The organism is Formivibrio sp. oc-25, from assembly GCF_055810895.1.
In genome coordinates, this window is sequence record NZ_JBVVOL010000014.1 from 1 (window position 1) to 56,218 (window position 56,218).

The window sequence follows — 56,218 nt, forward strand, 5'->3', positions numbered from 1 at the left end:
GGTCGCGACGCGTTTCTCCCCGGCATAAACTTCGCGAGGCACCCCTATTACCAGTGACATTCTCGGTTCTCCATTACGGGTCTAAAAAACCGCAAAACTCACTACGCTTTGCGGATGGCGTTGCCTTAATCAGGTTGAAAGCACTGTAAATTGGCAGAAGAACAAACCATTGCTTTACAACATCAATTTACGCAAGGCCGGACAAGTCTTGTTTCGTGGCAGGCACGATGGCGTTAGTCACTACGCCTGATGATCTTAAAATCGGGCTAGATCATACCTTATCGAACAAGCCGACGGGAAACGTTGGCACTCGTGTGTAGTCACGCGAGCTAACCGAAACGGATCATACAATCTATCTGTGGGATATCAATATAAAACCACAATAACAATGCAGTCATTTTATGTGCCCTTGCATGAATTTATGTCCTTCATGGGATGTATTGACTACTGGATAGGTACTAATAAAACCGACTGTTGTAGTATGGTTTGCAGAAGGGCGCTTAAATGTTGATATTTTCACGGTTTGTTGTAGTTTTGTGAAAAATTTACCATGAGATAGTGGGTAGTTAATCTACTTTTTGGTTGAGATACATGCCGGTTTTGGGTATAGTTCAATCGTCGCTTGTGCTGCAACGAGCGACTGTACTGCAAGTTTGTTTTGCGATTTTTCGCAATTCGAACCCTCTTCTCCTCCTTCTCGGCCCGACCGGTTGTTTGCCAGAAACGACCCGCCGGGCGTTTTTTTTCCAGGTTCCCCCCTCTTGGGGTGACGAGAACATCCGTGTCCAGGTGAAAGGCTAGCAACAAAATATCTGACTGAAAGAGTTGGGTATTGTATGCTTGCCCGATTTCATCGTTGCGGATTCTTGAGTCATGGCCAAGCATTCGATCTCGCTTCCCCAGTCAGGCATGTCACCTTCCAATTGGTATGCAGTAGCCCGCAGTCAACCGGGATTTGCGTTGGATCCGGCGCAGGCACAGGCAATCATGCGGCTAGACCAGTTGTATCAGGAATTGCTTGATTTCAAACGCGTTCGGAGTCGTCCGCTTGGCAAGCTGGAAATTTTTGGCCATACGCTGATGCCACAGCCGAAGTTGCCCAAAGGACTTTACCTGTGGGGTGGGGTTGGGCGTGGCAAGAGTCTGCTGATGGATGTTTTTTACGCAGGATTGCCATATCTGCGCAAACGCCGTCTGCATTTTCATGACTTTATGCGTGAAGTGCATCTGCAGCTGAAAACACTCAAGGGGCAGCCAGATCCCTTACTTGCTGTAGCTCGCCGCATTGCCATGCAGACACGGGTGTTGTGTTTTGATGAATTTCACATATCCGATATCGCGGATGCGATGATCCTTGGACGATTATTTTCCTTTCTGTTCAATCAAGGGGTCATCATGGTACTGACCTCCAATTACCCGCCTGAAAATCTGTATCCGAACGGCCTGCAGCGCAGTAGCTTTCTGCCAACGATTGCTTTGTTGCAGCAGATGCTGGATGTTGTGAATCTCGATGGAGGTGTCGATCACAGGCAGCGTTTGTTGACTAAAGCCCCGCTCTACCTGGTTCCGCATGATGAGGAAAGCATGCAGAAGCTGCAGGTTTTCTTCGTTGAGCTGGCGGGTACAGTTTCTGATGATTTTCCCCACGTATTTGAAGTGTCTGGCTATCGACTGGAATCGCGTCGTCGTGCGAGAAACGTGGTCTGGTTTGATTTTGATGTTTTGTGCGGACCGCAACGTAGCCAGGTTGATTATCTGTATCTGGCTCGAAATTTTGAATATGTACTGGTTTCAGGTATTCCTGTACTGGAATCCACACGGGCCGCTGAAGCACGTAGGCTGACATGGCTGATCGATATTTTCTATGATTACCGCGTGAAGCTGATTGCAACAGCGGCAGACCAGCCGCAGGCCCTTTATCCTCGTGGTGAACAGTCTGGCGAATTTATTCGTACGGCCAGCCGGCTGCAAGAAATGCAAACACAGGAATATTGGGATACACCTTATGAAAAGCCGGATTTCGTACAAGGAATCACGGAAACATAAGCTATCTTGCAAATACAACAAAGGCAGCCGTGATCGGCTGCCTTTGGGTCTGATGGCAAATGGTTTTGGGGCGCTGAATCCCGTAAAGGCTAGATGCCGATTTCCTCTACCCAGGCCAGTGCTTGAACATGGGCGCGATTAAGCATTTCTGGTGAGATCAGTAGGGTTTCGCACAGGCGCGGTACCTCGGTCATGTCCGGGTCTTCGCAGGCTTCTGCCAACTCAAGATATGGCCCATAAATGCCGCTGCGCTCAAGCAATGCATCACAGATGGGTTCTGGCAGGATCAGTGTTTCCAGAACGCGATCCATCGGCATGTCGAGCAATACATCCAGCAGCGAGAACATGCCGACAATGAACAGATTGTCTTTTTCCTGCCCGTTGAGGAAGTGACCCCCGAGCAGTTCAACTAGCCGGCCACGCGTGACCGCCGTTTTCATCAGGGCGGGTGCAGAGCCGGTTTCTGCGCCGGCAGTGACCAGCAGCAAAGTCAGCCAGCGATACAGTTTCTGATAGCCAAGAATAGTCACGGCGTGACGGAAAGACTGGATCTCGCAGGACAGGCCAAATCCTGCCGAATTGATATAGCGCAGCAGTTTGAATGACAGTGCAACATCGCGCTTGAGCGCATTTTCGATATCGCGAATTTCGGCATTGTTACGCAACATGTTCAACAGGTTAAGAATGTTGGCGTAACTTGGATTGATGACCTTGGCGGAAAGTGTTTCCGGGTGTGCGAAATAGAACCCCTGGAAGGAATCAAAACCAATTTCCATGCACTGACGGAACTCGTCCTTGGTTTCGACTTTTTCCGCAATTTGCGAAACTGGAAATTTGCGCAGTTCTCGCGACAAACCCTGAACCTGAGGCATGCCCAGTTGCTGAATGTCGAATTTCACATGGTTGGCATACTGCATGAATGGCGCTGATTGCGGGGTCAGGACGAAGTCATCCAGTGCAATCGAAAAACCTTGCTCACGCAGTTCCTTCAACCGGTTTAAGAGTTCCGGAGTTGGCTTGGTGGTCTCCACAATTTCCAGGACTACACGTTCCGGGTGAAGCAATTCAAGAAAATTACTTTCCAGCATGGATTCAGCAACATTGATGAATGCCAGTTTGTTGCCAACCAGCCAATCAGTACCCATGTTGGAGATAGTGTTGACCAGAACATTCGTGCCCGCTTGCATATCGCTGGAGAACTCGGCGGTTACCGAATCCTTGGAAAGCCGGAACAGCAATTCATAGCCAATGATTTGCTGTTGTCGATTCAGGATAGGTTGCCGACCAATAAAAGCGTTTTCTTGCATGAGATCCACTCGGACAGGTATGAGCTGAAACAGAAAAAATCTAGGTTGCGATTACCATGACAGTTGTCGGTAATCGCAACCAGTAGTCAATAGCTTAGGCCGCCAAATTTGCCAGGAAGCGGGAAGCCTTGATTGCGGAGGCGTTGGCAGAACTGGATTCGAGCAGGTCTTCCATGTCCAGAACCAAGACGATTGAACCATCGCCGGATAGCGTCGCACCGGCGATACCTCTGGGGCGGATATTCTGCAGTGGCTTGATCACAACATCATCCCGGCCGATAAAGCTGTCGACAGCAAGAATGAAGGAGTGTTCGGCAGACTGCATCAGTACACCAAAACTTGGCAGGTGATCCTCTTCCCAGCCGATGAGTGCAGCAAGCGAGCGAACTGAAAGCATTTCGTCGCGGACGACAATGGTCGCCCTGCCGGATACTTCCTGAATCTGTTCCTGGCGAATCGGAATGATCTCGCGCACCATAGCCAATGGTACGGCGAAAGGTTGATCCTTAATCTTGACCACCAGAACCGGCAAAATAGCCAGCGTCAAGGGCAGTTGAATCGAGAAACGCGACCCTTCTCCTGCAACCGAGTGGATGTCAATGCGCCCGTTGAGTTTCTGGATGTTGGTCCGCACAACGTCCATGCCGACGCCTCGGCCGGATATGTTGGATACCTGATCCTTGGTCGAAAAACCGGCCATAAAAATCAGCTGCAGGCTTTGCTTGTCATCCAGACTGTTGGCGGTTTCCGCATCGATCAGTCCTTTTTCGACGGCCTTTCTGCGGATGACGTCAGGGCGCATGCCTTTGCCGTCATCGGTGATTTCAATCAGGATATGATCACCAACCTGCGTGGCCGTCAGCTCGACCACGGCTTTAGGTGGCTTGCCGGCAGCGATGCGCTCTTCAATCGTTTCAATGCCATGATCGACAGCATTGCGCACTAGGTGAACGAGCGGGTCGTTCAGGTCTTCCAGCATGGTTTTGTCCAGTTCGGTTTCTTCTCCGGATAAAACCAGTTCGACATCCTTGCCCAGTTGGCGTGCCAGGTCGCGTGCCAGTCGCGGGTATTTCTGGAACAGCCGTCCGATGGGCTGCATACGCGTTTTCATTACCGCGTTCTGCAGATCGCTCACTAGCAAGTCCAATTGCCCGATCGCCTCGTCCAGTGCCTTGATGGTTGCCGCATCGGTTTTGCCGGCCATGATATCGGTGCGCAGGGTGGTAAGCCGGTTTTTGGTCAAACCAATTTCGCCGGACAGGTTCAATACCTGATCCAGCCGGACGGTGTCGATACGAATGGTGGTTTCCTGCGTCGACAAAGGTTGTCCCGCAGATGTCTGAGACTTGCTGCCTTGTGTTGCAGGAACTTGAACAGGGGCAGGACGCAATGCCTGCATCGGATCTGCAACGACGGGTTTGGCCTCAATACTGGATTTGCCAGTGCTAATTGTTGTCGCTTGCATTGGGGATTGCACGTCAAGTTCAATGGTCGTGGCCACGTCATCGCTCCTGTCAAGCAGGGTATCGTAAAGCTGCTGCCAATCCGGCTCTGTGGCAGATTGACTGTTTACAGTCTTTGTCTCGGTCTGGACAAGTGCCTTATCCGACTTTTCTGCCTGGTGCGAGGACTGATTTTCAATGTTGGATTTGCCTGGTGCTGAAGCGGCCTCCGATGTGATGCCTGGCTTGCCTTGCAAGAATTCATCAAGTGCTGTCAGTATCTCGGGGCTGGCCGAACTGGGCATTCTGCCTTGTGCCAGTGCGGCGAACATGTCACGTACGACGCCTGTGGCATTCAAGATGGTATCCATCAATTCCGGTGTGATTGACAATTCGCCATTGCGCAGTTTGTCAAACAGATTCTCCGTGCGATGGCACAGGCTTACCATTGGGTCCACATTGAGAAAGCCTGCGCCGCCCTTGATGGTATGGAAACCGCGGAAGATCGTATTCAGCAGTGCTTTGTCATTCGGCCTTTTTTCCAGTTCGACAAGCTTGTTGTCGACGTCTGAAAGCAGCTCGGAGGCTTCGGTCAGGAAGTCCTGTAGCAGATCGTCCATCCCGGCAAAATCACTCATGATCACACTCCTGCATATTGCCTATCAAAAGCCCAAGCTTTCGAGAAGGTCGTCAACTTGTTCTTGGCTGGTCACAACGTCAGTGCGCCCATCTGATTTGATGACTGGGCCGTTCAGCAGGGTATCTTCCTGTTTGGTGCCCTGTGGCGAGAACATCAGGAGGAAATCGAGCAGATGCTGTTCCATGTCCTTGGCCATGGAAAGAATTTTCTTGATCACCTGGCCGGTCAGATCCTGGAAATCCTGCGCCATCATGATTTCCAGCATCTGGCTGCTGATTTTATCCGAGTCTCTGCCTGTAGTGGCGAGATGGCTTCGAGTTTGAGTAACCAGTGCTTTGAACTCATCAACCGAAAGCTGGTTTGCAAACAGTTTGTCCCATTGATCGGCCAGTTGACGTGATTCATTGCCGATTCTGTCTTGCAGGGGCTTGGCAATATCGAGCGCATTGAGTGTTCTCTCTGCAGCCTGTTCGGTCATCGTTGCCACATAGGACAAGCGATCACGGGCATCGGGGATTTGCGATGCTGCTTTTTCAAGCGATTTATCCAGCCCCAGTTCCCTGAGCGTGTCGTGCAGTTTTCTTGTCATCTGTCCGATGTGCGAAAACATGGAACGAGCCGGCTCCGACATTTCCTGTGTCGTGGCAGGGTACAGCTCAATCTTCGTGGCATCGGTGTTTGGTGCCGTGACTGGTGTCGCTGGTTCGGTATTGGTCATATTGGCTTGAAGAATGCTGTCAAATAGTGCTTCAAGTTCTGCCGAATCACCACTGTTCAAAGCTTGGTCGCTCACAGTTGCCTCCTTCGCATCTGTACTGGATTTTGTTATCGGAGCGTCGTTATTTGCCCATGTTGGCGAAAATTTTCTTGAGTTTTTCGTCAAGAGTGGCGGCAGTAAAGGGCTTCACAATATATCCATTGGCGCCAGCGGTTGCGGCCTCAATGATGTTTTCCTTTTTGGCTTCAGCCGTGACCATCAGCAGCGGCGTGCCTTTGAGTTGCGGGTCAGCGCGCATGGCTTTCAGCAACTCGATACCGGTCATGTTTGGCATGTTCCAGTCGGAAACAACGAAGTCAAACTGGCCATTTTTTAGTTTGTGCAGGGCAATCTGACCATCTTCTGCTTCGTCAACGTTTGAAAAGCCAAGTTCTTTCAATAGGTTACGTACGATGCGACGCATGGTGGAGAAATCATCCACCACGAGAAAACGCATGTTAGGGTCTGCCATGTCTTGCTCCCAGGGCAACGGTTATCAAGCCCAGCGTGAGTTAAATTTTCAAGCTGTCATCAGTTTGTCAGCAAGGGGGTAAGTGTATCAGCCAAGACCACAGGGTCGAACTTGGCTACGTATGCATCAACGCCAACACTTGCACCCATGGCGCGGTTGGCATTGGAAGAAAGCGAAGAGTGCATCACAACAGGTATGCCATTGAATCTATGGTCAGACTTGATGTGTTTGGTCAAAACGTACCCGTCCATCTCTGGCATTTCAGCGTCGACCAGAATCAGCTTTAGCTTCTCGGAAAGCAATTCGCCATCCTGAGTGGCCCGATTGGCCAGTCCCTGCAGCTTGTCCCAAGCTTCCTTGCCATTGGTGGCCTGATGGTATTTGATGCCGATTTTGTCTAGCACGCCCACGATTTCTTTTCTGGCGACCAATGAGTCGTCAACAAAGAACATGAAGGAATCAATCTCGGTTGATGCACGCGGGAGCTCTGGAATAATCTGCTCCCCGATGACTGAGGACAGTATTTGTTCAACATCCAGGATCGAAACGAGCTTTCCATCGGGCAGTTCCGTGATCGCCGTGATCAGGGCCTGGCTGTCCGCCAGCATCGATTCCGGTGCGCGCACTTTGTCCCAGTCTACCCGGATGATGCGATCAACATCATGCACGAGGAAGGCTTGCGTATGCTTGGAAAACTCGGTGACGATCATCGTACTGGTGGTATCGGCATGATCTACGCCATCGCATTCGATGAACTTCGACAGGGCAATGACTGGAATGATATTGCCACGCAAGGAAATAACACCTTCAACCCCGACGGGCATATTCGGTGTTTTGGTAATCTTGGGTGTTTGCGAGACTTCCCTGACCTTGAAGACGTTGATACCGAAAATCTCCCGTGTTCCCAAGGTGAACAGAAGGATTTCCATTTTGTTGGAGCCAGCGAGTTTGGTCCGCGCATCAACACTGTCGAGCAGATTGCCGGGTTGGCTATAGTTGGCCATGCGGTTTCTCCGATTGAATGCTTTTGATTATTTCGGTTATTGACGCAACAGGTACTCGGCAATCATTTCCGATAGCTTGTGCGGTTCGAATTTGGCTACATAGCCGTCGACCCCGACTGATTGTCCAAGTTTTTGATTGGACATGCCGGACAACGAGGAATGCATGATAACCGGTATCCCGGCAAAGCGCGGGTCGCTCTTGATGAGTTTGGTCAACATGTAGCCATCCATTTCCGGCATTTCAACATCGGTCAGGATGAGCTGGATCATGTTTTTGACCAGTTTGCCCTGGATGTCGGCAGCCTGGGCAATGCGCTGCAATTCATCCCAGGCACGCTTGCCGTTGATGGTTTGAATATGATTGATGCCCATGGCATCGAGAGTCAGCTCGATCTGCCTGCGAGCAACGACCGAGTCGTCAGTGAAAAAGACGGTTTTATCGGTCAATGCCTTGTGTTTGATCACCATGCTGGCGTCAATGCTGTCGCCGGTTCTGGTCGTTTCCGCGAGCACTTTCTCGACGTCCATCATCATGACCAGCTTGCCGCTGTTCAGTTCGGTCACAGCAGTGACCAATCCACCCATCTGGTTGGTCAGCATATCGGGCGGTACCTGCATGGATGACCAGTCCAGTCGCAGGATGGTATCAACGGCTTCCACCAGAAATCCTTGAGTATGACCATTGTATTCGGACACGATCATGATTTCCGGTTTGGTTCCCGAGATGATGCCTGCGTATTTGGCCAGGTCAATAACCGGTACCAGTTGGCCGCGCAAGCTCACCATGCCTTCCACCGATGGTGGCATGTCGGGCGCCTGGGTGATTTCCGGTGTACGCATGACCTCGCGAACCTTGAATACATTGATGCCAAAGGTCTCACGCCGGTTGGTGCGTTGGTCAATGCCAAGGGTAAATAGCAGAATCTCAAGCTTGTTTGTGCCGGCAAGTTTGGTGCGAGCATCAATGTTCTTCAAGAGTTCGGACACGGCTACTTACTCCTCGTAGGATGCATTTCCCTGTTGGGGATGGTTTTGAATTGATGTCAGCATTATACCGAACAGTTGATGACAGATTGTTTTTCCGCGTCAGCAGCTGGTTATGGTCGAAGTTTCTGTGTCACTTTTGTCCCATTTATAATGCAAAATACCCAGTTCAACAAGGATAGAGCCTGTATGCGTGAAGGAAATCCGCAGATGGATCCAAGGGAGCTGGAAGCTGCCTTTTCACTGTTCAATGAAGCATCAAGGCAGTTGTCAGCGGCGTATGCGGAATTGCAGGAGCAGGTCATTTCGCTGACGGCGCAGCTTGAAATCGCCAATGGCGCACTTCGGCGCGAGCTTGACGAAAAAGCCCTGTTGTCACGACGCTTGAGTTTGTTGCTGGAGCGTTTGCCAGCAGGGGTGGTTGAGCTGGATGCTTCCGGTGTAGTGTTGCATATGAATCCTGCAGCGGAGCAGTTGCTGGGGAGCGAGGTGATTGGGCAGTCATGGATGGGATGGAGGGCGGCACATTTCGTCGCAACGCCTGAGTCTGATCTTTGGCGCTACCAGGGGGGGGATGGTGTTCGGCGACTTTCGCTGACGGAGAGCGAGATACCTGAAGCAGGCATTAATCTGCTCCTCATCCATGATTTCACCGAATCATGGGAATTGGAGCAGGCATTGGTTCGGCATCAACGGCTTGCGGCCATGGGAGAAATGGCTGCAGGTCTGGCGCATCAATTGCGTACGCCTCTGGCGACGGCTTTGCTGTATACCGGTCATTTGGCTCAGCCTGGCCTAAGAGAGGCGGAGCGTTGTCGTTTTGCCGAAAAGTCGCTGAGTCGCCTGAAGCATATCGAGTCTTTGATCGGCAATATGTTGCGGTTCGTGCGGGGGCAGGCACATGAGCGGGAGCAGGTTGCTGTGACTGAATTGTTCGAAGATGCGAGTCAGATTGTTCAGCATCAATTTGCCGAAAAAGGGGTCGGGCTGGTTGTCAAGGATGCCACGCCGGCACAGCAGGTTTGGGTCAACCGAAAGGAAATGGTTGGGGCCTTGGTCAATTTGCTGGAAAACGCTTGCCATGCCTCGTGTGCTGGCTCAACGGTGGTGCTGGTGTCCAGCAGCCAGAACGATGCCCTGTCGATTGAAGTGCGCGATCAGGGTGAGGGGATGTCTGCTGAGGTCTTGGAGCATTTGTTCGATCCCTTTTTTACCACGCGCAAGGAAGGTACGGGTCTCGGTTTGGCTATCGTGCGAAATCTGGTTGTCATGTATGGTGGCGAGGTGACAGCCCAGTCGATGCCTGGTCAGGGAAGTACCTTGCGAATTGTTATGCCGTCTGCGGCTGCAACGGTCAAAACAGTATCTTGATGATGATTCGTCTTGGTGGGCCGCAGGGGTGGTGGTATTTTTCTGTTTGTGACCAATTACAAGAAAGGCTTGGTGCTTATATGTTGCCGAGAGCGGAGGTTGACGGGGATATTGGCCGCATTATTTTGTCTGGCCAATTCGATTTCAGTGCGCATCGAGAATTTCGCCAGGTCTGCGAAATATTGGTGGCCAATCCTTTGGTCAAAGAGCTGTGGGTCGATTTCCAGCAGGTGGTTTATCTCGATAGCTCTGCCTTGGGGATGTTGCTGTTGCTGAAAGAGAAAGTGAATTCCGCTCATAAGAGTCTGGCCTTGATCAATTGCCACGATTCAGTCAGGCAGGTTCTGGAAATCGCCTGCTTTGGAAAGATTTTTACCATTCGTTAACAGGGTGGTGAAAAAGTCCGAGACACCCCATAGAAAATCGAAAATGTGCGGAGTCCCGGGGCGAAAAAGGATAAACCAGGCTCAAAATAGGCCGTTTTTGCCCATTTTTTGAGCAATTGTCGGTGGCTTTTCGAGTTTTATCCCGCTCGAAAACGTTTTTCACCACCCTGTTAAGCACCTGATTGATCGCGACTCATGAGAATACTTGTTGCTGATGATGTTGAGTCGGCCCGTTTGTTGCTGATGCGTTTTGTTGAAGCACTGGGGTATGAGGCAATTTCAGCGTGCGACGGTCAAGAGGCTATCGCGCAATGGCAGCAGGCACAGCCGGATTTGATCCTGATGGATATGCTGATGCCAGGCGTGTCCGGATTGCAGGCTGCCACACTCATCAAGCAACAGGCTAAAGAAACCTGGGTTCCAATAGTTTTTATTTCTGGGGCGGGCGAGGAGAAGATTCTGGCAGAGGCGATAGAATGCTGCGCAGATGATTACCTGAACAAGCCAGTCAATTTCCGCGTGCTGCGCGCCAAGCTTAATGCCTTTGGCAGAACGCTTGAGTTGAATCGACGCGTTCGTGAACAGTCGGAAAAGCTTGCAAACTACTATGAGCGCTCGGAAGAAGAGAAGCGGGTGGTGCATCACCTGATGGATCAACTGGTGAGCGCTGAACGATTGACGGATCCCCAGGTTGCCTATTGGTTATGTCCGGCAGAGAGTCTGTCAGGAGATCTGATCGGTGTGGCGCGTACGCCGGGGCGCGTGCTGCATCTTCTGCTCGCTGACGGGATTGGCCATGGGATATCGGCAGCGCTCAATGTTTTGCCCCTGATGCAGCCTTTTTACAGCATGACCGAGCGCGGTCATTCCCTGCCTGAAATCCTGATCGAAATGAACAATAAGGTGCGCCAGGTGCTGCCTGTGGGGCGTTTCGTGGCGGTGGCGTTGATCTCGGTCAGTGAGGCTGATCATTGCATCGAAATCTGGAATGGCGGCATGCCCGAGCAAAAGATACTCGATGCGGCCGGGCATGTTATTGAAGTTTGTAAATCTTTCAGCTTGCCGCTAGGAATCGTGCCGAGCGCGATGATGGACTTTACGCCGAGCCGGTTCTGCGTTGATCAGCCGGGCGCGGTATTGGCGTATTCAGATGGCTTGGTTGAGGCGCGCAATCCGGATGGAGAGCCATTTGGCGAGACGCGTCTGCTTGAGGCCGTGTGCGGTGTTCGTCCGCATGAGTGTATGGCTGCAATTCAGTTTGCGCTTCAATCTTTTATGCGGGAAGCCTCGTTGCATGACGATGTGTCGGTGGTGATGGCCAACTTTGGCAACGCCATGGTTCAGCCGGAAATTGCTGCGAAATCATTCAGTTGCATCAATGTGGTTGAGCTGGAGGAAAATTTCCAGAAATCGTCGCTGTTATGGCGCTATGAGTTGGTGCTGGGGGCGGAAGAGTTGCGCTATATCAGCTTTGCACCCTTCATCATGGATTTTGTCCTTGCCGTCAAAAAGTTGCATTCACATGCGAGTGATGTATTTCAGATCGTTGAAGCGTTGTTTCTTAATGCGCTGGACTACGGTCTGCTGTGCCTTTGTCCTGCGTCTGGTCTGAGTCGGGCGGAGCGATCGGCATATGTTTCGCAGGAGCGGAGAAAACGCTTGGACACATTGCAGCATGGCCAGATCACACTGGATCTTGCTGGTTTTGAGTATGAAAAAAAGCAGTTTCTGCGGATACGTGTCAAGGATAGCGGCCAGGGGTTTGACTGGCGTGCGTCTGTTTCCGATCAGGAACCTTTGGATCTGCGTGGAGGTCAAGGCATACGCCTGATCAGGACATTGTCTGCGGGCGTGCATTATCCAGGTAATGGTAATGAGACGATTGTTTACTATGTCTTGCCTTGATTTCATTCGAATTCGTTTTTTTCCCATAATTATAAGCACTCCATGTTTCAGCTTGGGCTGGGTATGGAGATCGGTTACTGGAGATGGCCAATGCGTGAGCCTGAAATCAAAAGGCCGCTTGTGGCAAATGTGCTGAGTGCAGAGTCGAACGTGCAAGGTTCGGTGGTACCAAGTTACAGTGCTGACGTTATTCTGCCCCGTCAAATACGACAGGGGCCACGACCGGAACGCTTGATTGTGGTTGGTGCCTCGACAGGCGGGACTGAGGCACTCAAGGATTTTCTGATGATGTTGCCCGCCGATGCGCCGGCCATCCTGATTTCCCAGCATATGCCCGAGATGTTTACCCGCTCTTTTGCCAGTCGCCTTGATGGGTTGTGCCGTATCAAGGTCAAGGAGGCCGAGCATGGAGAAATGGTGCGTTCTGGCTGTGCTTATATTTCACCCGGGCATTCTCATTTGATGCTGGGATTTTCCGGTGGACATTTTATCTGTGAGCTTTCACGTGGCGAGCCGGTTAACCGGCATCGCCCATCCGTGGATGTATTGTTCCGCTCTGCCGCCAACCAGGCCGGCTCTTCTGCCATTGGCGTAATCCTGACTGGCATGGGTAAGGATGGGGCGATCGGCATGCGTGAAATGAAAGAGGCGGGTGCCTATAACTTTGCACAGGATGAAGCAAGTTGTGTGGTATTTGGCATGCCCAAGGAGGCGATTGCAAATGGTGCCGTGGATGAGGTCTTGCCGCTGAAGCAGATTGCCCCGCGCATTATGCAGTGGCTGTCTCTTCATGGTGGTCGTGCCAACTCAACAAGGGCGGGACTATGAGTTTGCCAGTCTTGGTGGTTGAAGATGATGATGATCTGCGTGAGGCCTTGGTAGATACCCTGCAGTTGGGGGGGTATGCCACGGTTGCTGCTGATAATGGACTGAGCGCCCTGCAGATCCTCGAACACACGCGTGTCGGGCTGGTTTTGAGCGATGTGCAGATGCAGCCGATGGATGGCAATAGTCTGCTGCGTGAAATCAAGATCAAGTATCCATGGCTGCCCGTGATGCTGATGACGGCCTATGGACTGATCGATAAGGCAGTTGCAGCGCTGCATGCGGGCGCTTGCCACTACCTGCCAAAGCCGTTTGAGCCGCAAAAATTATTGGAGGAAGTTGCAAAGTACCTGTTGCCGGAAAGTGACGATGATTCGGTGATTGCTGAAGATCCGGCAATGCGCCGATTGCTGGATGTCGCCCGCCGTGTGGCGCAGTCGGATGCGTCTGTGATGATCACGGGCGAATCCGGGGTCGGGAAAGAAGTGCTGGCGCGTTTCATTCATCGCAACAGTTCTCGTGCCGACAAGCCGTTTGTGGCCATCAATTGTGCCGCCATCCCGGAACAGTTGCTTGAATCAACCTTGTTCGGACATGAAAAGGGCGCATTCACTGGTGCAACTTCACAACATATCGGGAAATTTGAGCAGGCAAATGGGGGCGTTTTGTTACTGGATGAGGTAACAGAAATGCCCCTCGCACTTCAGGCAAAATTGCTGCGTGTTTTGCAAGAGCGTGAAGTGGAGCGCGTGGGGGGGGCTAAAGCCATCCCGGTGGATATGCGTGTACTGGCGACTTCGAACCGCGACATCGAGCATGAGGTAAGTGAAGGGCGTTTTCGCGAGGATCTTTTCTATCGGCTCAATGTCTTTCCGTTGTACCTGCCTTCGCTGCGGGAGCGAAAAGACGATATCGTTCCGTTGGCGCGCGCCATGCTCGCGCGACATTCCGCCAGGCAAAATCGACGCCTTCCTGTGCTGATGCCCGAAGCTGAGTCGTGCTTGTTGGCCTATGGCTGGGAGGGCAATATCCGTGAGCTGGATAATGTGATGCAGCGGGCGCTTATCCTGGCAAGCGGTGATGAGATTGCGCCTGAGCATCTGCTCTTGCCGGTCAAGGCGGCAAAAATTGCCAGTGCACCCTCCGTGGAGGATGAGTCAGAACAGACTGTGCTGGATATCAAGGAAGTGGAAAAGCAGCATATACTGGACACATTGCGTGCGGTTGGCGGGGTCAGGAAGTTGGCGGCTGAGCGGCTTAACATGAGTGAGCGTACTTTGCGCCACAAATTGCAGCAGTACCGGGAGCGGGATGGTAATTTGCGTGCCTAGCAAATATCTGGCGCAGGAATTGCTTGCCGGGCAGGTGTCTCGCCCCTAGAATCAGGTCTGGAAGGATAAGTAATCATGAGTAGCGTGCAAGGTATTGATCAATTACTTGGAGAGCTTCGCTCGGTCGCAGCGCTGGCTTCTGGTCAATCCTCCTCTGCAGCCAATGTTGAAGGTGCCGAGGCACCGCAGTTTGCCGAAGTGCTCAAGCAGTCGATTGATCAGGTCAATCAGATGCAATTGGAGTCTCAGGATAAACAGCTTGCGTTCCAGGCGGGTGAACCCACGGCGGATTTGCAAGATGTCATGGTCTCGCTGCAAAAGGCCAGCCTGAGCTTTCAGACAATGGTGCAGGTTCGCAACAAGCTCGTGGGTGCTTATCAGGAAATCATGAACATGCAGGTCTGACGGCCTGGAGTGACGATATTGGCTAGACTATGGCAGAGGCGAGCGTAGCAGCTCAGCGCAACCCGGTTGCGAATAAAGATCCAGGCGGTATGCGCCAGCGTTTCGAGGCTCTGTCCGGACCCAGCAAGCTGGGTATTGCCGTGCTGGCTGCGGCTGTCATTGCCTTGCTCGTTGGTACCTTGCTTTGGTCCCGCGAGCCAGCTTGGCGCATTCTTTTCACCAACCTTCCGGACAAGGAAGGTGGTGCCATCATTCAATCCCTGCAGCAGATGAATGTCCCGTACAAGCTTGATGCTGGTGGCACGATACAGGTGCCAGCGGATCAGGTGTACGACGCGCGGCTGCGCTTGGCCGGCCAGGGCTTGCCCAAGGCAGGCAATGTTGGATTCGAGCTGATGGATAGCCAGAAATTCGGTATCTCCCAGTTCGCCGAGCAAGTGAATTATCAGCGAGCCATCGAAGGCGAACTGGCACGTTCCATCGAAACCATCTCCGTGGTCGAGCGTGCACGGGTACATCTGGCTATTCCCAAGCAAACTGTTTTCCTGCGAGACCAGCAAAAACCCTCTGCTTCGGTAGTGATTACCATGCACCGTGGTCGCCAGCTTGATGGTGGCCAGGTGGCAGGCATCGTGCATCTTGTCTCATCAAGCGTGCCGGATTTGCCGGTCAAAAATGTGACGCTGGTTGATCAGGATGGGAACCTCCTCTCGAGCGATCGCGATAAACAGCGCTTGAGTCTTGATCCCACCCAACTGCAGTACGTGCAACAGATCGAGCGCAATTTTGTCGAACGTGTCGAGGCCATTCTGGCGCCGATCGTGGGGCGTGACAATGTTCGGGCTGAGGTGACTGCTCAGGTGGATTTTGCAGAAGTTGAAGAGACTTCAGAAAAATTCAGACCTAATGGTCCACCCAATGAGGCGGCGATCCGCAGTCAGCAAACTACCGAGCAAAGTGGACGAGCGGGAGCTGATGTTGCAGCTGGTGTTCCTGGTGCATTGTCAAATCAACCTCCGGGTACGGCAGTTGCTCCCATTGCTGTTCCGGATCAGGCCGGCGCACAGGGGGCGGCCAATCAGTCTGTGGTGAATGCCAATTCACGGCGTGATGCAACCACCAACTATGAGGTAGACAAGACGATCCAGCATGTGAAACAACCGGTTGGTGGTGTCAAGCGGCTTTCCGTTGCGGTGGTGGTCAATTATCGCTCCAGTGTGAATGAAGATGGGCAACAAGTTTTTGTACCGCTGCCAGCGCAGGAAATGGAGCAGATCAATAACCTGGTGCGCGAGGCTGTTGGGTTCAATCAGCCCCGGGGTGATTCGGTAAATGTCGTCAATGCTGCGTTTGCCCGATCCGCAGAGGTGGCTGAGGTTGCCTTGCCTGATCGCGCGCTCGAGTATCTGAAAGTCAATCTGGCCGACGTGGTGAAGGTGGCACTGATTGCATTGGTTGTGATTTACCTGTTGTTCTTTGTCGTTCGCCCGCTGATGCGTGATATGAGCCGAACACGGGAGGATGCCCGCTCGGCGCGGGACGAGGATGCTGAGGAAGCAGGCATGGGTGCTACCCCGTTGCACTTTGCGCAGCAGGTAATGACCGAAGAAAATCAGGAAAAGCTGTCAGCCTTTTCTGAGTTGTTGCAGCAGGCCAAAACGCTTGCCAAGGATGACCCGCGCATGGTCGCCACCATTTTGCGTGAATGGATGAGTGGCGAAGAAGAGTCGACCGAGTCCGGCAAAAAGAACTGAGGAAGCTACATGGCTGCGAATATGGATGAGGAAGGCGTTCGCCGGGCGTCGATTCTCCTGATGACACTGGGGGAAGAGGCTGCTGTCGAAGTGTTCAAGTATCTGGGCCCCAAAGAGGTTCAGAAGCTCGGCTTTGCCATGGCCGGCATGGAAAACGTCAAGCGCGAGGAAGTGGACAATGTGCTGGGGGATTTTATCTCGGCAACCAAAAATCGTGCGAATCTTGGGGCGGCGGATGAATATATCCGTTCAGTTCTGACTAAAGCGCTGGGAACAGACAAGGCCGCGAACCTGCTTGACCGTATCCTGCAGGGCAATGATAACGGCGGGATCGAATCGCTCAAGTGGATGGATTCTGCCGCGGTGGCGGAACTCATCAAGAACGAACATCCCCAGATCATTGCAACCATTCTTGTCCATCTTGAGCCAGACCAATCATCTGAGGTATTGGCTAATTTCACGGAGCGGTTGCGCAATGACGTCCTGTTGCGAATTGCGACATTGGAAGGTATTCAGCCTGCTGCACTGAAAGAACTCAATGATGTGCTGACCCAGCTGCTGTCCGGTTCGGATAAGCTCAAGAAAAGTGCGATGGGCGGTGTCAAAATGGCGGCGGATATCCTCAACTTCATGGGCGGGATTGTCGAGGCTTCCGCCGTATCCAGTATCCGCGAGTACGATCCGGAATTGGCACAGAAAATTCAGGACAAGATGTTTACGTTTGACAATATCCTTGATATCGATGATCGAGGCATTCAATTGTTGCTGCGTGAAATCCAGTCCGATCAATTGATTGTTGCACTCAAGGGAACCAGCCAAGCCTTGCGGGACAAGATTTTCAAGAATATGTCGCAGCGTGCAGCGGAGATGCTGCGTGAAGATCTGGATGCGAAAGGGCCGGTCAAACTGTCTGAAGTTGAGGCTGAGCAGAAGGAAATTCTCAAGATTGTGCGTCGTCTGGCAGATGAAGGGCAGATTGTGCTGGGTGGCAAGGGTGATGAAGGTCTGGTTGAATGATGCGGGGTTATCAGTAGATGGCAGGCCAAATTTCACGGGTCATTCCGCGCGAGGAACTTTCGGAATTTCAGCGCTGGCAGTTCAATAGCCTGCTGGAAGGGGCTGCCTTGGCGCAGCCTGTGCCCGAGCAAACCACTGTTGAATCCCCCTCTGTAGAGCCGTTGTCCTCCGAGGTATTCACAGCCCCTGTCGAAGTGCCGGAAACGGTAGAAGATGCCGTGCCGATTCATTTTCCCACTGCCGAAGAAATCGAAGCAATCGAACAGCAGGCGCATGAGGACGGCTTTCAGAGTGGCCTGCAGACAGGCCGTGCTGTGGCGGAAGAAGAGGTTCATCAGTTCCGGGCTGTATTGGCCAGTCTGGCTGAAGCACGGCAGTCGGCAGAGGCAAAGTTGGCGGATGAGGTGCTTGAGTTGGCGCTGGTGGTGGCACGACAGTTGGTCAGGGATGCGCTGGATGCCGACCGAACATTGCTCTTGCCCGCTGTCCGTGAGGCAATTGCCGGCTTGCCATCAATCAGGGAACCGGCGCGATTGCTCCTGAATCCTGATGATCTTGCCGTGGTTTCGAGTGTGCTGGCGAATGAATTGCCCTCGGGAAATTGGCGTTTTGTGGGTGACCCCGCCTTGGCACCTGGCGATTGCCGTATCGAGTCACCGGTCTCATCCATTGATCTGGGGTTGGCTCTGCGCTGGCAGACCATTCTGAATGTACTCGGCAAAAAGCAGCGGGCTGATCTGGCCTGGGAGCAACTCGCTGCCATGAATGAATCCGATGATCACACCCGTGATTGACCGATGTTCCCAATATTTGGCTGATTGCAAAAGCGCCGTGCAATGGGTACGGCCCTGGTTGCCGCGTGGCCGCTTGACCCGCGTGTCCGGCTTGGTGCTGGAGGTTGCTGGCCTGCGTCTGCCAATTGGAATGTCCTGCGATGTGCTGACGGCAGGCGGACATTCGGTCGAAGCGGTAGTAGTCGGTTTTCAGGAAGATCGCTTGTTTCTGATGCCGATCGCCGAAGTGTACGGTGTTGAGCCCGGGGCAGAGGTTGTGCCGCACGAGGATGTCGCGGCCTGGATGCCTAAATACGGTGTGCAGCAACTGTCCAGACGCCGCGTCGAGGATCATGGACGTCAGGTTCCTGTTGGTTGGGGATTGCTGGGGCGAATTCTTGATGGCTTGGGCCGGCCGTTGGATGGCAAGGGCCCGTTACAGTTTGAAAGTTATATGCCCTTGTTCGCACGGCCGTTCAATCCGATGGATCGCGAACCGGTGCGCGATGTCATGGATGTTGGCGTGCGGGCAATCAATGCCATGCTGACTGTTGGTCGAGGGCAGCGACTTGGCTTGTTTGCGGGCTCAGGTGTAGGTAAATCGGTTTTGCTGGGTATGATGGCGCGCTATACCACCGCCGATGTCGTAGTGGTGGGTCTGATCGGTGAACGTGGGCGCGAAGTCAAGGATTTTATTGAGAATATCCTCGGTGCAGAGGGGCGTTCGCGCTCGGTTGTGGTGGCCGCTCCGGCCGATACGCCGCCATTGCTGCGCTTGTATGGCGCGGCCTATGCAACCAGTGTGGCTGAATATTTTCGCAATCAGGGTAAGAATGTCCTGCTGATCATGGATTCGCTGACACGCTATGCCATGGCTCAGCGTGAAATTGCCTTGGCCGTGGGGGAGCCACCTGCGACAAAAGGGTATCCACCTTCAGTGTTTGCTCGCTTGCCGCAATTGGTTGAACGCGCGGGTAATGGCCGTGCTGGCAGCGGGTCAATCACGGCGTTTTATACGGTTTTGTCAGAAGGCGACGACCAGCAGGATCCGATTGCTGATTCTGCGCGTGCAATTCTGGATGGCCACTTTGTCTTGTCACGCCAGTTGGCTGATTCTGGCCATTATCCGGCCATCGATATTGAAAGCTCCATCAGCCGGGTAATGCAGGATATCGTGACCCCGGCAGAGCTTGAGTTGGTGCGTCGCTTTAAATATCTTTACTCAAGGTATCAGCGCAGCCGAGATTTGATCAGCGTGGGTGCTTATGTTCCGGGATCTGATTCTGTTCTGGATGAGGCAATTCGACGCCATGCATCGTTTGAGGCATTCTTGCAGCAATCGATTCATGAGTGCGAAGGTTACCAGGGTGCCAGATCCAAACTGGCCCAGATATTCGCGCATTGATGCGGTAAACCGTTATGGCCAAATTCCGTTTTGATTTCCTGTTGCAGCTTGCTCTGGATGAGCGTGAAGAAGCAGCTAAGAAGTTGCAGGCTGCACAGAGCGAATGGCTTGCAGCGCAGGCCAAGATGGCGCAAATCGATGGTTACAGAAGCGAGTATCGCAATCGCCTGGCTAGCAACGGCCAGGGAGGTATCACCATAGTGCAATGGCGTGATTTTCAATTGTTTCTGACCAAGCTTGATGCGGCAGCCGAGCAGCAAGCCAGCCAGTTAGCCGGATATGAAAAACGCTACCAGCAAATGTTGAAGGCGTGGCAAGAGTGCGAAAAGAAGGTCAAGGGTTTTGAGGTGCTCAAGGATCGGCATCAACAGCAGGAATTACATAAGGAAGGTGCACGTGAGCAAAAAATGCTCGATGAGTTCAATAGCCGGCGCCGACAGTGACGGTGCTGATCGATTCTTCATTCCGGCGCTTGAGCCGCGTCAATCTTGAATGTAGTTTAACTACCAGTTCTCATGAGTTTCTATTGCTGTGACTTGACCGAAACGGCATAATTCACACTCATTTCTGGCATGGTTTTATGCCGATGTTGCGTTTCAGTATGGATGTTGGAACTGGCTGGATCTGTCGGTTCTGCAAGTGTCCCCATAGTTAAATGGATATAACGAGCCCCTCCTAAGGGCTAGTTGCAGGTTCGATTCCTGCTGGGGGCGCCAGCATGCTTATGCCCATAAAGCCCGGGAATGTAGTGATTTCGTGTTGTGCAGATGCATATTCCGGCACTGGGGATGGCCCACTATATTTTGTCGCGTTGCACGGCTGGTGACACACACGATGTGTTTGATTAATGCCCTACCTAAATAAAGTACAGGAGTCCTCACTTATGCTTCGCAGTACCAAGATTGTTGCCACACTCGGCCCGGCTTCCAATGACCAGGCCACTCAGGAGCGCCTGCTCAATGCTGGCGTGAACATGGTTCGCCTGAATTTCTCTCACGGCACTGCCGAAGACCATATCAATCGTGCAGCAGGTGTGCGCGAGATCGCCAAGAAACTGGGACGTCCGGTTGCCGTGCTGGTTGACTTGCAAGGCCCGAAGATTCGCGTAGGCAAGTTCGAAAAGGGCAAGGTTACCCTCGAGAAAGGCGCAAAATTCATTCTGGATGCCGAATGCGCCGTGGGTAATCAAGAGCGCGTGGGCCTGGACTACAAAGAATTGCCGAATGATGTCGAGCAGGGTGCCATTCTCTTGCTGAATGACGGCTTGATCAAAATGGAAGTGAATGAAGTGCGCGGACCAGAAGTGCACTGTACCGTTTTGCTGGGCGGCGTCTTGTCCAACAACAAGGGTATCAATCGCCAAGGTGGTGGACTGACTGCACCGGCCTTGACCGCGAAGGATATGGAAGACATCAAGACTGCAGCCAAACTCAATGCTGACTACGTTGCGGTTTCCTTCCCGAAGAGCGGTTCCGACATGTACATGGCTCGCACCCTGTTGCGTGCCGCTGGCAGCAAAGCTCAGCTGATTGCCAAAATCGAACGTACCGAAGCGATCACCAATCTGGAAGAAATCCTCGAAGCCTCCGATGGCATCATGGTAGCCCGTGGTGATCTGGCGGTTGAAGTGGGCGAAGCCGCCGTGCCGGCTTTGCAGAAGAAGATGATCAAGCTGGCTCGCAAGATGAACAAGCTGACCATCACTGCGACCCAGATGATGGAATCCATGATCGAAAATCCGGTGCCGACCCGTGCCGAGGTTTCCGACGTGGCCAACGCCGTGCTGGATGGTACCGATGCCGTGATGCTGTCGGCTGAGTCTGCTGCCGGCAAGTTCCCGGTTGAAACCGTGGAAGTCATGGCGCGTACTTGTCTTGAGGCTGAAAAGTCGCAAGAAAGCAAGATCATCAGCGAAGACGCGCTGTCCGGTGGTGATTTCACCCGTATCGATCAGGCAATCTCCATGTCGGCACTGTATGCTGCCAGCCGTCTGAACGTAAAGGCCATTGGTGCGCTGACCCAGTCCGGTTCGTCCGCCCTGTGGATTTCCCGTTTCCTGTGCGGTGTGCCGATTTATGCCATTACCCCGGCAGAAGATACCTACAGCCGCCTGTCGCTGATGCGTGACGTGTACCCGATGCTGGTGGCACAGTCCTCCAATGATCACGATGAACAGCTGGTTCGTGCTGAGGTGGAAATGCTGCGCCGCGGTGTGGTGCAGAAGGGCGATATCGTGATCTTCATCTTCGGTGATGTGGTTGGCCTCGGTGGTGGTACCAACAGCATGAAGATTGTGAAGGTCGGCGAGCGCCGCCACTAAGCCATATGCTCGGGCTCGGATCGAGCCCCGAGTTTGTTGTACAGTCAAGCAGCCCCGTATCGTCAAGATGCGGGGCTGCTTTTTTCAAGGCAGCCCAAACCGAGTGGCTCTGGTCGGGTCATTCTCGTAAATCATTTCTTTTTCTGTAAAGAAATTCAGGAGAAACCCTGACTCTGCTATGCTGGCACCTTTCGTTTTACACAGGCAAGCCATGCTTGAAGTACAACACCCGTCGCGGATTTATCTGATAAGCACTGATTCGCAGCAAGCCGCTGAATTGTCGACACAGTTGGAATTGTTTGGTTTTTCTGTGCAAATTTTTTCTCGCCAGAGTGCGCTGTTGGCTGCCATGCATTCCTGTGAGGCGGCTGCACTGCTGATCGACGAGAGTGGGCTTGACGATGCTGAATTGCCACAGGCCGTACCACTGATGGCGCGCTTGACTGATGCACCGTTGGTGTATCTGTCAGAGCCCCTGTCGGTGGTCAAGCAGCTTGAGATGCTGCGCGTCGGTATCACCGATATTGTGGGTAAACCATTTGATGGGCAGCAATTGGTTGATCGACTGGATCAATTGCTCGTGCGCAATCACGAAGCGCCATTCCGGGTATTGGTGGTTGACGACTCTGAAGTTGTTTCGCGCTGGGCACAAAATACCTTGTCTGCGGCTGGTATGCAGGTGCAGGTGGTTCACAATCCGCTGGAGGTTTTTTTGCCGCTTGAACGGTTCAGGCCGGATATCCTGCTGATGGATGTATACATGCCGCAATGCACGGGGGATGAAATTGCCAGAGTCATCCGCCAGAACAAGCAGTTTGACAGTATCCCGATTGTCTATCTTTCGACCGAGACCAGCCGCAACCGGCAATTGATGGCGCGTAGCATGGGTGGCGACGATTTTCTGGTCAAGAACATGGAGGCAGATGAGTTGGTGGCCGTCGTGACCATTACCGCGGAACGCTATCGACGCCTGCGTCACTGGATGACTTGCGACAGCTTGACCGGATTGCTGAACCATACCAGCCTCACCGCCAGGCTGGAGCGCGTTGTGTACCATGCACAGCGAGAAAAAGTTCCATTGGCATTTGCCATGGTCGATATCGATCATTTCAAGCGTATCAACGACAGTCATGGACATCCTGTCGGGGATCGTGTGATCAAGAGCCTTGCGCGCCTGATGCGCCAGTCCGTAGTGGATGCAGAAGCAGTTGGGCGTTATGGCGGGGAGGAATTTGCCGTTATCTACAATGACCTTTCTTTGCTTCGAGCTGCCCAGCAATTGGATCTCATGCGTGAGCGATTCGCTGCACTGGATTTGCGGCATGGTGAGGGAATTTTGCGTGCATCATTCAGTGCGGGGATTGCCAGGCTGGAGCCTGGCATGTCCGCAGGCCAACTGATCGATGCGGCGGATCATGCTCTCTATGATGCCAAGCGTGCCGGACGCAATCAAATCGGAATCGCGCAAGCGACCAGTATTGCGCATTGATCAATAAGGTGGTGGTCAAATCGCTTGTGTTTGGATCTGCTGCGGGTAATGGGCAACCCGGTTGCGCCCTTGTTTTTTTGCCAGGTAAAGCGCTTGGTCGGCCTGATCAAGATACAGGTTTTGCTGATCGGTACTGTGTGGAATTCCTCCTGCTGAACCAATGCTGACAGTCAGTTTCCCTTCCGGGCTGCCTAGATGCGGGAGTTGCGTTGCCGCAATGCGTGCACGAATTTTTTCCGCATAGATTCCTGCTTGAACCGGTCGAGTATCTGGCAGGATGATGACAAACTCTTCACCGCCAAAGCGAGCCACAAAATCCAGCGGGCGTTTTGCAATGTCCTGCAGTAATTCAGCTAATCCGATCAGGCAGCGATCACCGGCGGCGTGACCGTATGTGTCGTTGTATTGCTTGAAATAATCCACATCGATGAACAATATGGATATCGGGCGTTGTGTGCGTGCTGCGTGTCGCCAGAGCCGCGAATAGGCTTTATCCAGTGCCCGTCGGTTATAGGCACCAGTCAGCGTGTCGCGTGCGACCTGACAAAGCAGTTGTTTGTTGGTCTCTTCAAGTTGTTGTCGCTTGATCGATTCCAATGTTGCACGGGCATGGCTGATACGCAAACGCAATTCCTGACATCGTTTGGTGCCCAGCATTACCAATATCAATGCCAGCATCATCAATACTGGGTAAGCCGCTGCGAAATCTGCTTGTTCCCGTATTTGGCGGAAATGGCCGCTGGCAATACCGTAGAGTAAGCAACTGATGACAGAGGTTATCGTGGATAGCTGAAATGGAATGGTCAGCGACAAACCGCTTGCCATGATGAACAACAGCCATTGCAGGTAAAAATAAACCTGATTGTCTGCAGAGTGATGATGGGCTGTAATCATGGCTTGGCCGCATGCAGCCAATAGCAGGGTGGCACAATGCCACCAGTGGCGATTACGGATGGCGTGGCCGGCACCATGGGGCATCAGCGGCAACAGTGCCAGCATGAGCAGCGGAAATAATCGGATCAGCCACAGGTTTGGTTCTGGGTTGCCTATCATGAAACCATCCGAAACAGTCAGCAGGCTCCAGATAGCCGGCATCAGCCAATATGTATCACGCAGCGCCGGGTTTTGTGGCAAGCGGGTGTCCTTATGATGCATTTCGGTATCAGGGAAAAATCGCAGGCTGGATTCCAGGGCGTGGTCTTGTCTGGATGATTGAACGTACAGTGGTGTAGTCATGGATGGGCTGATCAGGGCTTTTGTGATGACTGATTCGGAAAGATTATATTAAATAAATTGTAATTTATGTGCAATTGATCGGGGGTGACTCCCTGTTTCTCAATTCCTCGCAAGGTTTTGTAATGACGATTCGCTATCACATCCAGCCTGTTTCACCCGAAGCTCATCTGTTCCAGGTCACACTATCGTTGGATACGCCGGATCCTGCCGGACAGGTTTTCTGGTTGCCAACCTGGATACCTGGCAGTTATCTGATCCGGGAGTTTGCCCGGCATATCGTTGCGATCACGGCTAGCAGTGGAAAACGGGAACTGGTCATCACCAAGCTCGACAAGATGCGGTGGCGCCTTGAGCCTGTCGAAGGATCCGTTTCACTGCGATATCTGGTGTATGCCAATGATCTTTCCGTGCGCGGCGCTTTTCTGGATCAGACACGCGGTTTTTTCAACGGCACCAGCGTTTTCCTGGCGGTCCATGGGCAGGAGGACGCACCGTGCGAGGTGGTCATCGCGAAACCGGCAGACAAGGTTTTGCATGATTGGGAAGTTGCGACTTCGCTTACGCGTTCTGATGCAAAACCGTGGGGCTTTGGCGGCTATCGGGCCGCGAACTATGACGAGCTGATTGATCACCCGGTTGAGATGGGCGAGTTTTCCCGTATTGGTTTCAAGGCCTGTGGCGTGCCGCATGAGCTGGTCATCGCCGGCCGTCACCATGCCGATATGAAACGACTGAAACGCGATATCAAGAAAATCTGCGAGGCACAGATACGTTTTTTCGGTGAGCCTGCACCATTTGATCGCTATGTTTTCCTGACGCTGGCTATAGGAGATGGCTATGGCGGGCTGGAGCACCGGGCTTCCACGGCCTTGATCTGTTCACGTGATGATCTGCCGCTCGAACACGAGCCAGAGATGAAGCCCGGATATCGCCAATTCCTGGGTTTGGTCAGTCACGAGTATTTCCATACCTGGAATGTAAAGCGGATCAAGCCCGCTGCATTTGCCCCCTATACGCTGGATCAGGAAGGCTATACGCGTTTGTTGTGGGCATTTGAAGGCATCACCTCGTACTACGATGATCTATTCTTGCGTCGCACGGGGCTGATTACGCCGCAGGAATACCTCGATCTATTGGCACAGGCCATGACCAGTGTCCAGCGCAATCCGGGCCGCACCCTGCAAACGCTGGAAGAAGCCAGTCTGGATGCCTGGGTCAAATATTATCGTCAGGATGAAAACAGCCCGAACAGCCTGGTCAGTTATTACATAAAAGGATCGCTGCTGGCACTTGCACTCGATCTTTCCATTCGACAAAAGAGCGGTGGCGCAAAAAGCCTCGATGACATCATGCATGCACTATGGCAACGGTTCGGCAAACAATTCGATGCGCGCGGACAAGGCGTGGGTGAGCAAGAATGGGAGCAAATTGCACAGGAAGTGGCCGGGGTCGATCTGGGCGATTTTTTTGAGCAGGGTCTGCGCTCGACCAAGGAGCTACCACTGGCTGAGCTGCTGGCGCAATTCGGGGTGGAGACACAGCTGCGTGTCGCGGCGGGGAGCGGTGACAAAGGCGGGTGGGTGGACAATCCTCCCAAGCCTGGATTGACGCTGGGCATTCGTACTGGTGCGGAAAATGGATATCTGAAAGTCACGCATGTTTTGAGCCAAAGTGCAGCAGAAAAAGCAGGGCTTGCTGCGGGTGATGTGCTGCTGGCGCTGGATGACTTGCGCGTTACCCCAGGCAATTTCGAAACACAATTGTCACGCTGCAGCGCCGGCAAGAAGAGACATCTGCATTTTTTCCGGCGCGACGAACTGATGCGTTGCGAAATCACTCCCCGGCAGCAAGAAGCCGATACCTGGGGGATGCGATCCGGCGATGCCGAAGCAGCAATTGCCAACTTGCGCCAGTCCTGGCTGGGTGATTGAAAATGGAACCGCTACTGGGTGTGCTGATTGGTGCTGTGCTGGGAGGCTTGATTCATGAGTTTGCCGGCGCTGTTGTCGGCGCACTCCTGGGTTATCTCGTGCTGCGAGTCATGCGGCAGGAAAAGCAGATCGAGCTGCTCGGCGAACGGCTCAAGGCTTTGCATGTGCTGTTCGAGGAGGGGCACTATGGCGAGCGCATCCGCGCATTGCAGCAGCGTCTTGATCGCCTTGATGCTACCAGCCCGACTCAGGCCGGATCGCAAATCGATCAGTCCGCATCGTTTGAATCTGCCCCGGCTTTTGATGAAACGGTTGACAGCGTAGTACCGGAAGTTGCACCGAAGGTGCTGACCATGCCTGAGATGGTCGAGCATGCGCCTACAGCCATTACGTCGGATGAATCCCCCGTTACTCCTCCCGTTGCAGAGGTGGAACGGCCGCGATGGCAGACCAGGCTCCTGTCCGGCAACCCCTTGGCCAAAATTGGCGCCATCCTGCTTTTCTTCGGGTTTGCCTCGGCTTTCAAGCTGGCGGTTGAGCATGGCTGGTTCCCTTTGCCCTTGCGCGTGATGCTCGCAGCGAGTGTGGCGATCACGATGGTGGCATTCGGCTGGCAGCAGCGTACCGAGCGACCTCGGTTTGCCGATGCGCTGCAGGGGAGTGGCTTTGCCATTCTCTATCTGATCATTTTTTTCATGCTCTCGCGTTGGGGATGGATTTCGGCTGGTCCGGCATTCGCTGCATTTGTTGTATTGGCAGCTGCGTGCGTGACATTGGCACTGCTGCAATCAACCCAAGTCTTGGCACTTTTCGGCTCGGCCGGTGGTTTTCTGGCGCCCATTCTGGCCTCGACCGGTCAGGACAATCATGTCCTGCTTTTTTCCTTCTATCTGCTGCTTGGTATTGCCTTGGTTGCGGCGGCGGCTGAGCGTGGCTGGCGGGTATTGGCGATTGCCGGCATGGTTTTCACTTTTGTGATTGGCTTGTCCTGGGCTTGGAGGCGCTATGAACCGACCGACTATGCCAGTACGCAAGCATTCCTGTTGGCGTTTTTTGTGTTGTATGGCGCTTGGCCGTTGTGGGTGACGCGTCGTTTCACGCTGCAGGCGTCGGACGCCACACTGACGTTTGGTGTGCCGGTGTTGTTTCTGGCTTTGCAGTACAGCCTGGTGCAGCCATGGCGTTATGGTTTTGCGATCAGTGCCGCGCTGGCGGGCGGCGGCTATCTGCTGCTGTGGCTGGGGATGCGCAGTCGGCAGGATTGGCTACCGACTGCCTTTCTCGGCTTGGCGATAGGCATGTTGACCGGTGCGATACCCTTTGCGCTGGATGTGGCGCCCAGTGCCGGTCTGTGGGCGATCGAAGGTGCGGCAGGTCTGGCCGTGGCGCTGAAGTATCGTTCCCGCCTTGGCAAATTGGCTGGTCTTGGCTTGCAGGGATTGGCCGGTTTTTATCTCTTGACCGAGCTGGGATTCATGACCGCGACGCTGCCCGTGATGAATACGCCCTGCCTGAGTGCCGGGTTGATCGCACTGGCCGGCATGGCCAGTGCATGGCTATTGGCACGGTTTGCCCGCCAGGCCAAGGATCAGACCATATGGATGCATGTCATGCTTGGCTGGTCCTTGCTGTGGTGGTTTGCGACCGGCTGGCGTGAAATCGATCTCTTCATCGTGGATCAAAAAAATGCGCTGGTGGCCGCCTTGGTGCACTGGGCGGTGACCGTTCTGGTGCTTGAAGCTGCAGGCGTCGTGTTGCGCTGGCAAGATGCACGCAGGGTAACCGGTTGGCTCAACCTGCTATTGCTGGGCGGGTTGATCCAAGCCTGGGGGATATGGGGACATGCGTTGGTCGGGATGGCAGGGTGGGCATGGCTGCTGGCGTTGACAGTGAGCTGGCTTCTACGCTGGCGGCAGGATGCTCTGGCGGGCATTGCCTCGACCTTCATGCATCCATTGCAGTTTGGATTGACCCTGGCCATACTGGCCAGCGAGGCTGTCTGGCGCGCGCAGGAGATGCTTGCATTGTCTCGTCATGGCCAATATCTGTTTGCACTGCCCGTTTTTGCGCTTGCCTTGCTGTTTTGTCAGCGCTGGCCGCGCTGGCCCGTGACTTCCTGGCCGCAGCTGTATGCGGTTACGATTGCCTTGCCCATTGCCTGCTTGACCTTGTTGGGTTCCGTTTGGGTGAGCCTGACGGTGGCTGGCAATATAGCGTCCACGACGTATTTCCCGCTGTTTTCGGTGTTTGACGGCGTGCAATTGCTCGCACTTTATAGTGTTTATCGCTGGAATCGGTCCAAGGTCGTGCAATGGGGCCATCATCTGGTCTGGGGATGCGGATTTGTCTGGCTCAGCATGCTGCCGGCACGTGTGGCCGCAGCCTGGTTTGGCGCGCGCTTCGGCGTGATATCACTGTTGAGTGTACCAGAGGCTGCAACGGGTCTGGCCCTGGTGTGGACAGCCTTGGCGCTGCTGCTGATGTGGCAGGCACAGCGCTATGCTAGCCGCGCGCGCTGGTTTGCCGGTTTCAGCCTGTTGTGCGCTGTCGGTGCAAAATTGCTGCTGATTGATCTGCGCAGTGTCGGAACCATCGCCTGGACAATTTCCCTGATTGGTGTGGCATTGTTGGTACTGGCTGCAAGCTACGTTGCACCGGCACCGCCGAAAGACGACAATCGCCCGGAGACCGGGCCGGATACGCCCAACGCCTGATCAGCCTCGAGGCTGGCCATAGACAAAAGGATGCGAACATGAAATCGGCAAAATGGGCTTGGTTAACCCTGTTGCTGGCCGGCACGGTGCTGGCTGGGCAAGTGTATAAATGGAAGGATGCAGACGGGCGTATTCATTATTCCGATACACCACCACCGGCTGGCGGGAAAGTCACGCAAATGCCGATGCATGCCAGCGAGCAGCCGGTTTCCGCGATTGCCACGCCGAAAGCGCCTCCGATCGGGACCAAGTCGGCTTCAGAAGCTGCAGCAGAACCTGTAGCGTCTGCCCCTGCTGAAAAAGATCCCAAACTGTGTCAGCAGGCACGTGCGCGCAAAGCGTTCTTGCAGACGGGGCAGTTGATGAAGACCGTCAACGAAAAGGGCGAAGTAGAGTTCATGAACCCGCAGAAGCGTGACGCCGAAATTGCCGAGGCGGACAAAGCGATCGGGCGTTTCTGCCCCTGATCCGTCAATGCCAGGCAAGACAGGCGGTGGTCAGCCCTCAGCGGTGCCGCCGCCTTTTTTCATGACCTTGCCTTCCGCTGCGCGTTGCCGGCGTACCTCTTTCGGATCGGCAATCAGCGGACGATAGATTTCCACGCGATCCTTGTCGCGCAAGGCTGTATCAAGTTTGCAGGCTTTCGAAAAGATGCCGATCTTGTGGATGGCCAGATCGATTTCCGGGAAGTCATTCAGGATGCCGGAGCGGCGAATGGCTTCTTCGGCCGTACTGCCGGGCGCCAGCTTGACGGTAACGAGCTTCTGGCGGTCGTTGTGGGCGTATGCGACTTCGACCAGGATCTGTTCTTGCATGACTGAAAACTCCGAATGTGATTCAGGCGCCGTGACGGCGTTCGGCTTCGTTGATGAAGGCATCCACAAACGAGCGGGTGATCTTGTCGAAAACCGGGCCGATCAGTGCTTCGAGCGTGCGGCTGGAAAACTCGTATTCGAGCACGAATTCCACCTTGCAGGCATCTTCCATCAGCGGAATAAAATGCCAGTAGCCTTCCAGCCGCTTGAACGGCCCATCCACCAGTTGCATGTCCAGGCGGCCAGGTCCGCGCAGATCGCGTGTGCGAAAGTGTGAGCGAATCCCCAGGAAATGAATATGCAGGGTGGCATCAAGCAGCGTCTCGCTGCGTTCATGGACATCCACGCCGCCACACCAGGGTAAAAAGCGCGGATAGTCTTCCACGCGATCAACCAGATCGTACATCTGTTCGGCGGAATAATGGGCGAGCACGGACTTGCGGATGCAATGCATGGGCGGGCAGCGTAAAATGGCCGGCCTTGAAGCCCGCCACAATTGATGAAAATGACCGAGCATCCTACCGCCCAGCCTGAAGGGGCGCAATACGAAAACTACCGCTTGCCGCCGCATTCGGTGGAGGCCGAGCAATCCGTACTGGGTGGCTTGCTGCTCGACAATCCATCGTTTGACAAGATCGCCGATGTCATCACGAAAGACGATTTTTATCGTGACGATCATCGACGCATCTTTTACGCCATTTGCAACCTGATTGAGCACAATCGCCCCGCCGATGTGATTACGGTGGCCGAAGCGCTCGATTCGACCAACGAGCTTTCCTATGTTGGTGGGCTGGCTTATCTGGGCTCGCTGGCGCAGAACACGCCGTCAGCTGCCAATATCCGACGCTACGCCGAGATCGTGCGCGAGAAATCGGTGATGCGCCAGCTGGCCAGTGTCGCGACCGAGATTGCCGATGCTGCCTACAATCCTGGTGGACGAGAGGCAAGCGATCTACTGGATGAGGCGGAAAGCAGGGTGTTCAGCATCGCCGAGCAATCCTCGCGCGGGCAGAAGGGGTTCATTCCAATGCCGCCGATTCTCAAGGAGATCGTCGAGCGTATCGATCATCTGTACCAGCAGGACAATCCGAGCGAGGTGACTGGCATTGCCACCGGGTTTATCGATCTGGATCGCATGACCTCTGGTTTGCAGAAAGGCGATCTGATCATTGTCGCGGGTCGCCCGTCGATGGGAAAAACCGCATTTTCGATTAACATTGCCGAGCATGTGGCTACCGAGCAAAAACTGCCTGTGGCGGTATTCTCGATGGAAATGGGCGCGGCCCAGCTTGGCATGCGGATGGTGGGTTCGATCGGCAAGATCGACATGCATAAATTGAAAACCGGTCGTTTTGAAGATGAAGACTGGACCAGGCTCACGCATGCGGTGAGCAAGCTCTCCGAGGCGCCGATTTTCATTGAGGAAACCGGTGCGTTGACCGCGCTTGATATCCGTACCAAGGCGCGGCGACTGGCCCGGCAGTGCGGTGGCCAGCTGGGTTTGATCGTGATCGACTATCTGCAGCTTATGGCCGGCCGGGCCGGTGCGCGCGACCAGAACCGGGCGACCGAACTGGGCGAAATCTCGCGTGGCATGAAATCGCTGGCCAAAGAGTTGCAGGTACCCATCATCGCGCTGTCGCAGCTTTCACGTTCGGTTGAGCAGCGTACCGACAAGCGCCCGATGATGTCGGACTTGCGAGAATCGGGCGCGATCGAGCAGGATGCCGACTTGATCATGTTCATGTACCGCGACGAGTATTACAACCCGGATTCCCAGTTCAAAGGTCTGGCCGAATGCATTGTTGGCAAACACCGTAACGGCCCGACCGGCAAGGTGCCACTGGTGTTCATGGGCCAGTATTCGCGCTTTGACAATGCCTTGGTCCGACCGGATGGCTGGTCATCCGATCTGGAGTCCTGATCCATTGCCAGTGGATGTAAAAAGGCCGCACGTCGCAAGACAGGCGGCCTTTTCAATAGATGGGGCGCATCGATTCTTACTGGCGTTGACCCTTTTCGCTATTGGCCAACGCAGTCATCACCATGCGCCAGCCGGTTTCGGCTTCCTGGCCACAGATGTTGAAAATATTGGTCAACAATTTGTGCTGGCTGGCGCAGAGTTCTGCATCGAGTTTGAGTCCTTCCACTGTGAGCGTCAGGCATTTCACGCGCCGGTCGTTTTCGGACAGTTCCGCAGCAATCAGGCCAAGCTCCTGCAGCCTGCGCAGCGGTGCGTTGAGTGCCTGCTTGCTGACGCCCAGTTTGGACAGCAGCTTGTTGACTGACAGGCCGGGATCTCGTCCGACGAAGTAGATGATGCGGTGGTGGACGCGTGCCAAGCCACGCTTTGCCAGCATTTCATCCGGCAACGCAGTAAACGCGCGATAACCGTAAAAAAGCAGTTCCTGCGCAGAGTAGAGTCGGTCGTTTTTCTTGTTCATGGTTGACATTCTACCAGAGGAATGAAAATATATACGTCAATATAATTGACTAAATTGGAGTGCTGACCATGTTGGCAAAACGCATTGACCGGCTGACTTCGTCGCTGGTGCGCGATATCCTGGCGCTGGCTACCCAGCCTGGCATGATTTCATTTGCCGGTGGTCTGCCTGCAGAAGAAGGCCTGTTTCGGGCGCAGGATGCCGGCATTGATCTGAATGCGTTGCCGGATTCGATCTGGCAATACGGCATGAGCGAAGGCGAGCCGGCGTTGCGCGAGTGGGTGGCGCAGCGCGTCAGCCAGTTGGGCCTGCCCTGTTCGGCGCAGCAGGTGCTGATCCTGAACGGATCGCAGCAGGGTATCGATCTTATGGCCAAGTTGCTGGTGGAGGAGGGTGACCGTATCCTGGTCGAATCGCCGGCCTACCTGGCGGCATTACAGGTATTTCGCCTGTTTGGTGCGGACATGCATGGTGTTGCGCAGGATGATGACGGTGCATTGCCCGATGCGCTGGCTGCCGCACCCGATGCACGCCTGGCCTACTTTACCCCGACCTTCCAGAATCCGACCGGTCGTTGCACCTCGGTCGCGCGGCGAGCCGAGCTGGCATCGATCTGCGATGCGCGAGAGCTGGTGGTGTTTGAAGATGACCCGTATCGTGACCTGAGTTTTGATGAGCCGGCACCCGCACCGCTGGTTTCGCATTTGAAGGATGCATGCTGGGTATATCAGGGTTCATTTTCCAAAACCCTCTCGCCAGGATTGCGACTGGGATTTCTGGTTGCCCACCCGGCACTGTATCCGGCCTTGCTCAAGCTCAAGCAGGCCGCAGATCTGCACAGCAACCGCCTGAGTCAGCACATCGTGTTGCAGGCATTGCAGCAGGGCATGGTTGAAGCGCATGTGGCACGCAATCTGCCACTGTATCGCCAGCGCCGCGATGCCATGCAGGCTGCGCTGATGCAGCATCTGTCCGGCATGGCGGACTGGGTGGTTCCCAAGGGCGGCCTGTTTTTCTGGCTGCGCCTGCACGAACGCATCGATGGCACTGCCTTGTTGCATGCGGCTATCGAGCGCGGGCTGGTTTTCATGCCGGGAGATGCCTTCTTTGCCGGGGAGCCTGAATACTCAGCCCTGCGCCTGAATTTCAGCCACTCCAACCCTGATGAAATCCGGCGCGGGGTGGAAGTGTTGGCGCAACTCCTCAATCACATCAGGGTTGTCCCGGACTGCGTCCTCCAATCAGAAACCGCTATCCTGCCCGAATGAATACTCCCCGCACGCTGATGCTTGCGGGCCTGCGCGATACCGTACCGATGCTGGTGGGTGCAGGTCCGTTCGGCCTTATTTTCGGCACGCTTGCCGCATCGGCCGGCATGTCGGTCTGGGCTGCGCTGGGCATGTCCTTGTTTGTGTTTGCCGGTTCTTCGCAATTCGTTGGCGTGTCCTTGATCGCGGCCGGTGCGGCGGCGCCAGTGATCTGGCTGACCACCTTGATCGTCAACCTGCGCCACGCACTCTATAGTGCCACGCTGCAACCCTATGCCAAGCATTGGCCGGCAGCCTGGCGCTGGTTGCTGTCGTTCTGGCTGACCGATGAAACCTTTGCCGTGGTGGAACACCGGTTTCGCGAACACGGGAGTGATGGTGCCCAGTGGTATCAGCTGGGATCCTCGTTGGGTATGTACCTGAACTGGGTGTTCTGGAGTGGTATCGGTATCCTGATTGGCAAGAGCATTCCCGGGGTGGAAAGCTGGGGACTGGATTTTGCCATGCTGGCTACATTCGCTGCCATTGTCGCCCCGCAGTTGCGCCAGTACGCGGTACTGGCTGCCGCAGTGATGGCCGGCAGTACCGCTTTGCTGCTGCGTGGCATGCCCTACAAACTGGATCTGATGTGTGCCGCGTTTGCCGGAGTTGCGGCTGGATTGCTGGCGGAATATTGGTTGAAAAAAGGCAAGGGCAGATCATGAATCACTGGCTGATCATACTGGGCATGGCGCTGGTAACGTTTCCGGTACGTGCCAGTTTTCTGGTGTTTGGCCATCGTATCGAGTTTCCGCCAGTGTTGCGCCGGGCGCTGCATTATGTGCCTGCTGCGGTGCTGACCGCCCTGATCGCGCCCATGGCCTTGGCGCCAGGTGGCGAGGTGGAATTGAGTCTGGATAACGCCTACCTGATCGGTACGCTGGTTGCGGGTCTGGTGGCGTTCGCGACGCGCAAGACCCTGCTGGCAATCTGTGTGAGTTTCGTGGTCTACGCGCTGGTGCGCTGGCTGTGATGGCTGGATCAACCATTCCGATTTGAACGGTTGATCCAGATGGGCGGCTGCGTATCGCTGGTTATTCCGGTTGGTGTGTGACGACCACGATCTGATAAACCCCGCCGAAGATGGTGCGCTTGCGCCAGACAAACTGTTCGGGATGGCTGGCGTAGTGGGAAAGCTCATGCTGCCAGAGCGCATCGGCAAACGGCTCCAGCCAGGCGTTGACGATTTTCAGAATCCAGCGAATCGGCTGCCACCAGGCCGGACGATGATAGTCGACCAGAATCAGTTTGCCATGTCGGGGAAGTTTGGCCAGCAGGTGGTTCAGAATCTGGCGCTTTTTCTCGTCCGGTACTTCATGCAGCAGGAAAAAGCTGCAAATTAGATCGTAATCATCCACTTCTCCGGCAAAAGTCGCCGCATCGTGCCGGATTACCCTGGCCCAGGGCAGGTCGGCAAGTTTCCCTTTGCCGTGCTCCACCTGTATCGGCGTGATATCCGTCAGATGGAATGCTCCGCTGGCTCCCGTTGTTTGTGCCGCACGACGGACCAGATCACCATAGACGTGGGCAATCTGCCAGATACGCATGCCAGGTTCGATCTCTTGCAGATAGGCTTGCATCAGGCGTTGATCGTTGCCAAACAGCAGGGTGCGCACGACGATGTTGCGATCCAGCTGGCGTACCCAGGCCGGATCGACATAAGCCCAGTCATAGACTTCGGTCATGTAGTCGGGTACCCCCCGGTAGTAGAAGTCGGAATCCGCGGTGGTGGTCAATGGTGATTCTGGCATTTTCAGGTCTGGTGTAATCAAAGCGAAGCTCGACAATACGGCATGATTGGCATGGCAGCTTTGTCGACAATACAAAAAACGGCTTGAGACGGCGGGTAATATTACCGGCGAGGTGGGATGTCAACAAGGAAAATAGGATATTCCATCAATGGGTTATGGTCTTTTCTTTGATTGCTGGAGGTGGTCGGGATGCTGTTGTGTCCTGACATCAATTTTGTAGTGCATGAGTTCTGCCAATTGAACATTTGTAGTGGCGGTGGCAGCATGCGATTCCGCAAAGAACAATCGCGCCGCAGCAACTGGCTGTGGTCATTGGCGCAGAGGTATTCATGAATCTGGCAGAACTGTCCGCACATCCCGTCTGGCATCACTTTTTCACGCTGTGTTCCCATCCGCGACCGTCTGGCCAGGAGGCGGCGCTGCGCGCAGCCTTGCAGTCCTGGGCAGTATCCCGTGGCTTGGATCATCTGGTCGATGATGGCGGCAATCTGATCATTCGCAAGCCCGCCACTGCAGGCATGGATGATCGGGTTGGCGTTGTCCTGCAGGCACATCTCGATATGGTTTGCCAGAAGAACCATGACAACCCGCATGTTTTTGCCACGGATCCGATTTTGCCCGAGATCCATGACGGATGGGTTAAGGCGCGCGGAACCACGCTCGGTGCTGATAATGGTATTGGCGTGGCGGCAGCGCTGGCAGTGCTTGAGTCGGATGCTATAGCACACGGGCCGCTTGAAGTTTTGCTGACGGTGGATGAGGAGGCTGGCATGTCGGGTGCGCGCGCACTGCAGTCCGGATTCCTGCAAGGCAAGCTGCTGTTTAACCTCGATACCGAAGACTGGGGCGAGTTGTATGTGGGCTGTGCGGGCGGGATCGATGTCACGCTGCGCCGCCATGTCGGCCGGGAGCCCGTTTCGGCGGCATTCGTGCTACGTGAAGTAAGTATCAGCGGGCTCAGGGGCGGGCATTCCGGCTGCGATATCCATCTGGAGCGTGCCAATGCGATTCGCTTGCTGGCGAGATTGCTGCAGCATACGTGCCGGCAAACTGATTTGCGTCTGGTGTCCTTCAATGGCGGCACCGTTCGCAATGCGCTGCCGCGAGAGGCTTCTGCCATTGTGGCGATACCGGCTTGTGACGAGAGCATTCTCGATGCCCAGGTTCGCGCATTCCAGGCGCGCTATTCCGAAGATTATGCCTGCGTGGAAGACAGCATCTGCCTGCGGGTGGGTTTGGCAAGCGAGAGCAGCATGTCGCGGGCAAGCGATACCCAGACCATCCTTGATTTGCTCGCAGCCTTGCCGCATGGCGTGCGTCGCTGGAGCCGGCAGGTGCCGGGGGTGGTGGAATCCTCGAACAATCTGGGCGTGATCAGCTTCGATACCGAATTGGAGGTGGTGTTGATGGTGCGTTCGCTGACTGATTCGGGGGCTGATGAATTGGCTGTCGCGATAGAATCCTGTGCCCGCCTGGCTGGTGTTCAGTCCGAACGCAGCGGGGCATATCCGGGTTGGCAGCCAGATTTGACCTCGCGGGCGTTGCAGGTGGCGCAGGGAGTATACCGGGCACAGTTCGGGCTGGAGCCTGCGATCAAAGTGATCCATGCCGGGCTAGAGTGTGGCTTGATTGGTGCCAAATATCCCGATGTCGAAATGGTTTCGTTCGGGCCCGTCATCAAGGATGCGCATTCCCCGGACGAAAAGGTGGAAATCAGTTCTGTAGACCGGTTCTGGAGGTTGCTGCAAGGTTGTCTGGCGGCCGTGCCGCAGGCGTGAGAATTACTCGTCCGCTGTGGTGAAGGTCAGATCAGGCCTTGATCCGAATCCAGCAGATTATCCAGCCGGTGCTGGCCGAGATGCTGGCGCAGGCTTTTGCGCGAAAGCAGTTTTTCACGGGCTGCTTCGGGCAGGTCGGTCAGCCTGAGAACGTTCTTGTTGATCAGTACGTCGATCAGATCTTCCAGTACGCGGATCAGATCATCGTCCAGCTGGCTGAATATCGCTGCTTCCGGCGATTCGCCCAGAAAATTGGCGATCTCCGGGTGGTTTGAAGGCAGAAATTCCTGAGCGTCAATTTCCGGGGCTTGCAACAGGGCGGAAACTTGCCCATTCTGGTCTCGCCTGACATATGGCATGGCATGGCCTCCTTTTCCTATCCATCGTAGCAGTCCGCAACAAATACGGGAATCATGATTCAGCCAGAACTGGAATTGCTTCACTTCAAACCCGTTCAGTGCAGGCGTTTGCCACCGGTATTGTTCCTGCATGGCGCTTATGCAGGGGCCTGGTGCTGGCAGCCCTTCATGCAAGCGCTGGCTGCTGCCGGGATCGAGTCCTATGCCTTGAGCTTTCGCGGCCATGGGGGCAGCGCGGGACGGGATAAGCTTGATAGCTGGTCGGTTGATGATTATGTGACGGATCTGTTCCAGTCCGCGGAAAGGTTGCCAGCGCGGCCGCTGCTGGTTGCGCATTCCATGGGCGGCTATATTGCGCAACGTTTTTTATCGCGAGGCGGGCAGGCGGCCGGCTTGGCTTTGCTGGCCAGCGTGCCACCCTATGGTCTCACGGGATCTGCCTGCTTCATGGCCATGTTCCATTCCCAGTTGTTGATGCAGCTGAAAAATTTCGAACTGGGTCATGTGCAGCATCCGGAACCGGCGATGATCGGCAATCTGCTTTTTTCCGATGACATGCCATGGGCTGATTTGTCCACATTTGCGCACAGTGCCCAGCGCGAATCGCTGCGGGCACTCTCGGAAATGCTGCTGCCACAACCGTGGCGCATGTGGGCGCTGCCCACCTTGCCGGCACTGGTTCTGGGGGCCGGCAGTGACAAAATCATTCCGGTGACGGATGTCTGGGCCAGTGCCAGTGCGCTTGCTGTCGAGCCGGTGATGATCGAGCACAGCGGTCATGCCATGATGCTGGATGTGTATCGCGATAAGGTACTTGAGCGGTTGTTGGTGTGGATCGATTCAATCGTCTGAGTTGGGCATCCATTCGAAGCCACATTTCAGGCAGCGACAGGTGAATTCGATGTGATGGGTGGGCAATTCATTGGTGACGATGTCATCTTCCCCTGCGTTGCATTCGGGGCAGGATTGCGGTTTGCTGTGTTCGGTGTGCAGGTCATGCCCGGTTTTTTCAGTAGCAGGATGCAAATGCAGCAGAACGTTTGCAGCGCCTTCGGTGTATTTGTTGGACATGTCTCTCTCCTGCAGTAACGTGGACCTGTTTCAAGTAGTGCAGACCCGGTTAAAAAACCGAGTCTGATTCATTTATCGAACATATTTCCATTTTTGGCGAGCTACTCCGTCCGGAGGACGGGATCGATGCCCAGTTTTCGCAGTTTGAACAAGGCAGCTTCTGCTTCCGCTTTAGTCCGGAATGGACCGATTTGTACGCGTGTCTCCAGATAGACGGGAATGCCGGCACGCTGAACCTGCAGTAGCAGTTTTTCTGCATTGCTGGCATGCAGGAAAGCGCCCGCCTGCAAGGTATAGCCATTTGCTGGCGTTGCTGGCGATGGCTTGGCCGCAGTCTGTGGATTTTGCTGTTGTGGTTGGACTGATTTGGGTGGAGCTGTTGGTGCTGGTTTGGCTGGCGATTGCATCGCAGTAGCAGGGGTGGGCGGCGCGGGCGAGGTTGTTGCTTCGCGAACATTAGCCGGCGGGTTGATCGCTTGATTTGCTATGGCGGGTGCCGAAGCTGCAGCCATCGCTGTGGAAGCGGTTTCGTTCATGCTGTCACTAGGTATCGATGCAGCCGCTGAGGAAATGTTATCGGCCGCGGACGCCTGTACATGCGATGTGATTTCCTGTGGCGTGGATGCAGAAACTGTCGGCGAAGGCGTGTTGGTTACCGATAGTCTGGGGGGCGGATTTCGATCCTGATCCAGCCAGAACAGGGTGCCCACAACGCCGGCCACCAGCAGTGCGGCGATTCCCAGTCGCCAGATCAGTTGCGTGCGCAGTTTGCGCTGTTCTTCCTGCTGCAGAATGGGGTCGAGTGCGTCGTTCATTGGCATGTCTGGTTGTTTGTTATAATGCACGGCTTGCCCGGTAGTTATCAGGTCATCATGATGTACCGGGGCAGGGGATCTGGCGGCAGCCGCCGCCTGACCATAAATAATATCAACAAAATCAAAAATAACTGGAGATACCTATGGCGATTGAGCGCACGCTCTCGATTATCAAGCCCGATGCGGTGGCGGATAATCAGATTGGCAAGATTTATGAACGATTTGAACAGAATGGGCTCAAGATCGTAGCCGCAAGAATGAAACGGCTGTCGCAAGCCGAGGCTGAAGGTTTTTATGCAGTGCATCGCGATCGTCCCTTCTTTGGCGAGCTGGTGCAGTTCATGCAGTCCGGGCCCGTGATGATCCAGGTGCTGGAAGGCGAAAATGCCATCGCCCGATACCGGGAGCTGATGGGGTCGACCGACCCGAAGAAGGCCGCGCCGGGTACGTTGCGCGCAGATTTTGCCAAGTCGATTCAGGCCAATGCGGTGCATGGCTCGGATAGCCCGGAAAATGCCGCGATTGAAATTGCATGGTTTTTTGCACAAAGCGAAATAGCTTTACATTGAGAAGATACTGATGCCGGTCAATTTGCTGGATTTTGATGCCGAACAGCTCGCCCGTTTCGTTGCGGAAATGGGTGAGAAGCCATTTCGCGCCAAGCAGTTGCTGAAATGGATTCACCAGCGCGGGGTGTCGGATTTTGAAGCGATGACCGACATCGCCAAACCTTTTCGCCAGAAATTGGCCATGCAGGCGGAAGTTCGGGTGCCGGCCATGCTGGCTGAGCAGGTTGCTTCCGATGGGACCTACAAGTGGCTGCTCGATGTTGGTGCTGCCAATGGTGTTGAGACTGTTTTTATCCCGGAAGACGATCGCGGTACCTTGTGTGTGTCGAGCCAGGTCGGTTGTGCTCTGGATTGCACATTTTGCTCCACGGCACGCCAGGGGTTCAATCGTAACCTGACCACGGGCGAGATCATCGGCCAGCTGTGGTGGGCAAATAATCGCCTGAATGCCGCGGCAGCACGCCTGGGTGATGCCGCCAATGAGAGCGGACGCGTGGTTTCCAATGTCGTTCTGATGGGGATGGGCGAACCGCTCGCCAATTACGACAACGTTGTTGCTGCCTTGCGGCTGATGCTGGACGACAATGCCTATGGTTTGTCACGTCGTCGCGTAACGCTGTCAACCTCAGGGTTGGTGCCGGCGATCGATCGCCTGCGTGAGGATTGCCCGGTGGCGTTGGCTATCAGCCTGCACGCGCCCAACGATACCATCCGCGATCGGATCGTGCCGATCAACCGCAAGTATCCGCTCAAGGAACTGTTGGCGGCATGTCAACGTTATCTGGAAAAGGCACCGCGCGATTTCATCACATTTGAATACATCATGCTGGCCGGGGTGAATGATCAGCCGGAACATGCGCGGGAACTGGCCCGGCTGGTCCGCAGTGTGCCGTGCAAGTTCAATCTGATTCCATTCAATCCGTTTCCTGATGCCGGCTACGAGCGTTCCGGGCGCGACGCCATCATGACTTTTCGCGATATTCTGATCGAGGCCGGTTACGTGGTGACCGTGCGCAAGGTGCGCGGCGATGATATCGATGCAGCATGCGGCCAATTGGCCGGGAAAGTGCAGGATCGTACGCGTCGCAAGGAAAAGGCTGCATTGACTGCGCAGACCATTACCTTTGCCAAAAGAGAGGGCGCATGAAACCGGGTCGGACAAGTCTGATTGCGTTGCTGTCACTGGCCGTGATGGCCTGCCAGCAAGTGCCTGTGGAAAATGCCAGCAGCGATGAGCGTGCTGCCGTGCGTACACGATTGGCGGCCGAATACTTCAAGCGCAATCAATATGGCGTGGCGATGGAAGAAGCGCAGAAGGCTGTGGCGATCAATGGTGTCTATGCGCCGGCTTATAGCATGCTGGCCCTGATCAATATGGAAATACGCGAGGATGCCCAGGCGCGACGTTATTTCCAGAAAGCGCTTGAGTTGGCACCACGCAATCCAGATTTTCACCACAACTATGGCTATTTCCTGTGTGATCGTGGCGAGTGGCGGCAGGGGATAGATCATTATCTGCAGGCCTTGCGTGATCCCTTGTATGCCACACCGGACAAGACGCTGGTTGCCGCCGGTATTTGTGCCGAGGCAGGCAAATGGGATAGCGAGGCAAAGAGTTATTATGAGCGCGCCTTGCGCATGCAGCCGGCAAGCAATCAGGCCAGGTTTTTTCTTGCCTCCTTATTGCTGAAACAAGGGGAAATCACCCAGGCCCGCACGTATGCACTGATGCTGGCCAGGCAGGCCAATCCAAGCGCTGCCGATTTGTGGCTGGCAGTTCGCGTAGAGCGCAAGCTGGGCAGCAAAGAGAGCGAACGTCGTTACGCCGAGCTGTTGCAGCAGCGTCATCCCAATTCATTGGAAACTTCCCGATTGCTTGCAGAGCAATATGACTGATCATGAGTGATAGTACCCATCCACCATCTGATTCCGATCTCGTCGAATTATCGGTCGGCCAGACCCTGCGGTCTGCACGAGAATCGAGCGGCCTGTCCATCGAAGAAGTTGCCGAGCGCCTGAAGTTGACGGCTCGGCAGTTGAATGCGATCGAATCCGATGAGTTCGATTCCCTGCCCGGCAATACATTCGTACGCGGTTTCGTGCGCAATTATGCTCGTCTGCTGGGTGTCGATTCCCGGCCCTTGCTGGACAAGCTTGCCGCTTTCCTTCCGGCAGAGCGTGTGCAGGCGGCCATGCCATATGTCGGAGATGCCACGGCCCTGGCTTCTGCTGCGATGCCAGGCCGGCAAGTCCGGAACTGGCCGCTTTTGCTGGCGTCAGCGCTGGGACTGATGATTGGTGTCGGTGGGGTGTTCTGGTACCTGCAGCGACCACCAGAGCCGGATATGTCGATGACAGCCATGCCGGTACCCGCACCGGATGTCGCGAGTGCAGTGGACTCTATGGTTTTGGTCAGCGAGGCATCGGATGTGATGCCGGAAATCGAGCAGGCAAGTAGTCCCCTGCCGGAGATGGCCAGCGTGCCGGTGGGGGCATCGCAGCCGGCCATCATGATACAAGCCCCTCAGGCTGTTGCTTCAGTGGTACAGCCAGCCAGTTTTGCCGCAGTTCGCGTGACCGTGGCATTCGATAGCTGGGTACAGATCGTGGATGCCAAGGGGCAGACGCTGGTTTCGCAACTGATGCGCCAGGGTATGGAACAGACTGTTTCGGGTGAACCACCGTACCGGATCAAAATCGGCAATGCGCCACAAACGCGCCTTTTCTATCGTGGCCAGCCCGTGGATCTGGCTCCCCATACCCGGGCCGATGTTGCAACGTTAGAACTCAAGTAACTGGATAGTCATGACTTTTTCTCCTATTCCAAGACGTGCCACCCATCAGGTTCGCATCGGCCCGCATCTCGTGGGCAGCGAGCATCCGGTGCTGGTGCAATCGATGACCAATACGGATACGGCTGACCTGGATGCTACGGTCAAGCAGGTATATGAACTGTGGCGGGCTGGTTCCGAGGTGGTGCGTATCACCGTGAATAGCCCGGAAGCCGCCGCACAGGTTGCCAATATCCGCAATCGGCTGGATCAGTTGGGTTGCGATGTGCCGCTGGTGGGTGATTTCCATTTCAACGGTGATCGTTTGCTGCGCGATTACCCGGATTGTGCGGTGGCGCTGGCCAAGTACCGCATCAATCCCGGAAATGTTGGCAAGGGCAGCAAGCGTGACGAAAAGTTCGGCTTCATGATCGAACAGGCAGTCAAGTACGACAAACCGGTGCGTATTGGCGTGAATTGGGGATCGCTCGATCAAGCGATGGTTGTGCGCCTGATGGACGAGAATGCCCGATCATCCCAACCCTTGCCGGTCGATGCCGTGATGCGGGAGGCATTGATTCGCTCGGCGCTCGATTCCGCCGAGCAGGCGATTGGCTGGGGCATGCGCGCGGATCAGATCATCTTGTCGTGCAAGGTTTCGCATGTACAGGATCTGATTGCGGTTTATCGCGATCTGGCCAAGCGGTGCAATTACGCCCTGCATCTGGGGTTGACCGAAGCCGGCATGGGCTCGAAAGGTATTGTGGCGTCCACCGCAGCGCTTGCGGTGTTGCTGCAGGAGGGAATTGGTGACACCATCCGCGTGTCGCTGACTCCGGAACCCGGTGGCGATCGCACGCGCGAGGTCGTGGTGGCGCAGGAAATCCTGCAGACCATGGGCCTGCGTTCGTTTACCCCGTTGGTGACGGCCTGTCCAGGATGCGGCCGTACGACTTCGACCGTTTTCCAGGAACTTGCCCAAAGCATTCAGGCTTTCCTGCGCGAGCAAATGCCGGTCTGGCGCCTGCAATACCCGGGAGTCGAAGATCTCAAGGTTGCCGTGATGGGCTGTGTGGTCAACGGCCCCGGTGAATCAAAACTCGCCGATATCGGCATCAGCCTGCCCGGCACTGGTGAAGTCCCGGTCTGCCCGGTGTATGTCGATGGTGAAAAAACCGTCACGCTCAAGGGCGAGCATGTGGTCGAAGAATTCCAGTCCATCGTCGAGGATTACGTCAGAACCCGCTATGGCGAAGGCGGAATCAAGCGACGCGAAACATCAACCATTCCACTCAAGCAAATCTGAACATGGCTCAAACAATTCAAGGCATTCGCGGCATGAACGACGTGCTGCCGGATGCATCTGCTGCGTGGCTCCATTTTGAAGCGGTCTGCCGCGATTGGCTCGCAGCTTATGGTTACAAGCAGATCCGGACCCCGATCGTTGAAGCAACTCCGCTGTTCGTGCGGGGCGTGGGCGAACACACCGATATCGTCGAAAAGGAGATGTATTCGTTCGAGGATAGCCTCAATGGCGAGAAGCTGACATTGCGGCCGGAAGGAACCGCTGGCTGTGTGCGTGCCTGCATCGAGCATGGCTTGCTGTACAACCAGACACAGCGTCTGTGGTATACCGGGCCGATGTTCCGGCATGAGCGCCCGCAAAAAGGGCGTTATCGCCAGTTTCATCAACTGGGCGTGGAAGCTTTTGGTTTTACCACGCCGGATATTGATGCAGAGATGATCCTGATGCTGGATGATCTGTGGCAACGTCTGGGTCTGACCGGGATGACGCTGGAACTCAATACGCTTGGTGACACGGCCGAGCGTGCCGCGCACCGGGCAGAGCTGATTGCCTATCTGGAAAAACATCAGGATATCCTGGATGAGGATGGCAAACGTCGCATGTATACCAACCCGTTGCGCGTGCTTGACACGAAAAATCCTGCCATGCAGGAAATGGCCGAAAATGCACCGAAGCTGATCGATTTTCTGGGTGAGGAATCGCGTGCGCATTTTGATGCCGTGCGAGCCCTGCTCGATGATGCTGGTATCGCGTACAAGCTGAACCCACGCATGGTGCGTGGGCTGGACTATTACAACCGTACCGTGTTCGAATGGACCACCGACAAGTTGGGTGCCCAGGCAACGGTGGCGGCCGGTGGCCGTTATGACGGACTGGTCGAGCAACTGGGTGGCAAGCCGTGTCCGGGGGTGGGGTATGCCATCGGCATCGAGCGTATCCTGCTGCTGCTGGAGGCCTGTGGTGTCAAACCGCAGTCGAATACGCCGGATGTGTATGTGGTGCATCAGGGCGAATTGGCTGCGCGTCTGGCTTTCACCGTGGCGAATGATTTGCGTCGGCAGCAGTTCAAGGTAGTGCTGCATTGTGGTGGGGGCAGTTTCAAGTCGCAATTCAAGAAAGCCGATGCCAGCGGTGCACGCCATGCGATTGTGTTGGGTGATGACGAAGCGCAAAAACGCCTGGTATCCGTAAAATGCCTGACTGGCGAGAAAATGGGCGAACAGGTTGAATTGTCACTGGATGCTTTGGCGGCATATTTGCGTCCCCATGGTTGATGGCGCTTTGTTGAGAACAAGTACAAAAGGGAGAAGCCGTAATGGCATTTGATTTGCAAGAGCAGGAACAGATTGCCGAACTCAAGGCTTTCTGGCATGACTACGGTCGACATATTGCATTGGGGCTGGGTATCGCCATTGCCATCTATGCAGGCTGGAAGGGCTGGAATGCATGGGAGAACCGTCAGGCTACACAGGCCTCGGCCCTGTATGCAACGCTTGATGCTGCCGCAGAGGATGCATCCAAGGTCAAGGCGATAGCTGCCGAAATAAAGAATGATTATTCGCGTACTGCTTATGCCGAGCGTGCAGCGCTGATGTCGGCGCAATCAGCTTTTTCTGCCAAGGATCTGGCCACGGCCAGGGCTGAGCTGGAATGGGTGATCGAACATGGCCGCGAGGCTGGTGTACGTGATGTGGCGCGCATCCGTCTGGCCAATGTCCTGATGGATGAAAAGAAATTCGACGAGGCGCTGGCCCAGCTCAAATCGGCCGAAGATCAGGGTTTCGGTGCGCTTTATGCTGAAACACGGGGTGATGTGCTGGCGCTCAAGGGTGATGCGGCTGGCGCAGCAGATGCATACAAGCAAGCACTGGCCAAGCTGGCGAAAGATGCCGCGAACTACAAGTTTGTTGAAGTCAAGCTCGAAGCTCTGGGAAATCATTGATATGAATGTCTGCCGCTCGCTGATTCTTGCCTCGTGTGTTGCCCTGCTGGCTGGGTGTGGCTCAACCAGCAATGCCCCAAAACCTGGACCATTGCCCGCGGTACAAGCCAAGTTGCAACTGCAGGATGTCTGGCGTCAGTCGCTGGGCGCAGCGACCGGTGCCAGATTGCAACCGGCATTGCAAGGTGATGCGATTGCTGCCATTAGTGCAGATAAGCGTCTGGTGCTGCTGGATGCTGAAAGTGGCAAGGAGCGCTGGCAGCTGACCCTTCCCAATCCTGCGGCGGGTGGCGTTGGCTTAGGCCGCGATCTGGTCGTGGTCGGTACGCTGGAAGGCGAGATTCTGGCTTACGGGCGAGATGCCAAGCTGCGCTGGTCGGCACGCTCCGGCAGCGCGGTGGCTGCGCCGCCCGTAGTCACTGATTCAACGGTACTGGTACGCGGTACAGATGGCCGATTGACCGGCTATGCGGTAACCGACGGTACGGTGAAGTGGGTGTACTCCCGCCAGCAGCCGGCATTGTTGTTGCGCAATTTCGCAGCGCCTGCCGTTGATGGCGACGTGGTGTACTACGGTCAGGCCGGAGGCCGGCTTGCGGCCTTGACCCTCAAGGAAGGTCGCGTGCTATGGGAGGCGCAGGTGGCCCAACCTCGTGGCGTATCCGAGCTGGAGCGAATTGCCGATATCGTTTCCACTCCGGTGGTCGAGGGTGGGCAGGTTTGTGCGGCGGCTTATCAGGGACGACTGGCCTGTTTCAACGCGAAAAGTGGCGGCTTGCTCTGGTCGCGTGACGTATCCAGCTGGTCGGGTCTGACAATGGATGCCAAGGCAGTCTATGTCGTTGATGACAAAAGCAATGTGATGGCCTACGAGCGCAGTTCCGGCCGCAACCTGTGGCGCCAGGATAAGCTGGCTTCCCGCAATTTGGGTGGCATAGCCGTGGACGGACGCAATCTGGTAGTTGGCGACTATCAGGGTTATCTCCATTTTATTGATACCGAGGATGGCAGTTTTGTTGCGCAGCAACCTACCGATGGCGGCGCGATTGCTATTGCGCCGAAAAAGGCAGGAACGCGCTGGCTGGTGCAGACTCAGAAAGGCGGCCTGTATTTACTGGCTCGCAAGCAAGGAAACTAGATGAAACCCACCATCGCTCTCGTCGGGCGGCCGAATGTAGGCAAATCGACGCTTTTCAACCGTTTGACCAAGACGCGTGACGCCCTGGTTGCGGATCTGCCCGGATTGACACGGGATCGCCATTACGGGCACGGCAAGGTCGGTGACCGGCCATATCTCGTCGTCGATACTGGCGGGTTCGAGCCTGTGGTCGATGAGGGCATCATGTTCGAGATGGCTCGGCAGACACTGCAAGCCGTGGATGAAGCCGATGCCGTGATCTTCATCGTCGATGCGCGTGCAGGTATCACCCCGCAAGACAAGATCATTGCCAATCGCCTGCGTCAGCTGACATGCCCGGTGCGCGTTGCCGTGAACAAGGCCGAAGGTTTGCGTGAGGATATTGTTGCGGCTGAATTTTTCGAGTTGGGTCTGGGTGATCCTGTGGCGATCTCGGCTTCGCATGGCGAAGGTGTGCGCAGCCTGATCAACGAGACGTTGTCGAATTTTCCTAAAGAGGATGAGGAAGAAGAGCCGGATCACCCGAAGTTTGCCATCGTTGGTCGTCCCAATGTGGGCAAGTCGACGCTGGTGAATGCGATTCTGGGTGAAGAGCGCGTCATTGCCTTTGATGCCCCGGGTACAACCCGTGATTCCATCCATATCGATTTCGAGCGCAATAACCGCAATTACACCATTATCGATACTGCCGGTGTGCGTCGGCGCGGCAAAGTCACCGATGCCATCGAGAAATTCTCGGTGATCAAGACCATGCAGGCGATTGAGGATGCCAACGTGGCGGTGCTGGTGCTGGATGCCACGCAGGATGTCTCGGATCAGGATGCCAAGATGGCTGCCTTTGTACTGGAAACCGGGCGTGCGCTGGTGGTTGCTGTCAACAAATGGGAAGTGGCCGAACAGGAGCAAAAGGACCGAATCAAGCGCGAGATCGCACGCAAGCTGGCGTTTCTGGATTTTGCCAAGTTCCACTATATCTCGGCCTTGCAGGGCAAGGGTGTCGGTGACCTGTTCGCGTCAATTGATCAAGCCTACGCGGCTGCCATGATCAAGATTCCGACGCCGAAGCTGACCCGTGCGTTGCAACTGGCGCTGGAACGCCAGCAGCCTCCGCTTTCCGGCCGGATTCGCCCGAAGATGCGTTATGCCCACCAGGGCGGTTCCAATCCGCCGGTGGTGGTGGTGCATGGCAATTCGCTTGAGCAGGTACCAGCATCCTATTGGCGTTATCTTGAACATTCCTTCATGAAACTGTTCAAGCTGCAGGGAACGCCGTTGCGCGTTCAGTACAAACAGAGCGAAAACCCATTTGAAGCCAAGGCGGAAAAGGAAAAAGCAAAGCGGGTTCATCCTGGCCGTCGAAAATAGAAGGCAATGTGCATAATGTGTGTGGGCTGTCTATCGTTTGCGCTTTGATGTACCATGACAGTCAGGTTACCCAGGCAATAATCCGCAAATAACAGCAAAACAGGAGAAAAAAATGAGTGCCAAGGGGCAAATGCTGCAAGATCCGTTTTTAAATGTCTTGCGTAAAGAACATGTTCAAGTATCGATTTACCTGGTCAACGGCATCAAGCTGCAAGGCCAGATCGAATCGTTTGACCAATATGTGGTCTTGTTGCGCAATGTCGTGACGCAAATGGTTTACAAGCACGCTATCTCGACGATCGTGCCGTCTCGCCCTGTGTCGATTCCGCATGAATCGCCACAGGCTGCTGCTGAGTCTTGAGCATAGATTGCAGGCAAAAAACCCCGGAGGGTTGGCCCTTCCGGGGTTTTGTCTTGTGTGGCCTGACCGTTCTGTCCCGGATTTGAGATCCCATGTTTGAACGCCATAAGGGCGGAGATTCCGCTGTGCTGGTTTGCCTGAATTTTGGCGAACCCGATTTTCAGGATGCGACCGAAGAATTTATCCAGCTGGTGGAAAGCGCTGGTGTGACGCCTTTGGCCATGGTTCAGGGCAGGCGCCAGCGTCCGGACCCCGCCTATTTCTCCGGTTCGGGCAAGGCACAGGAAATTGCGGAAGCGGTGCGTGCCACCGGAGCCGAGTTGGTGATTTTCAACCACCAGCTCTCGCCCGCTCAGGAGCGCAATCTGGAAAAAGTGGTGCAATGTCGCGTACTCGATCGCACCACGCTGATCCTGGATATTTTTGCCCAGCGTGCACGGACTGCCGAGGGGAAACTGCAAGTCGAGCTGGCGCAGCTTTCACACATTTCGACGCGCCTGATCCGCGGCTGGACCCACCTTGAACGCCAGAAGGGCGGCATTGGCCTGCGCGGGCCAGGTGAAACCCAGCTGGAAACCGACCGCCGCCTGATCGGTATTCGGGTCAAGCGTCTGAAAGATCAGCTGATTACCGTGCAAAAACAGCGCGCCACCCAGCGCCGCGCGCGGGTGCGACGCAATGAGTTCACGGTTTCCATTGTTGGCTATACCAATGCCGGAAAATCGACCTTGTTCAACACCCTGACCAAGGGCAATGCCTATGCTGCGGACCAGTTGTTTGCCACGCTGGATACCACATCACGCAAACTGTTTCTGGATCAGGAGCATTCGCTGATACTGTCGGATACTGTCGGCTTTATTCGCCAGTTGCCACATACACTGGTTGCAGCATTTCGTGCCACACTGGAAGAGACCATTGAGGCGGATTTGTTGCTGCATGTGGTGGATATCAACCACCCCTTGCGTGAAATGCAGATCGAGGAAGTCAACAAGGTGCTGGCGGAAATCGGTGCTGATCGCATCCCGCAGTTGCTGGTATGGAACAAGATTGACCTCAAGGATGGCGTGCCGGAAGTCGAGCGGGATGAGTATGGTAGAATTTGCGCGGTGAAAGTCAGTGCTATAAAGGCAGAGGGCATGAATCTTTTACGGGCAGCGCTGGTCGAAGCGATGCCCAATTCGGGGAACACGAGGATAGAGAATGAGTCAGAATGACCCACAGTGGGGCGGTGGTCGCAATAACGACGGCCCTCCGGACCTTGATCAGATTGTTCGTAATTTGACCTCACGCTTCAGCCGGTTTTTTGGCGGAGGTAATCCTGAACCGCAAAATGGTGGTGACCGTCCGAGTTTTTCGGCCAAGGCGCCAAAATTTGCACCAGCCGGTGCGGCGGTCATCATTGCCGCGCTAGTAGTGCTATGGAGCGCCTCCGGCTTTTTCGTGGTCGACGAGCGCGAAGATGCTGTGATTACCCGTTTTGGCCGCTACACCCAGACTGTGGAAAATTCCGGTCTGCATTGGCGCCTGCCCTGGCCAATCGAGCATCATGAAATCGTCAATGTCACCGAAATTCGCAGTCTGGAAGTCGGGGGGCGGATTGGTGCGGCAGATACGCCGGATGAATCGCGCATGCTCACCGGTGACCAGAACATCATCGAGGTGCAGCTGGAAGTTCAGTACAACTTCAAATCAGCCTATGACTTTTCCTTCAATAACCGTTCCATGGATCGTGATGGCCGCGATATCGTGAAACAGGCGGCAGAAACTGCAATTCGTGAAGTGGTCGGCCGCAACAAGGTTGATTACGTCCTGAATGAAGGTCGTGGCCGTGTGGCCGAAGATACGCGAGACCTGATCCAGGATCTGCTTGATCGTTACGGATTGGGGGTTGTGATCTCCCGCGTCAATATTTCGGACGTGCAACCACCCGAGCAAGTACAGGCAGCTTTTGCCGATGCGGTGAAAGCACGCCAGGATCGTGCCCGCTTGATCAACGAAGGGCGCGCCTATGCCAATGACGTGATCCCCAAGGCCAGTGGTACGGCAGCACGACTGTTGCAGGAGGCTGAAGGTTATCGCCAGCGCGTGATTTCGCAGGCTGAAGGTGATGCCGCACGATTCCGTCAGGTTTATACGGAATATGCCAAGGCACCGCAGGTTACGCGTGACCGCATGTATCTGGATACCATGCAGCAGGTTTTCCAGAATACCACCAAGGTTCTGGTGGACCAGAAGTCAGGCAACAATTTGCTCTACCTCCCGTTTGACAAGCTGCTTCAAAGCACTGCTGCGGTTACAAGTCAGGCTGAAACGCCGCCAGCGGCCGTGCCACAGGCACAGCCCGAGTTGCCCATGACAACCCGTACCGGCCGCACTGCTGCGCGCGATGGTCGTTAAGGAGGTACGAGATGAACAAGATTTTGCCAACCCTTGCCCTGATTCTGCTGGTGCTGTTCGGATTTTCGCTGTCCTTCTTTACGGTGGACCAGCGGCAGTACGCAATCGTGTTCCAGTTTTCCGAAGCTGTGAGGCTGATCAAGACTCCGGGTTTCCATTTCAAGATACCGCTGCTGCAGGAAGTGCGTTATTTCGACAAGCGTATCCAGACGATTGATGGAGATGCTCCGGCCCGTATTCAGACCATCGAAAAGATGAACGTCAAAGCGGACAGCTATGTGAAGTTCCAGATTACCGATGTAGACAAATACTACAAGGCAGTAGGGAATGACCCACGCAAGGCGGTGGATCGCTTGCGTAATACGGTCAACAACATGCTGCGCGATGAGTTTGGCAAGCGCACGGTACAGGACGTGATTTCCGGCAAGCGCGATGAAGTCATGGATTACGTGCGCAAGGTGGCTGACGCTGACGCAGCGCGGATCGGCCTGCGTGTGATCGATGTCCGCCTCAAACGTGTTGAACTGGAAGACAGTACCCTGAACTCGGTGTACGAGCGTATGCAGTCCGAGCGCAAGGCGGTAGCGAGCCAGCAACGTGCAGAGGGTTCGGCTGAGGCCGAGCAGATCAAGGCCGATGCGGATCGCCAGCGCGAAGTGATTCTGGCTGAGGCATACAGCAAGGCGCAACAGATGAAGGGTGAAGGCGATGCCAAGGCTGCGTCGACCTATGCCGATGCCTATGGACGCAGCCCAGAGTTTTATACCTTCTACAAGAGTCTTGATGCGTACAAGCAGAGCTTTGCCAAGAAGGGCGATGTGCTGGTGATTGACCCTAGTTCGGATTTCTTCAAGTACATGAAGAACCCGCGTGCGGCTGGCAATGGTTCCAAATGAGCGAAAGCCTGCTGTTGGGACTAGCATTGATGCTGGTGTTTGAGGGCGTTCTGCCCTTTACCGCACCGGTGGCATGGAAATCAACGATGCGCCGCCTCTCTGAGATGAGTGATCGGCAAATCCGGTTGATTGGCTTTTGTACCTTGATGGGTGGCATGCTGCTGGCAGTGTTTGCCCGTACCTGAAACTTGAATAAAAGGCCCCGCCCAAAGCGGGGCTTTGTGTGAAACGATGCGAAACTGGATACTCCCCGAAAATATTTCCGACGTGCTGCCCAGCGAGGCCAGGCAACTTGAAGTCTTGCGGCGCAACATGCTTGATCTGTTTGCGCGTTACGGCTATGAGCAGGTGATTCCACCATTGGTCGAATATATCGAATCCCTGTTTACCCAGGAAGACAAGGCGCTTGACCTTAAAACATTCAAACTGGTGGATGAGCTGACCGGACGACAAATGGGGCTGCGTGCCGATATTACGCCGCAGGTGGCGCGTATCGATGCACAAATCCTCAATCGTACCGGTGTGGCACGCTTGTGCTATGCGGGGTCGGTGGTAAACACCCGCCCGGATGGCCTGCTTTCAAGTCGAGAGCCACGCCAGATCGGTGCCGAAATCTATGGCTGTGCATCATTGGCAGCAGACGTGGAAGTCATTGAGTTGATGCTGGAAAGTCTGGCTTTGGCAGGTCTGACGGAAGTCAGGCTGGAAATCGGCCATATTGGGCTGTTCCATGCCTTGGCCGATGCCGCCGATATGGATGACAGGCTGCGCGAAGAGGTTTTTATTGCATTGCAGCAGAAAGACTTGCCATCGCTCAAAGCAGCGACTTCAGGTTTGCCGGCAGAATTGCAGACGGCGTTTCTGGCATTGCCCAATTGCTATGGCGGCAAGGATGTGCTTGCCTTGGCACGGACAGCATTGCCAGCCATCCCGGCGGTGATGCAAGCACTGGATTTGCTGGAAGCGCTGGATGCTGCACTTGCCGTGCGTGGTATTCGTACCCGTTATGATCTGGCTGAGCTGCGTAGTAGCTACTATCACACCGGCCTGGTATTTGCTGTCTACGCAACTGGATTTGCCAACGCGGTGGCGCGCGGTGGCCGCTATGACAGCGTAGGTGAAAAATTCGGGCGTTCACGTCCGGCCACCGGTTTCAGCCTGGATTTGCGCGAGTTGAGTCATTTGCCTTATCCAGAGCGTCGACTTGGCATTCTGGCGCCCGGGCTGGAGGATGCCGCTCTCTTGGTCAAGGTGCGTGAATTGCGCAAGCAGGGCGAGATTGTTGCAGTTGATCTGGGCATGCCTAGAGAGGAATCCGGTTGTGACCGACAATTGGTCAAGGTCGGCAATGACTGGCAAGTGGTAACATTGGCCTGAGTGTTTTCCGGCCCACCGTTACGGCGGTGGGCCTTGTCACGTTTTGAATTATTGATTAGAGGTTTTCCATGAGCAGAAACGTAGTGGTTATCGGCACCCAGTGGGGCGATGAAGGCAAGGGTAAAATCGTTGACTGGTTGACCGATCACTCGCATGGCGTAGTACGTTTCCAGGGCGGGCACAATGCTGGCCATACCTTGGTCGTAGCCGGCAAGAAGACGGTATTGCACTTGATCCCGTCCGGCATTCTGCGTGATGGCGTGATCTGCTACATCGGCAATGGCGTGGTGCTTTCCCCGCAGGCCCTGCTCAAGGAAGTGGATGAGCTGGAGGCCGCAGGCATCAATGTTGCCAGCCGACTGAAGATTTCTGGCGAATGTCCGCTGATTCTGCCATATCACAGTGCGCTGGATATCGCCCGCGAAGCGGCCAAGGGTGACAAGAAGATCGGCACGACCGGTCGCGGTATCGGCCCAGCCTATGAAGACAAGGTGGCTCGCCGTTCGATCCGTCTGCAGGACTTGTTCCATCGTGACCGTTTTGCAGCCAAGCTGCTGGAAAACCTCGATTATTATAATTTTGTGCTGAAGAATTACTTCAATGCCGAAACAGTGGATTATCAGCAAGTGCATGATGAAACACTGGCGCTGGCCGAGCGTATTGCGCCGATGCTGGCCGATGTCTCGCGTGACCTGACCTTGCTGGACAAGGAAGGCAAAAACCTGCTGTTCGAAGGCGCGCAAGGTGCCTTGCTGGATATTGATCACGGTACCTATCCGTTCGTGACCTCTTCCAACTGCGTGGCTGGTGCCGCTGCTCCTGGTGCCGGTGTGGCTCCGCAAATGCTGCATTATGTACTGGGGATCACCAAGGCCTATACCACGCGTGTGGGTTCCGGTCCATTCCCGACCGAGCTGTTCGATGACGTGGGCGCTCGTCTGGCCAAACGCGGTAATGAATTCGGCGCTACGACTGGTCGTGCCCGCCGTTGCGGCTGGTTTGATGCGGCAGCCCTGAAACGTTCGATCCAGATCAATGGCGTATCCGGCCTGTGCATCACCAAGCTGGATGTGATGGATGGTCTGGAAACTGTACGGCTGTGCGTGGGTTACAAGGTTCGCGGCGAGGTACTTGATCTTTTGCCTTCCGGTGCCGAGGAAGTGGCCCTGTGCGAGCCGATCTGGGAAGAAATGCCAGGTTGGAGCGAATCAACCTTCGGCATCAAGCGTTATGAGGAATTGCCTGCCAACGCACAAGCCTATCTGAAGCGTCTGGAAGAGGTTTGCGGCGCGCCGGTCGACATGATTTCTACAGGCCCGGATCGGGAAGAAACCATCGTATTGCGACACCCTTTCCAGCACTGAGGGTAAGCAAACCAAAAAAACCCGCCGCTGGCGGGTTTTTCCTTGTTGATTAGTGGGTTATATATAACAAGGAGGGGCAGTTTGACTTCTGCTGGTGATGATCGGGTATGGGCAATTTATGCGTGATAAAAAACAGGAAACACCGGTTACCGACACCATGCCTTTGGTGCACTATCGCAAAAAGGATGCTGCACGCATGCGGCAGATGGATGAGATGCAGGGATGTGTCGAGGGCAAGGTACGAGAGGTCATGGACTCCTTTCGCGAATCGCCCTCGCAACTGGAGGTGCTGGACAAAAAATTGCGCAGAGAAAATCTAAGCTCCGAATCGGGTAGATCCATGGCAGGACGGCACCTGCCAGGCATGACAGGAAATACCTTGTGGATGCTGGTATTTGCCGTATTGCTTGTTGGTGTGGCCTATCTCATTTTTGCTTGAAGGGTTTTAAAACGACAAGGCCCGGCATTATGCCGGGCCTTGTCGTTTGGCGGAATTAATCCGTGTGCTCAACACCGAACGCAATCGACGTAATAGCGAATCTCGCCGTTGGATACTTCCTTGACCAGGCCGTGTATGTCAGCTTCAAAGCCCGGGCAAACCTTGTTGAATTCGCGCGCGAACTTCAGATAATCAACGATGGTCTTGTTAAAGACTTCGCCCGGAATCAGCAGCGGGATACCTGGCGGGTACGGCGTCAGCAGCACAGCGGTGACACGGCCTTCCAGTTCGTCGATCGGTACGCGATCGATTTCGCGGTGTGCCATCATCGAGAATGCCTTGGCCGGTTTCATGGCCGGTTGCATGTCGGATAGATACATCTCGGTGGTCAGGCGCGCCACATTGAACTGGCGGTAAAAACCATGAACCAGATTGCTCA

Annotated in this window: 56 protein-coding genes and 1 tRNA gene (1 of these 57 cut by a window edge); 41 read left to right on the top strand and 16 right to left on the bottom strand. The window is 54.9% G+C overall.

The annotated features are described in order from the left end of the window. Positions 1–516 precede the first annotated feature (516 nt). A complete protein-coding gene (locus AC0KVQ_RS10500) occupies positions 517–885 on the bottom strand; it encodes a hypothetical protein (RefSeq protein ID WP_473421114.1) in 369 nt (122 codons plus the stop codon). On the opposite strand from AC0KVQ_RS10500, the gene zapE reads away from it, so the two are divergent. Beyond that, positions 874–2,046, top strand: a complete 1,173-nt coding sequence (gene zapE, locus AC0KVQ_RS10505; protein WP_473421115.1) for a cell division protein ZapE — start codon at positions 874–876, stop codon at positions 2,044–2,046. The genes AC0KVQ_RS10500 and zapE overlap by 12 nt on opposite strands. Positions 2,047–2,135: 89 nt before the next feature. Here zapE and AC0KVQ_RS10510 read toward each other — a convergent pair whose 3' ends face one another. From AC0KVQ_RS10510 to AC0KVQ_RS10535, 6 genes are all read right to left on the bottom strand, one after another. Continuing rightward, a complete protein-coding gene (locus AC0KVQ_RS10510) occupies positions 2,136–3,353 on the bottom strand; it encodes an EAL and HDOD domain-containing protein (protein WP_473421116.1) in 1,218 nt (405 codons plus the stop codon). Between the two features lie 94 nt (positions 3,354–3,447). After that, positions 3,448–5,433 carry a chemotaxis protein CheA gene (locus AC0KVQ_RS10515; protein WP_473421117.1) on the bottom strand — a complete coding sequence of 662 codons (1,986 nt, stop codon included), beginning with the start codon at positions 5,431–5,433 and terminating at the stop codon, positions 3,448–3,450. A 24-nt stretch (positions 5,434–5,457) separates the two neighbouring features. After that, positions 5,458–6,228 (bottom strand): protein phosphatase CheZ, encoded by a 771-nt coding sequence (cheZ, locus tag AC0KVQ_RS10520; RefSeq protein ID WP_473421118.1) that lies wholly within the window; start codon positions 6,226–6,228, stop codon positions 5,458–5,460. 46 nt (positions 6,229–6,274) lie between these two features. Further along, positions 6,275–6,664: a chemotaxis response regulator CheY gene (gene cheY / locus AC0KVQ_RS10525; protein WP_473421119.1), complete on the bottom strand. Its 390-nt coding sequence runs from the start codon at positions 6,662–6,664 to the stop codon at positions 6,275–6,277. Positions 6,665–6,723: 59 nt separating this feature from the next. Then, the gene (locus AC0KVQ_RS10530; protein WP_473421120.1) at positions 6,724–7,668 is read right to left on the bottom strand and encodes a chemotaxis protein; all 945 of its coding nucleotides are present in this window, start codon (positions 7,666–7,668) and stop codon (positions 6,724–6,726) included. A 36-nt stretch (positions 7,669–7,704) separates the two neighbouring features. After that, complete coding sequence (locus AC0KVQ_RS10535; protein WP_473421121.1) at positions 7,705–8,655, bottom strand: chemotaxis protein; 951 nt, start codon at positions 8,653–8,655, stop codon at positions 7,705–7,707. Positions 8,656–8,841: 186 nt separating this feature from the next. Here AC0KVQ_RS10535 and AC0KVQ_RS10540 point away from each other — a divergent pair, with 186 nt between their 5' ends. The 14 genes from AC0KVQ_RS10540 (at position 8,842) to AC0KVQ_RS10605 (ending at position 23,633) form a co-directional block, all read left to right on the top strand. Then, entirely contained in the window at positions 8,842–10,023 is a 1,182-nt protein-coding gene (locus AC0KVQ_RS10540) for a sensor histidine kinase (protein ID WP_473421122.1), read from the top strand. Continuing rightward, positions 10,023–10,409, top strand: coding sequence for an STAS domain-containing protein (locus AC0KVQ_RS10545; protein ID WP_473421123.1), 387 nt, complete (start codon positions 10,023–10,025; stop codon positions 10,407–10,409). Before AC0KVQ_RS10540 ends, AC0KVQ_RS10545 begins: the two co-directional genes overlap by 1 nt. 195 nt (positions 10,410–10,604) lie before the next feature. Then, positions 10,605–12,314 (top strand): SpoIIE family protein phosphatase, encoded by a 1,710-nt coding sequence (locus AC0KVQ_RS10550; RefSeq protein ID WP_473421124.1) that lies wholly within the window; start codon positions 10,605–10,607, stop codon positions 12,312–12,314. 237 nt (positions 12,315–12,551) lie between these two features. Next, positions 12,552–13,142, top strand: a complete 591-nt coding sequence (locus tag AC0KVQ_RS10555; protein WP_473421197.1) for a chemotaxis protein CheB — start codon at positions 12,552–12,554, stop codon at positions 13,140–13,142. Then, the gene (locus AC0KVQ_RS10560) at positions 13,139–14,470 is read left to right on the top strand and encodes a sigma-54-dependent transcriptional regulator (RefSeq protein ID WP_473421125.1); all 1,332 of its coding nucleotides are present in this window, start codon (positions 13,139–13,141) and stop codon (positions 14,468–14,470) included. The genes AC0KVQ_RS10555 and AC0KVQ_RS10560 overlap by 4 nt, the downstream gene beginning before the upstream one ends. 75 nt (positions 14,471–14,545) lie before the next feature. Next, a complete protein-coding gene (gene fliE / locus AC0KVQ_RS10565; protein ID WP_473421126.1) occupies positions 14,546–14,875 on the top strand; it encodes a flagellar hook-basal body complex protein FliE in 330 nt (109 codons plus the stop codon). Positions 14,876–14,964: 89 nt separating this feature from the next. Then, positions 14,965–16,629 (top strand): flagellar basal-body MS-ring/collar protein FliF, encoded by a 1,665-nt coding sequence (gene fliF, locus AC0KVQ_RS10570; RefSeq protein WP_473421127.1) that lies wholly within the window; start codon positions 14,965–14,967, stop codon positions 16,627–16,629. A gap of 21 nt (positions 16,630–16,650) precedes the next feature. Continuing rightward, positions 16,651–17,646, top strand: coding sequence for a flagellar motor switch protein FliG (fliG, locus tag AC0KVQ_RS10575; protein ID WP_473421198.1), 996 nt, complete (start codon positions 16,651–16,653; stop codon positions 17,644–17,646). Between the two features lie 17 nt (positions 17,647–17,663). Continuing rightward, positions 17,664–18,440: a flagellar assembly protein FliH gene (locus AC0KVQ_RS10580; RefSeq protein WP_473421128.1), complete on the top strand. Its 777-nt coding sequence runs from the start codon at positions 17,664–17,666 to the stop codon at positions 18,438–18,440. Then, positions 18,421–19,824 (top strand): flagellar protein export ATPase FliI, encoded by a 1,404-nt coding sequence (gene fliI, locus AC0KVQ_RS10585; RefSeq protein WP_473421129.1) that lies wholly within the window; start codon positions 18,421–18,423, stop codon positions 19,822–19,824. The genes AC0KVQ_RS10580 and fliI overlap by 20 nt, the downstream gene beginning before the upstream one ends. A gap of 14 nt (positions 19,825–19,838) precedes the next feature. Further along, positions 19,839–20,267 carry a flagellar export protein FliJ gene (gene fliJ / locus AC0KVQ_RS10590; protein WP_473421130.1) on the top strand — a complete coding sequence of 143 codons (429 nt, stop codon included), beginning with the start codon at positions 19,839–19,841 and terminating at the stop codon, positions 20,265–20,267. 198 nt (positions 20,268–20,465) lie between these two features. After that, positions 20,466–20,540 (top strand) — tRNA-Arg (locus AC0KVQ_RS10595). 167 nt (positions 20,541–20,707) lie between these two features. Continuing rightward, positions 20,708–22,144 (top strand): pyruvate kinase, encoded by a 1,437-nt coding sequence (gene pyk / locus AC0KVQ_RS10600; RefSeq protein ID WP_473421131.1) that lies wholly within the window; start codon positions 20,708–20,710, stop codon positions 22,142–22,144. 310 nt (positions 22,145–22,454) lie between these two features. After that, entirely contained in the window at positions 22,455–23,633 is a 1,179-nt protein-coding gene (locus tag AC0KVQ_RS10605) for a GGDEF domain-containing protein (RefSeq protein ID WP_473421132.1), read from the top strand. Positions 23,634–23,648: 15 nt separating this feature from the next. Here the strand turns inward: AC0KVQ_RS10605 and AC0KVQ_RS10610 are convergent, their stop codons facing one another. Continuing rightward, positions 23,649–24,869: a GGDEF domain-containing protein gene (locus AC0KVQ_RS10610; RefSeq protein ID WP_473421133.1), complete on the bottom strand. Its 1,221-nt coding sequence runs from the start codon at positions 24,867–24,869 to the stop codon at positions 23,649–23,651. 122 nt (positions 24,870–24,991) lie between these two features. On the opposite strand from AC0KVQ_RS10610, the gene AC0KVQ_RS10615 reads away from it, so the two are divergent. The 3 genes from AC0KVQ_RS10615 to AC0KVQ_RS10625 are packed head-to-tail and all read left to right on the top strand — an operon-like array spanning position 24,992 to position 29,981. After that, positions 24,992–26,800: a M61 family metallopeptidase gene (locus AC0KVQ_RS10615; protein ID WP_473421134.1), complete on the top strand. Its 1,809-nt coding sequence runs from the start codon at positions 24,992–24,994 to the stop codon at positions 26,798–26,800. Between the two features lie 2 nt (positions 26,801–26,802). Next, positions 26,803–29,514 (top strand): DUF2339 domain-containing protein, encoded by a 2,712-nt coding sequence (locus AC0KVQ_RS10620; RefSeq protein WP_473421135.1) that lies wholly within the window; start codon positions 26,803–26,805, stop codon positions 29,512–29,514. Positions 29,515–29,552: 38 nt separating this feature from the next. Continuing rightward, positions 29,553–29,981 carry a DUF4124 domain-containing protein gene (locus AC0KVQ_RS10625; protein WP_473421136.1) on the top strand — a complete coding sequence of 143 codons (429 nt, stop codon included), beginning with the start codon at positions 29,553–29,555 and terminating at the stop codon, positions 29,979–29,981. A 30-nt stretch (positions 29,982–30,011) separates the two neighbouring features. On the opposite strand, the gene AC0KVQ_RS10630 is transcribed toward AC0KVQ_RS10625, so the two are convergent. Together AC0KVQ_RS10630 and AC0KVQ_RS10635 are read right to left on the bottom strand one after the other, a co-directional pair. Beyond that, on the bottom strand, positions 30,012–30,329 hold the full coding sequence (locus tag AC0KVQ_RS10630; protein ID WP_473421137.1) for an RnfH family protein: 318 nt from the start codon (positions 30,327–30,329) through the stop codon (positions 30,012–30,014). Positions 30,330–30,351: 22 nt separating this feature from the next. After that, positions 30,352–30,783 (bottom strand): type II toxin-antitoxin system RatA family toxin, encoded by a 432-nt coding sequence (locus AC0KVQ_RS10635; protein ID WP_473421138.1) that lies wholly within the window; start codon positions 30,781–30,783, stop codon positions 30,352–30,354. Between the two features lie 51 nt (positions 30,784–30,834). Between AC0KVQ_RS10635 and dnaB the strand changes: the two genes are divergently transcribed. Beyond that, positions 30,835–32,253 carry a replicative DNA helicase gene (gene dnaB / locus AC0KVQ_RS10640; protein ID WP_473421139.1) on the top strand — a complete coding sequence of 473 codons (1,419 nt, stop codon included), beginning with the start codon at positions 30,835–30,837 and terminating at the stop codon, positions 32,251–32,253. A 76-nt stretch (positions 32,254–32,329) separates the two neighbouring features. On the opposite strand, the gene AC0KVQ_RS10645 is transcribed toward dnaB, so the two are convergent. Further along, on the bottom strand, positions 32,330–32,773 hold the full coding sequence (locus AC0KVQ_RS10645; protein ID WP_473421140.1) for a MarR family winged helix-turn-helix transcriptional regulator: 444 nt from the start codon (positions 32,771–32,773) through the stop codon (positions 32,330–32,332). Positions 32,774–32,841: 68 nt separating this feature from the next. Between AC0KVQ_RS10645 and AC0KVQ_RS10650 the strand changes: the two genes are divergently transcribed. From AC0KVQ_RS10650 to AC0KVQ_RS10660, 3 genes are read left to right on the top strand one after another with little or no spacing between them, the layout of a single operon-like run. After that, positions 32,842–34,041 (top strand): aminotransferase-like domain-containing protein, encoded by a 1,200-nt coding sequence (locus tag AC0KVQ_RS10650; protein WP_473421141.1) that lies wholly within the window; start codon positions 32,842–32,844, stop codon positions 34,039–34,041. Then, positions 34,038–34,745 (top strand): AzlC family ABC transporter permease, encoded by a 708-nt coding sequence (locus tag AC0KVQ_RS10655; protein ID WP_473421142.1) that lies wholly within the window; start codon positions 34,038–34,040, stop codon positions 34,743–34,745. The genes AC0KVQ_RS10650 and AC0KVQ_RS10655 overlap by 4 nt, the downstream gene beginning before the upstream one ends. Then, the gene (locus AC0KVQ_RS10660) at positions 34,742–35,053 is read left to right on the top strand and encodes an AzlD domain-containing protein (RefSeq protein WP_473421143.1); all 312 of its coding nucleotides are present in this window, start codon (positions 34,742–34,744) and stop codon (positions 35,051–35,053) included. Before AC0KVQ_RS10655 ends, AC0KVQ_RS10660 begins: the two co-directional genes overlap by 4 nt. 61 nt (positions 35,054–35,114) lie before the next feature. Here AC0KVQ_RS10660 and rquA read toward each other — a convergent pair whose 3' ends face one another. Further along, complete coding sequence (gene rquA, locus AC0KVQ_RS10665) at positions 35,115–35,831, bottom strand: rhodoquinone biosynthesis methyltransferase RquA (protein ID WP_473421144.1); 717 nt, start codon at positions 35,829–35,831, stop codon at positions 35,115–35,117. A gap of 329 nt (positions 35,832–36,160) precedes the next feature. Here rquA and AC0KVQ_RS10670 point away from each other — a divergent pair, with 329 nt between their 5' ends. Further along, the gene (locus AC0KVQ_RS10670; RefSeq protein WP_473421145.1) at positions 36,161–37,609 is read left to right on the top strand and encodes an aminoacyl-histidine dipeptidase; all 1,449 of its coding nucleotides are present in this window, start codon (positions 36,161–36,163) and stop codon (positions 37,607–37,609) included. 26 nt (positions 37,610–37,635) lie between these two features. On the opposite strand, the gene AC0KVQ_RS10675 is transcribed toward AC0KVQ_RS10670, so the two are convergent. Next, positions 37,636–37,968, bottom strand: a complete 333-nt coding sequence (locus AC0KVQ_RS10675) for a hypothetical protein (RefSeq protein ID WP_473421146.1) — start codon at positions 37,966–37,968, stop codon at positions 37,636–37,638. Between the two features lie 54 nt (positions 37,969–38,022). On the opposite strand from AC0KVQ_RS10675, the gene AC0KVQ_RS10680 reads away from it, so the two are divergent. After that, a complete protein-coding gene (locus tag AC0KVQ_RS10680; protein WP_473421147.1) occupies positions 38,023–38,820 on the top strand; it encodes an alpha/beta hydrolase in 798 nt (265 codons plus the stop codon). On the opposite strand, the gene AC0KVQ_RS10685 is transcribed toward AC0KVQ_RS10680, so the two are convergent. Together AC0KVQ_RS10685 and AC0KVQ_RS10690 are read right to left on the bottom strand one after the other, a co-directional pair. Then, a complete protein-coding gene (locus AC0KVQ_RS10685) occupies positions 38,809–39,039 on the bottom strand; it encodes a hypothetical protein (RefSeq protein WP_473421148.1) in 231 nt (76 codons plus the stop codon). The genes AC0KVQ_RS10680 and AC0KVQ_RS10685 overlap by 12 nt on opposite strands. Before the next feature lie 101 nt (positions 39,040–39,140). Next, positions 39,141–39,854, bottom strand: coding sequence for an SPOR domain-containing protein (locus tag AC0KVQ_RS10690; protein ID WP_473421149.1), 714 nt, complete (start codon positions 39,852–39,854; stop codon positions 39,141–39,143). Between the two features lie 143 nt (positions 39,855–39,997). Between AC0KVQ_RS10690 and ndk the strand changes: the two genes are divergently transcribed. From ndk to AC0KVQ_RS10775, 17 genes are all read left to right on the top strand, one after another. After that, complete coding sequence (gene ndk, locus AC0KVQ_RS10695; RefSeq protein WP_473421150.1) at positions 39,998–40,423, top strand: nucleoside-diphosphate kinase; 426 nt, start codon at positions 39,998–40,000, stop codon at positions 40,421–40,423. Between the two features lie 10 nt (positions 40,424–40,433). After that, positions 40,434–41,570 carry a dual-specificity RNA methyltransferase RlmN gene (gene rlmN, locus AC0KVQ_RS10700; protein WP_473421151.1) on the top strand — a complete coding sequence of 379 codons (1,137 nt, stop codon included), beginning with the start codon at positions 40,434–40,436 and terminating at the stop codon, positions 41,568–41,570. Then, the gene (gene pilW / locus AC0KVQ_RS10705) at positions 41,567–42,319 is read left to right on the top strand and encodes a type IV pilus biogenesis/stability protein PilW (RefSeq protein WP_473421152.1); all 753 of its coding nucleotides are present in this window, start codon (positions 41,567–41,569) and stop codon (positions 42,317–42,319) included. The genes rlmN and pilW overlap by 4 nt, the downstream gene beginning before the upstream one ends. Before the next feature lie 2 nt (positions 42,320–42,321). After that, complete coding sequence (locus AC0KVQ_RS10710) at positions 42,322–43,218, top strand: RodZ domain-containing protein (protein WP_473421153.1); 897 nt, start codon at positions 42,322–42,324, stop codon at positions 43,216–43,218. A gap of 10 nt (positions 43,219–43,228) precedes the next feature. Beyond that, the gene (gene ispG, locus AC0KVQ_RS10715; RefSeq protein WP_473421154.1) at positions 43,229–44,500 is read left to right on the top strand and encodes a flavodoxin-dependent (E)-4-hydroxy-3-methylbut-2-enyl-diphosphate synthase; all 1,272 of its coding nucleotides are present in this window, start codon (positions 43,229–43,231) and stop codon (positions 44,498–44,500) included. 2 nt (positions 44,501–44,502) lie between these two features. After that, entirely contained in the window at positions 44,503–45,774 is a 1,272-nt protein-coding gene (gene hisS / locus AC0KVQ_RS10720) for a histidine--tRNA ligase (RefSeq protein WP_473421155.1), read from the top strand. Between the two features lie 41 nt (positions 45,775–45,815). Continuing rightward, positions 45,816–46,442: a YfgM family protein gene (locus tag AC0KVQ_RS10725; protein ID WP_473421156.1), complete on the top strand. Its 627-nt coding sequence runs from the start codon at positions 45,816–45,818 to the stop codon at positions 46,440–46,442. Position 46,443: 1 nt separating this feature from the next. Beyond that, the gene (bamB, locus tag AC0KVQ_RS10730) at positions 46,444–47,580 is read left to right on the top strand and encodes an outer membrane protein assembly factor BamB (RefSeq protein WP_473421157.1); all 1,137 of its coding nucleotides are present in this window, start codon (positions 46,444–46,446) and stop codon (positions 47,578–47,580) included. Continuing rightward, the gene (gene der, locus AC0KVQ_RS10735; protein WP_473421158.1) at positions 47,581–48,945 is read left to right on the top strand and encodes a ribosome biogenesis GTPase Der; all 1,365 of its coding nucleotides are present in this window, start codon (positions 47,581–47,583) and stop codon (positions 48,943–48,945) included. 112 nt (positions 48,946–49,057) lie between these two features. Then, positions 49,058–49,306 carry an RNA chaperone Hfq gene (hfq, locus tag AC0KVQ_RS10740; RefSeq protein WP_473421159.1) on the top strand — a complete coding sequence of 83 codons (249 nt, stop codon included), beginning with the start codon at positions 49,058–49,060 and terminating at the stop codon, positions 49,304–49,306. A gap of 92 nt (positions 49,307–49,398) precedes the next feature. Further along, entirely contained in the window at positions 49,399–50,520 is a 1,122-nt protein-coding gene (hflX, locus tag AC0KVQ_RS10745) for a ribosome rescue GTPase HflX (RefSeq protein ID WP_473421160.1), read from the top strand. After that, positions 50,507–51,703, top strand: a complete 1,197-nt coding sequence (gene hflK / locus AC0KVQ_RS10750) for an FtsH protease activity modulator HflK (protein ID WP_473421161.1) — start codon at positions 50,507–50,509, stop codon at positions 51,701–51,703. Before hflX ends, hflK begins: the two co-directional genes overlap by 14 nt. Positions 51,704–51,714: 11 nt before the next feature. After that, positions 51,715–52,599, top strand: a complete 885-nt coding sequence (gene hflC, locus AC0KVQ_RS10755; RefSeq protein WP_473421162.1) for a protease modulator HflC — start codon at positions 51,715–51,717, stop codon at positions 52,597–52,599. After that, a complete protein-coding gene (locus AC0KVQ_RS10760; protein WP_473421163.1) occupies positions 52,596–52,784 on the top strand; it encodes a DUF2065 domain-containing protein in 189 nt (62 codons plus the stop codon). The genes hflC and AC0KVQ_RS10760 overlap by 4 nt, the downstream gene beginning before the upstream one ends. Positions 52,785–52,830: 46 nt before the next feature. Continuing rightward, entirely contained in the window at positions 52,831–53,976 is a 1,146-nt protein-coding gene (locus tag AC0KVQ_RS10765) for an ATP phosphoribosyltransferase regulatory subunit (protein ID WP_473421164.1), read from the top strand. A 68-nt stretch (positions 53,977–54,044) separates the two neighbouring features. Beyond that, a complete protein-coding gene (locus AC0KVQ_RS10770) occupies positions 54,045–55,340 on the top strand; it encodes an adenylosuccinate synthase (protein ID WP_473421165.1) in 1,296 nt (431 codons plus the stop codon). Between the two features lie 94 nt (positions 55,341–55,434). After that, positions 55,435–55,779 carry a hypothetical protein gene (locus tag AC0KVQ_RS10775; RefSeq protein ID WP_473421166.1) on the top strand — a complete coding sequence of 115 codons (345 nt, stop codon included), beginning with the start codon at positions 55,435–55,437 and terminating at the stop codon, positions 55,777–55,779. Positions 55,780–55,847: 68 nt separating this feature from the next. Here the strand turns inward: AC0KVQ_RS10775 and AC0KVQ_RS10780 are convergent, their stop codons facing one another. Beyond that, positions 55,848–56,218: the 3' portion of an Orn/Lys/Arg family decarboxylase gene (locus AC0KVQ_RS10780; protein WP_473421167.1), read on the bottom strand. Its footprint extends 1,882 nt past the window's final position; 371 of the gene's 2,253 nt are visible here — the last part of the coding sequence; its start codon lies beyond the right edge, outside the window — the gene reads right to left on this strand; the stop codon is at positions 55,848–55,850.

Bases quoted from the DNA above. Each gene is read 5' to 3' on its own strand.
- hfq (WP_473421159.1), top strand. From the start codon at position 49,058: ATGAGTGCCAAGGGGCAAATGCTGCAAGATCCGTTTTTAAATGTCTTG.
- fliI (WP_473421129.1), top strand. From the start codon at position 18,421: ATGATCACACCCGTGATTGACCGATGTTCCCAATATTTGGCTGATTGC.
- AC0KVQ_RS10655 (WP_473421142.1), top strand. From the start codon at position 34,038: ATGAATACTCCCCGCACGCTGATGCTTGCGGGCCTGCGCGATACCGTA.
- AC0KVQ_RS10680 (WP_473421147.1), top strand. From the start codon at position 38,023: ATGATTCAGCCAGAACTGGAATTGCTTCACTTCAAACCCGTTCAGTGC.
- dnaB (WP_473421139.1), top strand. From the start codon at position 30,835: ATGACCGAGCATCCTACCGCCCAGCCTGAAGGGGCGCAATACGAAAAC.
- der (WP_473421158.1), top strand. From the start codon at position 47,581: ATGAAACCCACCATCGCTCTCGTCGGGCGGCCGAATGTAGGCAAATCG.
- AC0KVQ_RS10550 (WP_473421124.1), top strand. From the start codon at position 10,605: ATGAGAATACTTGTTGCTGATGATGTTGAGTCGGCCCGTTTGTTGCTG.
- AC0KVQ_RS10530 (WP_473421120.1), bottom strand. From the start codon at position 7,668: ATGGCCAACTATAGCCAACCCGGCAATCTGCTCGACAGTGTTGATGCG.
- AC0KVQ_RS10670 (WP_473421145.1), top strand. From the start codon at position 36,161: ATGAATCTGGCAGAACTGTCCGCACATCCCGTCTGGCATCACTTTTTC.
- AC0KVQ_RS10515 (WP_473421117.1), bottom strand. From the start codon at position 5,433: ATGAGTGATTTTGCCGGGATGGACGATCTGCTACAGGACTTCCTGACC.
- AC0KVQ_RS10650 (WP_473421141.1), top strand. From the start codon at position 32,842: ATGTTGGCAAAACGCATTGACCGGCTGACTTCGTCGCTGGTGCGCGAT.
- AC0KVQ_RS10610 (WP_473421133.1), bottom strand. From the start codon at position 24,869: ATGACTACACCACTGTACGTTCAATCATCCAGACAAGACCACGCCCTG.
- ispG (WP_473421154.1), top strand. From the start codon at position 43,229: ATGACTTTTTCTCCTATTCCAAGACGTGCCACCCATCAGGTTCGCATC.
- pyk (WP_473421131.1), top strand. From the start codon at position 20,708: ATGCTTCGCAGTACCAAGATTGTTGCCACACTCGGCCCGGCTTCCAAT.
- AC0KVQ_RS10500 (WP_473421114.1), bottom strand. From the start codon at position 885: ATGCTTGGCCATGACTCAAGAATCCGCAACGATGAAATCGGGCAAGCA.
- hflX (WP_473421160.1), top strand. From the start codon at position 49,399: ATGTTTGAACGCCATAAGGGCGGAGATTCCGCTGTGCTGGTTTGCCTG.
- rlmN (WP_473421151.1), top strand. From the start codon at position 40,434: ATGCCGGTCAATTTGCTGGATTTTGATGCCGAACAGCTCGCCCGTTTC.
- AC0KVQ_RS10625 (WP_473421136.1), top strand. From the start codon at position 29,553: ATGAAATCGGCAAAATGGGCTTGGTTAACCCTGTTGCTGGCCGGCACG.
- hflK (WP_473421161.1), top strand. From the start codon at position 50,507: ATGAGTCAGAATGACCCACAGTGGGGCGGTGGTCGCAATAACGACGGC.
- AC0KVQ_RS10620 (WP_473421135.1), top strand. From the start codon at position 26,803: ATGGAACCGCTACTGGGTGTGCTGATTGGTGCTGTGCTGGGAGGCTTG.
- AC0KVQ_RS10765 (WP_473421164.1), top strand. From the start codon at position 52,831: ATGCGAAACTGGATACTCCCCGAAAATATTTCCGACGTGCTGCCCAGC.
- pilW (WP_473421152.1), top strand. From the start codon at position 41,567: ATGAAACCGGGTCGGACAAGTCTGATTGCGTTGCTGTCACTGGCCGTG.
- fliG (WP_473421198.1), top strand. From the start codon at position 16,651: ATGGATGAGGAAGGCGTTCGCCGGGCGTCGATTCTCCTGATGACACTG.
- AC0KVQ_RS10510 (WP_473421116.1), bottom strand. From the start codon at position 3,353: ATGCAAGAAAACGCTTTTATTGGTCGGCAACCTATCCTGAATCGACAA.
- AC0KVQ_RS10560 (WP_473421125.1), top strand. From the start codon at position 13,139: ATGAGTTTGCCAGTCTTGGTGGTTGAAGATGATGATGATCTGCGTGAG.
- AC0KVQ_RS10635 (WP_473421138.1), bottom strand. From the start codon at position 30,783: ATGCATTGCATCCGCAAGTCCGTGCTCGCCCATTATTCCGCCGAACAG.
- AC0KVQ_RS10630 (WP_473421137.1), bottom strand. From the start codon at position 30,329: ATGCAAGAACAGATCCTGGTCGAAGTCGCATACGCCCACAACGACCGC.
- zapE (WP_473421115.1), top strand. From the start codon at position 874: ATGGCCAAGCATTCGATCTCGCTTCCCCAGTCAGGCATGTCACCTTCC.
- AC0KVQ_RS10645 (WP_473421140.1), bottom strand. From the start codon at position 32,773: ATGAACAAGAAAAACGACCGACTCTACTCTGCGCAGGAACTGCTTTTT.
- AC0KVQ_RS10615 (WP_473421134.1), top strand. From the start codon at position 24,992: ATGACGATTCGCTATCACATCCAGCCTGTTTCACCCGAAGCTCATCTG.
- AC0KVQ_RS10540 (WP_473421122.1), top strand. From the start codon at position 8,842: ATGCGTGAAGGAAATCCGCAGATGGATCCAAGGGAGCTGGAAGCTGCC.
- AC0KVQ_RS10545 (WP_473421123.1), top strand. From the start codon at position 10,023: ATGATGATTCGTCTTGGTGGGCCGCAGGGGTGGTGGTATTTTTCTGTT.
- fliJ (WP_473421130.1), top strand. From the start codon at position 19,839: ATGGCCAAATTCCGTTTTGATTTCCTGTTGCAGCTTGCTCTGGATGAG.
- AC0KVQ_RS10675 (WP_473421146.1), bottom strand. From the start codon at position 37,968: ATGCCATATGTCAGGCGAGACCAGAATGGGCAAGTTTCCGCCCTGTTG.
- ndk (WP_473421150.1), top strand. From the start codon at position 39,998: ATGGCGATTGAGCGCACGCTCTCGATTATCAAGCCCGATGCGGTGGCG.
- fliF (WP_473421127.1), top strand. From the start codon at position 14,965: ATGCGCCAGCGTTTCGAGGCTCTGTCCGGACCCAGCAAGCTGGGTATT.
- AC0KVQ_RS10770 (WP_473421165.1), top strand. From the start codon at position 54,045: ATGAGCAGAAACGTAGTGGTTATCGGCACCCAGTGGGGCGATGAAGGC.
- hisS (WP_473421155.1), top strand. From the start codon at position 44,503: ATGGCTCAAACAATTCAAGGCATTCGCGGCATGAACGACGTGCTGCCG.
- AC0KVQ_RS10580 (WP_473421128.1), top strand. From the start codon at position 17,664: ATGGCAGGCCAAATTTCACGGGTCATTCCGCGCGAGGAACTTTCGGAA.
- AC0KVQ_RS10660 (WP_473421143.1), top strand. From the start codon at position 34,742: ATGAATCACTGGCTGATCATACTGGGCATGGCGCTGGTAACGTTTCCG.
- hflC (WP_473421162.1), top strand. From the start codon at position 51,715: ATGAACAAGATTTTGCCAACCCTTGCCCTGATTCTGCTGGTGCTGTTC.
- AC0KVQ_RS10710 (WP_473421153.1), top strand. From the start codon at position 42,322: ATGAGTGATAGTACCCATCCACCATCTGATTCCGATCTCGTCGAATTA.
- AC0KVQ_RS10760 (WP_473421163.1), top strand. From the start codon at position 52,596: ATGAGCGAAAGCCTGCTGTTGGGACTAGCATTGATGCTGGTGTTTGAG.
- AC0KVQ_RS10725 (WP_473421156.1), top strand. From the start codon at position 45,816: ATGGCATTTGATTTGCAAGAGCAGGAACAGATTGCCGAACTCAAGGCT.
- AC0KVQ_RS10685 (WP_473421148.1), bottom strand. From the start codon at position 39,039: ATGTCCAACAAATACACCGAAGGCGCTGCAAACGTTCTGCTGCATTTG.
- bamB (WP_473421157.1), top strand. From the start codon at position 46,444: ATGAATGTCTGCCGCTCGCTGATTCTTGCCTCGTGTGTTGCCCTGCTG.
- rquA (WP_473421144.1), bottom strand. From the start codon at position 35,831: ATGCCAGAATCACCATTGACCACCACCGCGGATTCCGACTTCTACTAC.
- cheY (WP_473421119.1), bottom strand. From the start codon at position 6,664: ATGGCAGACCCTAACATGCGTTTTCTCGTGGTGGATGATTTCTCCACC.
- fliE (WP_473421126.1), top strand. From the start codon at position 14,546: ATGAGTAGCGTGCAAGGTATTGATCAATTACTTGGAGAGCTTCGCTCG.
- AC0KVQ_RS10690 (WP_473421149.1), bottom strand. From the start codon at position 39,854: ATGAACGACGCACTCGACCCCATTCTGCAGCAGGAAGAACAGCGCAAA.